Below are 57,671 nucleotides of genomic sequence, written 5' to 3' on the forward strand. Positions count from 1 at the left end.
CATTATTTATCGCTGAAAATGATTTATTTATAATAAAATTTGATAACTTGCTCATAAAATTTAACTCAAAATTTGCCTGGTAATTATCCGCTAATTGCTTGAAATATGGTCGCAGCTGCTTTTTTTTATTAACCACATAACGAATGATGTTATCGCCATAAAATATGGTTATCCCTGTCATTTTTTTTGACAAAAATCAGGGTTTATGCTGATTTATATACTTTAACTTATTGATATATAAAAATATTTAATTGATACAGTGATGTCCAAAAAAGTATTGAAAGTTAATTTGTGAGTGGTCGCACATATCCTGTTCATTTCATTTTGATACACTTCATGCCGTCAATGAGGTTATTAACGTAGGTAGTTATGAGCACTATTCTTCTTCCGAAAACGCAGCATCTGGTAGTCTTTCAGGAAGTCATTAGAAGTGGCTCTATCGGCTCGGCTGCAAAAGAATTAGGGTTAACTCAACCCGCCGTCAGTAAAATCATTAACGATATTGAAGACTATTTTGGCGTGGAATTAGTGGTGCGGAAAAATACCGGTGTAACATTAACACCTGCCGGTCAATTGTTACTCTCCCGTTCCGAATCCATTACCCGTGAAATGAAAAATATGGTTAATGAGATAAGCGGTATGTCTTCTGAGGCGGTGGTGGAAGTCTCATTTGGTTTTCCTTCATTGATTGGTTTTACTTTTATGTCCGGGATGATCAACAAGTTCAAAGAGGTGTTTCCGAAAGCGCAGGTTTCTATGTATGAAGCGCAACTGTCTTCGTTCCTACCGGCAATCCGCGACGGTCGCCTGGATTTTGCGATTGGTACGTTAAGCGCAGAAATGAAGCTTCAGGATTTACATGTTGAGCCGCTGTTCGAGTCCGAGTTTGTGCTGGTAGCCAGTAAGTCCCGAACATGCACCGGCACCACCACGCTGGAGTCGTTGAAGAACGAACAGTGGGTGTTGCCACAAACCAATATGGGGTACTACAGCGAGCTGCTCACCACGTTACAAAGAAATGGCATCAGTATTGAAAACATCGTTAAAACTGACTCAGTCGTGACAATTTATAATCTTGTCCTCAATGCTGATTTCTTAACTGTAATTCCTTGTGATATGACGTCACCTTTTGGTTCTAATCAATTTATTACTATCCCGGTTGAAGAAACATTACCTGTGGCACAATATGCCGCGGTATGGTCGAAAAATTATCGTATTAAAAAAGCAGCATCGGTTTTGGTGGAATTAGCCAAAGAGTATTCATCTTATAATGGGTGTAGACGAAGGCAATTAATAGAAGTTGGTTAGTTATTTGTTTTTATTTAAACATAAATAATCCACCTGTCTGTTTTGCAGGTGTCGGTTACGGTTACCTACATATTTAATTCAGGCTAAGAGGTTTTATAATGCATATTACATACGATCTCCCGGTTGCTATTGATGACATCATTGAAGCAAAACAACGACTGGCTGGGCGAATTTATAAAACAGGCATGCCTCGCTCCAACTATTTTAGTGAACGTTGCAAAGGTGAAATATTCCTCAAATTCGAAAACATGCAGCGTACCGGTTCATTTAAAATTCGTGGCGCATTTAATAAATTAAGTTCACTGACCGATGCGGAAAAACGTAAAGGTGTAGTGGCCTGCTCTGCGGGCAACCATGCGCAAGGGGTTTCGCTCTCCTGCGCGATGCTGGGTATCGACGGTAAAGTGGTGATGCCAAAAGGCGCGCCGAAATCCAAAGTAGCGGCAACGTGCGACTACTCCGCTGAAGTTGTTTTGCATGGTGATAACTTCAACGACACTATCGCTAAAGTGAGCGAAATTGTCGAAATGGAAGGCCGTATTTTTATCCCACCTTATGATGATCCGAAAGTGATTGCCGGTCAGGGAACGATTGGTCTGGAAATTATGGAAGATCTCTATGATGTCGATAATGTGATTGTGCCAATTGGCGGTGGCGGTTTAATTGCTGGTATTGCGGTAGCGATTAAATCAATTAACCCGACTATTCGTGTTATTGGCGTACAGTCAGAAAACGTTCACGGCATGGCGGCTTCTTTCCACTCCGGAGAAATAACCACGCACCGAACTACCGGCACCCTGGCGGATGGTTGTGATGTCGCCCGCCCGGGTAATTTAACTTACGAAATCGTTCGTGAATTAGTCGATGACATCGTGCTGGTCAGCGAAGACGAAATCAGAAACAGTATGATTGCCTTAATTCAGCGCAATAAAGTCGTCACCGAAGGCGCAGGCGCTCTGGCATGTGCTGCATTATTAAGCGGTAAATTAGACCAATATATTCAAAACAGAAAAACCGTCAGTATTATTTCCGGCGGCAATATCGATCTTTCTCGCGTCTCTCAAATCACCGGTTTCGTTGACGCTTAATTAATTCGTTGAGGATAGGATATGAGTACTTCAGATAGCATTGTATCCAGCCAGACAAAACAATCGTCCTGGCGTAAATCAGATACCACATGGACGTTAGGCTTGTTTGGTACGGCAATCGGCGCCGGGGTGCTGTTCTTCCCTATCCGCGCAGGTTTTGGCGGACTGATCCCGATTCTTCTGATGTTGGTATTGGCATACCCCATTGCATTTTATTGCCACCGGGCGCTGGCGCGTCTGTGTCTTTCTGGCTCTAACCCTTCCGGCAACATTACGGAAACGGTGGAAGAGCATTTTGGTAAAACTGGCGGCGTGGTTATCACGTTCCTGTACTTCTTCGCGATTTGCCCACTGCTGTGGATTTATGGCGTTACTATTACCAATACCTTTATGACGTTCTGGGAAAACCAGCTCGGCTTTGCACCGCTGAATCGCGGCTTTGTGGCGCTGTTCCTGTTGCTGCTGATGGCTTTCGTCATCTGGTTTGGTAAGGATCTGATGGTTAAAGTGATGAGCTACCTGGTATGGCCGTTTATCGCCAGCCTGGTGCTGATTTCTCTGTCGCTGATCCCTTACTGGAACTCTGCAGTTATCGACCAGGTTGACCTCGGTTCGCTGTCGTTAACCGGTCATGACGGTATCCTGATCACTGTCTGGCTGGGGATTTCCATCATGGTTTTCTCCTTTAACTTCTCGCCAATCGTCTCTTCCTTCGTGGTTTCTAAACGTGAAGAGTATGAGAAAGATTTTGGTCGCGATTTCACCGAGCGTAAATGTTCACAAATCATCTCTCGCGCCAGTATGCTGATGGTTGCAGTGGTGATGTTCTTTGCCTTTAGCTGCCTGTTTACGCTGTCTCCGGCGAATATGGCTGAAGCGAAAGCGCAGAATATTCCAGTGCTTTCTTATCTGGCTAACCACTTTGCGTCCATGACCGGTACCAAAACAACGTTTGCAATTACACTGGAATATGCAGCTTCCATCATCGCACTCGTGGCTATTTTCAAATCTTTCTTCGGTCACTATCTGGGGACGCTGGAAGGTCTGAATGGTTTGATTCTGAAGTTCGGTTATAAAGGTGACAAAACCAAAGTGTCGCTGGGTAAACTGAATACTCTCAGCATGATTTTCATCATGGGCTCCACCTGGGTTGTTGCCTACGCCAACCCGAACATCCTCGACCTGATTGAAGCCATGGGCGCGCCGATTATCGCATCCCTGCTGTGCCTGTTGCCGATGTATGCCATCCGTAAAGCGCCGTCTCTGGCGAAATACCGTGGTCGTCTGGATAACGTGTTTGTTACCGTGATTGGTCTGCTGACCATCCTGAACATCGTATACAAACTGTTTTAATCCGTAACTCAGGATGAGAAAAGAGATGAATGAATTTCCGGTTGTTTTGGTTATTAACTGTGGTTCGTCTTCGATTAAGTTTTCCGTGCTCGATGCCAGCGACTGTGAAGTATTAATGTCAGGTATTGCCGACGGTATTAACTCGGAAAATGCATTCTTATCCGTAAATGGGGGAGAGCCAGCACCGCTGGCTCACCACAGCTACGAAGGTGCATTGAAGGCAATTGCATTTGAACTGGAAAAACGGAATTTAAATGACAGCGTGGCCTTAATTGGCCACCGCATCGCTCACGGCGGCAGTATTTTTACCGAGTCCGCCATTATTACCGATGAAGTCATTGATAATATCCGTCGCGTTTCTCCACTGGCACCCCTGCATAATTACGCCAATTTAAGTGGTATTGAATCGGCGCAGCAATTATTCCCGGGCGTAACTCAGGTGGCGGTATTTGATACCAGTTTCCACCAGACGATGGCTCCGGAAGCTTATTTATACGGCCTGCCGTGGAAATATTATGAAGAGTTAGGTGTACGCCGTTATGGTTTCCACGGCACGTCGCACCGCTACGTTTCCCAGCGCGCGCATTCTTTGCTGAATCTGGTGGAAGATGACTCCGGCCTGGTCGTGGCGCATCTTGGCAATGGCGCGTCAATCTGCGCAGTTCGCAACGGTCAGAGTGTTGACACCTCAATGGGAATGACGCCGCTGGAAGGTTTGATGATGGGTACCCGCAGTGGCGATGTCGACTTCGGGGCGATGTCCTGGGTCGCCAGTCAAACCAACCAGAGCCTGAGTGACCTGGAACGCGTAGTGAATAAAGAGTCGGGATTATTAGGCATTTCCGGTCTTTCTTCGGATTTACGTGTTCTGGAAAAAGCATGGCATGAAGGACACGAACGCGCGCAACTGGCAATTAAAACCTTTGTTCATCGAATTGCCCGTCATATTGCCGGACACGCAGCTTCATTACGTCGCCTGGATGGAATTATATTCACCGGCGGAATAGGAGAGAACTCAAGTTTAATTCGTCGTTTGGTCATGGAGCATTTGGCTGTATTAGGCGTAGAGATTGATACAGAAATGAATAACCGCTCTAACTCCTTTGGTGAGCGAATTGTTTCCAGTGAAAATGCGCGTGTCATTTGCGCCGTTATTCCGACTAACGAAGAAAAAATGATTGCTTTGGATGCCATTCATTTAGGCAAAGTGAACGCGCCCGCAGAATTTGCATAATTTAGTTGAAGTATTGTAGAGAGATTATTTTTCATGAAGGTAGATATTGATACCAGCGATAAGCTGTACGCCGACGCATGGCTTGGCTTTAAAGGTACGGACTGGAAAAACGAAATTAATGTCCGCGATTTTATTCAACATAACTATACACCGTATGAAGGCGATGAATCTTTTCTCGCCGAAGCGACGCCAGCCACCACGGAATTGTGGGAAAAAGTAATGGAAGGCATCCGTATCGAAAACGCGACTCACGCGCCATTGGATTTCGATACTAATATTGCCACCACGATTACCGCTCATGATGCGGGATATATTGACCAGCCGCTGGAAAAAATTGTTGGCCTGCAAACGGATGCACCATTAAAGCGCGCGCTGCATCCGTTCGGCGGTATTAATATGATTAAAAGTTCATTCCACGCATATGGCCGTGAAATGGACAGCGAATTTGAGTACATCTTTACCGATCTGCGTAAAACCCATAATCAGGGCGTATTTGATGCGTACTCACCGGATATGCTGCGCTGCCGTAAATCGGGTGTACTGACTGGTTTGCCAGACGGTTATGGTCGTGGGCGTATTATCGGTGACTACCGCCGCGTAGCGCTTTACGGCATCAGTTATCTGGTACGTGAACGCGAACTGCAATTTGCCGATCTCCAGTCTCGTCTGGAAAAAGGCGAAGATCTCGAAGCCACTATCCGTCTGCGTGAGGAGCTGGCGGAACATCGTCGTGCGCTGTTGCAGATTCAGGAAATGGCGGCGAAATACGGTTTTGATATCTCCCGTCCGGCGCGGAATGCGCAGGAAGCGGTGCAGTGGCTCTACTTCGCTTACCTGGCGGCAGTGAAATCACAGAACGGCGGCGCAATGTCTCTTGGCCGTACGGCATCGTTCCTCGATATCTACATTGAGCGCGACTTTAAAGCTGGCGTGCTCAATGAGCAGCAGGCACAAGAACTGATCGACCACTTCATTATGAAGATCCGTATGGTGCGCTTCCTGCGTACGCCGGAATTTGATTCGCTGTTCTCTGGCGACCCGATCTGGGCGACGGAAGTGATCGGTGGGATGGGGCTGGACGGTCGTACGCTGGTGACCAAAAACTCTTTCCGTTATCTGCACACCCTGCACACTATGGGGCCAGCACCGGAACCAAACCTGACCATTCTGTGGTCGGAAGAATTACCGATCGCCTTCAAAAAATATGCCGCGCAGGTGTCTATCGTCACCTCTTCCTTGCAGTATGAAAACGACGATCTGATGCGTACTGACTTCAACAGCGACGATTACGCGATTGCCTGCTGCGTTAGCCCGATGGTGATTGGTAAGCAAATGCAGTTCTTTGGTGCACGCGCTAACCTGGCGAAAACGCTGCTCTACGCAATTAACGGCGGGGTGGACGAGAAGCTGAAGATTCAGGTCGGCCCAAAAACAGCACCGCTGATGGACGACGTGTTGGACTACGACAAAGTGATGGACAGCCTCGACCACTTTATGGACTGGCTGGCGGTGCAGTACATCAGCGCGCTGAACATCATCCACTACATGCACGACAAGTACAGCTACGAAGCCTCGCTGATGGCGCTGCACGATCGTGATGTCTATCGCACTATGGCGTGCGGCATCGCGGGCCTGTCAGTGGCGACGGACTCCCTGTCTGCCATCAAATATGCCCGCGTGAAACCAATCCGTGACGAAAACGGCCTGGCGGTGGACTTTGAAATCGATGGCGAATATCCGCAGTACGGCAACAATGATGAGCGTGTAGACAGTATTGCCTGCGACCTCGTTGAACGTTTTATGAAGAAAATTAAAGCGCTGCCGACCTATCGCAACGCCGTCCCTACCCAGTCGATTCTGACTATCACTTCTAACGTGGTGTACGGGCAGAAAACCGGTAACACGCCGGACGGTCGTCGCGCCGGAACACCGTTCGCACCGGGCGCTAACCCGATGCACGGTCGTGACCGTAAAGGTGCCGTGGCCTCGCTGACGTCGGTGGCGAAACTGCCGTTCACTTACGCCAAAGACGGTATCTCGTACACCTTCTCAATTGTCCCGGCGGCGTTGGGCAAAGAAGATCCAGTACGTAAAACCAACCTTGTCGGCCTGCTGGATGGGTATTTCCATCACGAAGCGGATGTCGAAGGCGGTCAACACCTCAACGTCAACGTAATGAATCGGGAAATGCTGCTGGATGCCATCGAGCACCCGGAAAAATATCCTAACCTGACAATCCGTGTCTCTGGCTACGCCGTGCGCTTCAACGCACTGACCCGTGAACAGCAACAGGATGTTATTTCACGTACTTTTACCCAGGCGCTCTGACGCCGGAGGATGTATGAAAAAGATTATCGAAACGCAACGTGCCCCAGGCGCAATCGGCCCTTATGTTCAGGGTGTTGATTTAGGCAGCATGGTCTTCACCTCCGGGCAAATTCCGGTTTGCCCGCAGACAGGTGAGATCCCGGCTGATGTGCAAGATCAGGCGCGTTTAAGCCTCGAAAACGTCAAAGCGATCGTGGTTGCTGCCGGGCTGAGCGTGGGCGATATCATCAAGATGACCGTGTTCATCACCGATCTGAATGATTTTGCCACCATCAATGAAGTCTATAAGCAGTTCTTCGATGAGCATCAGGCGACCTACCCGACCCGGAGCTGTGTGCAGGTCGCGCGTTTGCCGAAAGATGTGAAGCTGGAAATTGAAGCCATCGCAGTACGTAGTGCGTAAAGCCTCGTGAGCGGGACGGTCGCAAGGTCGTTCCGCTCCACTTCACTGAACGGCAATCCGAGGGTGTGGATATGATTAGTGCATTCGATATTTTCAAAATTGGGATTGGACCCTCCAGTTCGCATACCGTGGGGCCGATGAATGCCGGAAAAAGTTTTATTGATCGGCTGGAAAATAGCGGCTTATTAACCGCGACGAGCCATATTATGGTCGATCTGTACGGGTCGTTGTCACTGACGGGCAAAGGCCATGCCACGGATGTCGCCATCATCATGGGACTAGCAGGAAACAGTCCGCAGGATGTTGTTATTGATGAGATCCCTGCATTTATTGAGTTAGTGACGCGCAGCGGGCGGTTGCCGGTGGCTTCTGGGGCGCATGTTGTTGATTTTCCTGTAGCAAAGAACATTGTTTTCCATCCTGAAATGTTGCCTCGTCATGAGAACGGGATGCGGATTACTGCCTGGAATGGGCAGAAAGAGCTATTAAGCAAAACTTACTACTCAGTCGGTGGCGGATTTATCGTTGAAGAAGAACACTTCGGTCTGTCGCACGCTGTCGAAACCCTCGTACCTTACGATTTTCACTCAGCAGGTGAACTGCTGAAAATGTGTGATTACAACGGCCTGTCTATTTCTGGCCTAATGATGCACAACGAGCTGGCGCTGCGCAGCAAAGCGGAAATTGATGCCGGGTTTGCCCGTATCTGGCAAGTGATGCACGACGGCATTGAACGCGGGATGAATACCGAAGGCGTGCTGCCAGGACCGCTTAATGTGCCTCGTCGTGCCGTTGCGTTGCGTCGCCAGCTGGTTTCCAGCGATAACATCTCTAACGATCCGATGAACGTCATCGACTGGATCAACATGTACGCGCTGGCAGTGAGTGAAGAAAACGCAGCCGGTGGGCGCGTAGTAACAGCGCCGACCAATGGGGCGTGCGGCATTATTCCGGCTGTGCTGGCTTATTATGATAAGTTCCGTCGCCCAGTAAATGAGCGGTCGATTGCCCGCTATCTACTGGCAGCGGGGGCTATTGGCGCGCTGTATAAAATGAACGCTTCCATTTCTGGCGCGGAAGTCGGCTGTCAGGGGGAAATTGGCGTGGCCTGTTCAATGGCGGCGGCAGGGTTAACTGAACTACTGGGCGGCAGTCCGGCGCAGGTATGCAATGCGGCGGAAATTGCGATGGAGCATAACCTTGGTCTGACCTGCGATCCGGTTGCCGGACAGGTGCAAATCCCATGTATTGAACGTAATGCCATTAATGCCGTGAAAGCAGTAAACGCTGCGCGGATGGCGATGCGCCGCACCTCGGCACCGCGTGTTTCACTCGATAAAGTTATCGAGACGATGTATGAAACCGGCAAAGATATGAACGATAAATACCGCGAAACATCACGCGGAGGACTGGCCATTAAAGTGGTCTGCGGCTGACATTGCTGTCAGCTTTCATCCTTGGGTGCACAAATGTGCACCTTTTTTTTGTGATCTGCCGCAAATAGAGAATGAATATTCTCTTGCGGTTAATTTAGTAGAAAATTCTTATCCATCTCCATTATTTCAAAGTCTTGATTGTGAAGATTTTCTCTGACCTCGCGCGTATCATTTCCTTATTCTAATAACTCGCCTGCAAAAATGTAGACCGCATATCGCCTTGATGCGGCTAGGAAAAAAATAATAAGCCCTACAAAATATTGAGCGAGAAATTATGGAAATTGCATCGAATAAAGGCGTCATTGCAGACGCTTCGACCCCGGCAGGTCGTGCTGGAATGAGTGAGAGCGAGTGGCGAGAAGCGATCAAATTCGACAGTACTGACACCGGCTGGGTGATTATGAGTATCGGGATGGCGATTGGCGCAGGGATTGTTTTTCTCCCGGTGCAGGTCGGTTTGATGGGATTGTGGGTATTTTTGCTCTCATCGGTGATTGGTTACCCGGCAATGTATCTGTTTCAGCGGTTGTTTATTAATACGCTGGCAGAATCACCAGAGTGTAAAGATTACCCCAGCGTCATCAGCGGTTATTTAGGTAAAAACTGGGGCATCCTGTTAGGTGCGCTCTATTTCGTGATGCTGGTGATCTGGATGTTCGTCTATTCCACAGCCATCACCAACGATAGTGCTTCCTACCTGCATACCTTCGGTGTGACGGAAGGGTTGCTGTCAGACAGTCCCTTTTATGGTCTGGTACTGATTTGCATTCTGGTGGCGATCTCCTCACGCGGCGAGAAATTGTTATTCAAAATTTCGACGGGGATGGTGCTGACCAAGCTGCTGGTGGTCGCGGCGCTGGGCGTGTCGATGGTCGGAATGTGGCATCTGTATAACGTCGGTTCGCTACCGCCGCTGGGGCTACTGGTGAAAAACGCCATTATTACTCTGCCGTTTACCCTGACGTCGATTCTGTTTATCCAGACGTTAAGCCCGATGGTGATCTCTTATCGCTCGCGGGAAAAATCCATTGAAGTGGCGCGGCATAAAGCATTGCGGGCAATGAATATCGCGTTTGGCATTTTGTTTGTCACCGTCTTTTTCTACGCCGTGTCGTTCACGCTGGCGATGGGACATGACGAAGCGGTAAAAGCCTACGAGCAGAATATTTCCGCGCTGGCAATTGCGGCGCAGTTTATTAGCGGTGACGGCGCAGCGTGGGTGAAAGTGGTCAGCGTCATTCTCAATATCTTTGCAGTAATGACCGCGTTTTTTGGCGTCTATTTAGGCTTTCGCGAAGCAACGCAAGGGATCGTAATGAACATCCTGCGTCGTAAGATGCCTGCCGAGAAGATTAACGAAAATCTCGTTCAGCGCGGCATCATGATTTTCGCCATTTTACTGGCCTGGAGCGCCATCGTACTGAACGCACCGGTGTTGAGCTTCACCTCTATCTGTAGCCCGATTTTCGGCATGGTAGGGTGCCTGATCCCGGCGTGGCTGGTTTACAAAGTACCGGCATTGCACAAATACAAAGGGATGTCTCTGTACCTGATTATCGTCACTGGTTTATTGCTTTGTGTATCTCCGTTCCTGGCATTTTCTTGATTTACCTGAAATTTTAAGGTTTTTATTATGTTTAATTCGACTTTAAATCCGTTATGGCAGCGTTACATCCTCGCCGTTCAGGAGGAAGTAAAACCGGCGCTGGGATGTACTGAACCAATTTCACTGGCGCTGGCGGCGGCAGTTGCTGCAGCAGAACTGGAAGGTCCGGTTGAACGAGTAGAAGCCTGGGTTTCGCCAAATCTGATGAAGAACGGTCTGGGCGTCACCGTTCCTGGCACGGGGATGGTGGGGCTGCCGATTGCGGCGGCGCTGGGCGCGTTAGGTGGGAATGCCAATGCCGGGCTGGAGGTGCTGAAAGACGCAACGGCGCAGGCAATTGCCGATGCCAAAGCGTTGCTGGCAGCGGGGAAAGTCTCGGTTAAAATCCAGGAACCTTGCGATGAAATCCTCTTCTCACGCGCCAAAGTCTGGAGCGGTGAGAAGTGGGCGTGTGTCACCATCGTTGGCGGGCATACCAACATTGTGCATATTGAGACGCACAATGGCGTGGTGTTTACCCAGCAGGCCAGTGTGGCAGAGGGCGAGCAAGAGTCGCCACTGACGGTGCTCTCCAGAACGACGCTGGCTGAGATCCTGAAGTTCGTCAATGAAGTGCCGTTTGCGGCGATCCGCTTTATTCTCGATTCTGCGAAGTTAAATTGTGCGTTATCGCAGGAAGGCTTGAGCGGTAACTGGGGGCTGCATATTGGCGCGACGCTGGAGAAACAGTGTGCACGCGGTTTGCTGGCGAAAGATCTCTCTTCATCCATTGTGATTCGTACCAGCGCGGCATCCGATGCGCGTATGGGCGGCGCTACGCTTCCGGCAATGAGTAACTCCGGCTCGGGTAACCAGGGGATCACCGCAACAATGCCTGTGGTGGTGGTAGCAGAACACTTCGGGGCCGATGATGAACGGCTGGCGCGTGCGCTGATGCTTTCGCATTTGAGCGCGATTTACATCCATAACCAGTTACCGCGTTTGTCTGCGCTTTGTGCCGCAACGACCGCAGCAATGGGGGCCGCCGCCGGGATGGCATGGCTGGTGGATGGGCGTTATGAAACCATCTCGATGGCGATCAGCAGTATGATCGGCGATGTCAGCGGCATGATTTGCGATGGTGCGTCCAACAGCTGCGCGATGAAGGTTTCGACCAGTGCTTCGGCTGCGTGGAAAGCAGTGTTAATGGCGCTGGATGATACCGCTGTGACCGGTAATGAAGGTATTGTGGCGCATGATGTTGAGCAGTCGATTGCCAACCTGTGTGCGCTGGCAAGCCATTCGATGCAGCAAACGGATCGGCAGATTATCGAGATTATGGCGAGCAAGGCCAGATAAACACCTGGTTTTGGGTATCGTGTCGGATGCGATGCTGGTGCATCTTATTTGGCCTACGAGTTGTGCAATTTGTTGATGTTGCTGGTTTTGTAGGCCGGATAAGGCGTTTACGCCGCATCCGGCAACCTGTCTTTACGCGGTAGCTTCATCCTCGGCTAAACGCGTTTCAGCATCCGCGACAATGGCTTCCAGTTCGCTCAACATCTCTTCATAGCCAAAATTATTGGCGGTGCGAGCCGGTTCCTTCGCCACCACGGGCTTCACTGGCTGACGCTTTTTGGCCGATTTTTTACTCATCATCATCTCCCTGTAAAAACAACTAGACAGGCAAATCTATCAGCAAAGCGCGCAGTGGGGAATCGGCAACCAGCGTAATGTTAGCTTCGTCACGAATAAACGCCCCATCACCGCAGGTCAGCACCGCTTTCTCTTCATGATGCGTAAGCGCATGAAATTGCCCGTGAATCGATTGCAAATACGCGCGTGGCCCATGCAACTGGAAATTCGCACTTTCGCCTTTGTCTAGCACGATATGATGCAGCCATACTTGCTGGCGCAACTGCAGGCTTCCCATCGCCCCCTCTGGCGAGGCGATTAATTGCTGCTTGTCCATATTAAGCGCCAGCTTTTGAATCAGCGGATTCTCTCGCTGCGGGCAGGCATCCAGCCAAAGCTGCATTCGCGTTAACGGTTTGTCTTTGCTGAGATTGTGTTCGCTATAGCTGACACCCGGCTGGGTAGAGAGCAGCAACGCTTCACCTGCGTAGGCCTGAATATGATTGCCTTCGCTGTCGCGATACTCAGCTTCTCCATCCAGAATCACATTTAAAATATCGACTTTGGGATAGGTTCGTGGCTGAAAGGCGGCACCTGGGGCCAGAACTTCCTGGTTAAGCACACGCAGGGAGGCATAACCTAACAATTTCGGGTCGAAGTAGTGTCCAAAGGAAAAAGTATACCGGGCCTGCAACCATCCGTAGTCTGCTTGTCCACACTGCCTGGCAGTTCGGGTAGTAATCATAATTCTTGACCTCTCTTTACTTCCTTTTATGGTAAGGGGCTGGACGCTACATTGTTAGCCAGATATTCTGCCCGGTATGTTCAAATTTCCTGAATGAGAACGAAATGGCCAAAGAAAGGGCATTAACGCTGGAAGCACTACGGGTTATGGATGCGATCGATCGCCGGGGCAGTTTTGCGGCGGCGGCGGATGAGCTGGGACGCGTGCCTTCCGCACTTAGCTACACCATGCAAAAACTAGAAGAAGAGCTGGATGTGGTGTTGTTTGACCGCTCGGGCCATCGCACCAAATTCACCAATGTCGGGCGAATGTTGCTGGAGCGAGGGCGCGTTTTGCTGGAAGCCGCAGATAAACTGACTACCGATGCGGAAGCCCTAGCACGCGGTTGGGAAACGCATCTCACCATTGTGACCGAAGCGCTGGTACCGACACCTGCCTTTTTCCCGTTAATTGACAAACTGGCGGTAAAAGCCAATACCCAACTGGCAATCATCACTGAAGTGCTGGCAGGGGCGTGGGAACGGCTGGAGCAGGGGCGGGCGGATATTGTTATCGCGCCGGATATGCATTTTCGCTCCTCGTCGGAGATCAACTCGCGCAAACTCTATACCTTAATGAACGTCTATGTTGCCGCGCCTGATCACCCGATTCATCAGGAGCCGGAACCGTTATCTGAAGTGACGCGCGTGAAATATCGTGGAATTGCGGTGGCGGATACCGCTCGTGAGCGCCCGGTGTTGACCGTACAGCTGCTGGACAAACAGCCGCGCTTAACGGTGAGCACGATTGAAGATAAACGTCAGGCATTACTGGCGGGGCTTGGCGTGGCGACGATGCCGTATCCGATGGTCGAAAAAGATATTGCGGAAGGGCGGTTGCGTGTCGTCAGCCCGGAATCGACCAGCGAGATCGATATTATTATGGCCTGGCGTCGTGACAGTATGGGGGAAGCGAAATCCTGGTGTCTGCGGGAAATTCCCAAACTTTTTAGCGGAAAATAATATTTGTTATTTTTAATAAAAAGGGGCGAAATATCGCCCCAATTCTAAGATTAATTTGAACCAAACTTCGGATCGTTTCCGTAACGATTGCTGCCAGAATTGCCTTCTAAACAGGCAAATACAAACAGAACTAACCAGCCAATGACCGGTACCAGATAGAGAAGCGCCCACGCACCTGAACGGTCAGTATCGTGCAGACGACGAACGCACAGAGCAATGACCGGAATGATTGTTGCTGCCAGGTAAATGAGAGAAAGGAATGGAAACTCTAAACCTAAAATCAATTGAATGACATTGATAATAGTGCCGACGATGGCGTTAATCAGAGTAAACATCCAGTACTCTTTACGACGTGCACGACCAGAGAAACCAACATAATTTTTTAATACGGCTAAATACCACTGCATAAAAACATCCCTTTAATTAAAAGTTGCGAAAGTCTATTCCGGGGATGGAGTAAATGCTATTCGTATCTTTCTTTTTCGGATGTTATAAAGGTTTTGATATTTAAGATAAATACATGGCCGTTTTTTATATGTAATTTATATAACGACATTGAAATAATTTAAATAAACATTAGTAGATTATTTATTCATCAACATGATGATAAAAGCCGGATGAGTCAGACATCCGGCGAGGAGATTTGTTTTAAGGTTCCAGTTTCGGATCTGGTCCAAAGCGGTTTTCGCCTGGCGTACCTGCCTGGCAGTTAAAGACGATGATAATCAGCCAGCCGATAAACGGAATTAAGAACAGCAGTGCCCACCACGCCGAGCGGTCGGTGTCGTGCAGGCGGCGGAACTGAACTGCCCACCATGGTAAAAACACCAGAATACCGTAGATTGTCGTCAGGATGCCTTCGCCACCGGCGCGTTGCCAGCCTAACATTTTATCCAGCAGCCCCAGCACGAACGTAAAGATGATGTTGACCAGAATAAACATCCAGTACTCTTTGCGCCGCGCACGGCCCCGGAAACCGACATATTTTTTTAGTACTTTCAGATACCAGTCCATTTTTGCCTCAATTTTGCTCAATCACTTGTTTTTAAAGCAGCAAATTAAGAATAGACGTGAATGAAATGGCAGTAAATATTATCTCGATGAATTAATAAGGCGCTGTGAAGGATAAGGGCAAGCGCAAAATTGCCAGATGCGCTACGCTTATCTGGCCTGCGCGGTCATTGCAACATATTGAATATAAATGTTTTGTAGGTTTGATAAGGCGTTTACGCCACATCCGACATGAACAACACGCACTTAGCTAATTATCAGAGGCACCTCGTAAGGTGCCTTTTTTTAACCGAAGCGAACATCTCGTCCGTGCGGTTCATCGAGATCCTGCCACGGACCAATTGAAATAATCCCCGTAGGGTTGATGGTCTTATGGCTGCAGAAGTAGTGATTACGGATGTGAGCGAAATTGACTGTTTCGGCAATTCCCGGCATCTGGTAGATATCGCGCAGGAAGCCATACAGATTCAGGTAATCGCTGATGCGGTGCTTATCACACTTAAAGTGGGTCACATACACTGGATCAAAACGCACCAGTGTGGTCCACAGGCGAATATCGGCTTCGGTTAGCTGGTTGCCGGTCAGGTAACGATGCTGACCTAAAATCTGTTCCAGCCGCGCCAGCGATTCAAACACTTTCACCACTGCCTCGTCGTAGGCTTCCTGGCTGGTGGCAAAACCGGCTTTATACACGCCATTGTTAACGGTGTCGTAAATCCAGCCATTAAGTTCGTCAATTTTCGTTTGCAGGGCTGAAGGGTAGTAATCACCGGCTTTCGCGCCCAGCGCATCAAATGCAGTATTGAACATGCGGATGATTTCCGCTGATTCGTTGCTGACAATGGTGTGGTTCTTCTTGTCCCAGAGTACGGGAACAGTGACACGTCCGCTATAGTGTGGATCGGCGTGGAGATAAAGCTGATACAGAAACTCATGTTGATAGAGTGTATCGCCGGTTGCTCCCGGAAAACTGTCATCAAAGGTCCAGCCGTTTTCCAGCATTAACGGGTTCACTACGGAAACGGAAATAAACGGTTCCAGTCCTTTGAGTTTACGCATGATCAGCGTGCGGTGCGCCCACGGGCAGGCGAGTGAAACATAGAGATGATAACGATCTTTCTCTGCGGCAAAACCGCCTTTGCCAGTGGGGCCTGGCGCGCCATCGGCAGTGAGCCAGTTACGAAATGCGGAAGCTGAACGTTGAAATTTACCGCCGGTGGATTTGGTGTCGTACCAGGTGTCATGCCAGACGCCGTCAATCAGTTGACCCATTTTTCTCTCCTCCAATAGCAAAAACGAGGAGCGTTTCTCCTCGTTTGAGACTGATGGCAAACGCAAAACTGCCTGATGCGCTATGCTTATCAGGCCTACGAGGTTTCTGCAATGTATTGAATTTGCATGTTTTTGTAGGCCGGATAAGGCGTTCACGCCGCATCCGGCATGAACAACGCGCACTTTGTCAACAATCTGAAACGAGGAGTGTTCCCCCTCGTTTTTTATCGTTAAGTATAGCGCGTACTTACCACTTTTTATTCAACAGACGGTCGATGCTATACGCGCCCGGACCGGTAATCGCCAGCAGCAGGAATCCGCCAGAAATAGTCAGGTTTTTCATAAACATCAGTGAGTTCATGCCTTCTGCAAAATTGCTGTGAAATAAAAATGCCGTCAGCAGCGTAAAGCCCGCAGTAAACAGGGCAGTGGTACGTGTCAGGAAACCGAACAGGATTGCCAGACCACCACCAAACTCAAGCAGAATCACCAGTGGCAACATAAAGCCAGGGACACCCATCGCTTCCATATATTGTTGCGTACCCGCGTAGCCAGTAATTTTTCCCCAACCTGCCGTAATAAACAGAATCGGCATTAAAATGCGTGCGACCAGTACCCCAACATCTTCTAATTTTTTCATCTTACTCTCCACTGCGCCGCTCAGGCTGCTGATTGTTTTTTTGTGCAAGGGCGCGGTATTAGCGTCGTTGCTTTCGATGGAGAGAATCATAAACGTGGCGAAGCGTGATTGTTAGCAAGGAAAACTGTCAAATATTTTCAAAAAATTTGAGGAATAAGGCCGGAATGTCTCCGGCCAGAAAGGAAGTTAACCGCGAAGCTGTTGTTGCTTGAGGGTTGTTTTCACCAGACGCCAGGCGCTCCATACACCAAAACCGCGTCTGGCCCAGCGGACCAGCATATTGGGATGACGAATCGTCCAGATAGCCATCACACTACTGCCAACCAGCGCCCAGGAGCGCAGACTCAGCAGCATATTCCAGCGACGATCATAAGCGCCAGTCGCCTCCAGCCATTCACGACGACTGGCGGAAAGATCCAGCCGTTGTTGCTGGATCTGGCTAAGCAGTTGCGCCTTACGTCGTTCACGTTCGACTTTACTGCTCACGGGACTCCTCCTCGAGCAGTTGCCGATCGTTTGCCAGCTCATGGCGCGTATGGCGCAGTAAGGTAGATTTACGCGATTTACGTAACGTCCAGATACCGCCAATGAGTGCCAGTAGCAGCAACACCACGGTGGTGGCAATCATCGCATTCAGGCGATATTGCGGATCAACCGCCCAGATAATCAGCACCATCAGGCTCATAAGACCAAATGCAGCGAAAAGCATCGTCAGGCCCAGCATCAGTAAAAGCTGAAAGAGATTGGCTTTTTCCTCTTCCAGCTCCACCACCGCCAGCCGCAGACGTGTCTCCACCATTTCAACCATGATGGAAACAATTCGCTGCCCGATGCCCAGAACGCTTTTACCGGGCCCTTGCGCGTGATGAGTGTCCGCCATAATTAACGACGCGACAGCAGAACGCCGAGCACTACACCGATTGCAGCGCCAATGCCCACGCCCGTCCATGGATTTTCACGCACATACTCATCGGCACGCGCCGCCGCGACACGGGTTTGTTTGGCAATGGCATCACCGGTTTCACCCAGGCGATAACGGCTCTGTTTCAGTGCCTGCTCCGCTTTGCTACGAATCTTACTCAACTCTTCTTTCGACTTCTCGCCAGATGAGCTAAGCACCTCTTCCAGCGTATCGGAAAGGGATTTCAACTCAGCACGCAGATGTTCCGTAGTGTGTTCTTTCGACATAGTTTTCTCCAGGTGAGTAAGTAGTGACTATTGTGAGTTAGTAGTCGCGCGCTTCCAGCTTTTTCAGCTCTTCCTGCGCTTCTGCCAGTTTCCGTTCGCGTTTGGCAATCTTATCGGCATCGCCTTTTTGCTTCGCCTCGGCTAAATCTTGCTGGCGTTCCGCCACCTCATCTTTCTGCTTTGCGATTTTCTTCTGATGATCGGCACGCAGCTGGCTATCTGAACAGTTGGCCCGGACTTCACTCAGGGCTTTATTCAGACCGTCAATACGATTCTGGTTTTGGTGTTTTTCGGCATAGCTGATCTCCTTAAGGATATTTTGCTCCTTTTCCTGACACAGGGTAGTGGCATAACTACCGGTACTAAGAGCAAAAAGAGAAACAGCTAAAGCGATGCGGTATTTCATTCTTGAACCTTCCATTGTGATTCGGACCTATTACAAAGGAACGATTGTCCAGACAACGAAGCGGTAGTGTTGACCACCGCCTCATTAATCATAGACAGTTACGGTGAAATCACCAAAGTGAGTGATCTGTTTCGGATAACAGGAAGTTATCCGAAGCGATGAGAGTTATCCCGCAATCGGGTTAGCCACTGCATAGCCTGACTATTATTGTCCTGCTGCGCAATGATGTAGCCATGGGGCAATGTTCTGTCGAGAACCGCTTTTGCTGCGGCACTCTGGTCGCTGGAGTCAAACGTAATTAACAGAGTGTCGTTTTTAGGGGTGATGCTTTTGAAAGGAATGCCGTGAGCGTCAAGGTGATGCCAGATTGAAAAACCGTCTGGCATCGTTGTGCCTTGATGAACGGCACGAATCGCCAGCGTAGACTCTTGCTGGCGAACCGCGGACCAGGCCAGCAACAGCGTGCCGACCAGAAGTAAAACAGCGCCGGACCAGGTTAGCTGGCGAAGCGACATGCGAGGTATTTGCATCCCTTACCCCCGATTTCCATATTTCTTTTTCCATAACACGACCAGAGAACCTGCCAGGCCAAACACCAGCAGCACCACCGGGAGCAGCATCAGGCATGACATCAGCTGGTCCTCGTACTTTAAAAATACCGGCGTTTTGCCGAGCATGTAACCCAGAGTTGTCAGGATTAATACCCACAGCAGACCGCTCATCCAGTTGAAGAACTGAAAGCGCGCGTTATTCAGCCCTGATAACCCGGCAATCGTCGGCAGCAGTGTTCTGACAAACGCAATAAAGCGACCAATTAACAGCGCCGATAAACCGTGTTTATGAAAAAGATGGTGTGCGCGTTGATGATAATGCGCGGGTAAATGAGATAGCCAGTTTTGTACGGTGCGGGTATTGCCCAGCCATCGCCCCTGAATATAGCTGACCCAGCAGCCGAGGCTGGCGGCAACGGTCAGTAGCAGAATCGTTTGCGGATAGCCCATCGCGCCTTTCGCAATCAATACGCCGACCAACACCAGTAAACTGTCGCCTGGTAAAAAGGCCGCCGGAAGCAAGCCGTTTTCAAGGAACAAAATTACAAATAAAACAAAATAGAGCATGCCAATCATCGACGGATTGGCCAGGGTTTCAAAATCCTGCGCCCACAGGGCTTGCAGCAATTGGGTCAAAAGTTCCATTCATTATTCCTGGTGAATCGGTTAACGCCACGCTGGTTTTAAAAGATGCACTACCGCAATGTTATTGCTGTTTTGGTATGTTCTGCGGGTTTGATACATCAACACAGCCTGAACTATTCCCTGTTAAATCGTGAGATAAGAAAGCATTCAAAAGCATAAATTCAAATTGAATCTAATTGTAACAAAGGTCAACGTTGTTCGTTATCAAAATTACATGTCCGTGGTGTCTGATTTTGCTGAATGCAGGGGAGGGTGGCGAGAGGATTTACACAGGCTGACACTTTATACTTTTCGCTTACCGACGAGGCAAACAGGCGCGTCGTTGCGCCTGCCGAATGGGGATTTCATTTGCTGCCGCTGGTGGCCGTATCAAGATGCACAACGGGATTTTCGGCGAACAGATAGCGGTCGGCATTGAACTCGAAATCGTCGCTGGTTTCGTTAAATAACATGATCTTGGTGTTTTCCAGATGCTGCCACATTGCCAGCTTCGCGGCATGGGGATCTTTGCGAATTAACGCTTTGAGGATCTGATCGTGGTCATCGCACCAGTTATCGACAGTACGGGCATCAATATGCTCGTGCAGTTTTTTCCAGTATGGGTTATGGCTACGTTGGGTCCACATTTTTTCAACGATGGCTGCCAGGGCGGAGTTCTGCGTCGCCAGGGCAACCTGAATATGGAACTGCAAATCCCACTCGGAATCACGGAAGCATTGTTCGCCGCGCGCCTGCTCCTGGATGGCCATCAGTTTCATGATGTCCTGTTTGGTTACCTGGGTCGCTGCGAACTCGGCAATATTACTTTCGATGAGCTGACGTGCCTGAAGCAGCTCAAACGGACCGTAATTGGCGAATTCCATATTAGTGTCAGCCGACTGCTGATGGCGCGGCTGGTTGGAAACCACATGAATACCCGAGCCTTTACGCACCTCTACATAGCCTTCAACTTCAAGCATGATGATGGCTTCACGAACCACGGTGCGACTGACGTTTTTTTCATCGGCAATAAAGCGTTCAGCAGGCAGTTTATCACCCACCAGATAGACGCCCTGTTCGATGCGCTCTTTCAGATCAGCGGCAAGTTGTTGATACAAACGGCGTGGTTCAGTGATTTCCATATGCGTCTCCCGGAGTGGAATGCGGACAAAGTTATCATACCACTTTATTCAAGGGTATGCCATCGTTCATATATAATTATGGTGATTGAATTAATATAATAAATTAATATTGTGAATATTTATAAATTCCTAAAAATTAAGTGTTGCCATTGTGAAAATCACTATGTTTCAGTAACTTAATTCTTTACTTTTAAATTTAATCTTCACTAAAAATGCTTTTTTATATTGACTTACAATAGGTCTACATTTCTAATGCACTAACTTTTTGGAAACAATACTATAAGATCAAATTTATATGGTGGCGAAAATTAACTTCTTATCACGGCTTACGCCGCTTTTATTCGTGTTCGCTCCTTTTTTTGCACAGTCAAATATGACTGTTTATCCTATGGCTGTTTCCATTAATAGCCTGGGTGAAGGCAACGTTCGCGTTATATCTAAAAGTAATGAAGTTCAGTATATTAAGGCGACAGTATTCCGTATCGATAATCCATCGACGCCTCAGGAAAATGAAGTTGAGATTAAATCCGGTGATGCAAATCATCTGGTTGTGATGCCACCCAAATTCGCCTTACCAGCCGGTAGTAGCAAAACCGTGCGCTTTGTCGCGATGGAACCAGAGCAAAAAGAGAAAAACTATCGCGTTAAATTTGAAGCGGTTCCCAGTATTGATGACGTTGACACGGATAAAAAAGATCTCTCTATGCAGTTAACAGTTAATTTAATTTGGGGGATTGTTGTTAGTGTTCCACCTCAGCAACCTATTGCTAAGTTAGAAGTAAGCCCTGCCCAAAAATTATTAAATGCAGGGAATCAGCGCTTGAAAATTTTAACGATCGCTTATTGTAAAAATAATAGCAAAAATAATTGCAAGATACAGACCGTCAATAAAAACATTTTCCCTGGTCAGGAAAGAAGTTTAGAAGGCATATCTGGCTACGATAAAATCGTTGTCAAATATAATAACTGGATCACCAAGGATAATGGCGAGTTTGAACTGGCGGTTCATTAATTATCATTGTAATAAACAAAGGAATAGTAATGAAAAAGGTATTCGCAAAATCTCTTCTGGTAGCGGCAATGTTTTCCGTTGCAGGTTCTGCATTAGCAGTACAAAAAGATATCACTGTTACTGCTAACGTTGATGCTGCTCTGGATATGACTCAGACAGATAACAGCGCACTGCCGAAAGCAGTTGAAATGCAATATCTGCCGGGGCAGGGCCTGCAATCTTACCAGTTAATGACCAAAATCTGGTCAAATGACACGACCAAAGACGTGAAAATGCAGTTAGTTTCTCCTGCACAACTGGTTCAAAGCCTGGACGCTACTAAAGTTGTTCCGCTGACTGTAACCTGGGGCGGTGAAGAGATTAAAGCTGATGCGGCAACCACTTTTACTGCAACAAAAATCTTTGCTTCCGATGCGTTAACTAACGGTTCGCTGGCTAAACCACTGATGTTTGCTCAAGCCACCAAAGGTGTTCTGGAAACAGGTATTTACAGTGGCGTAGTCAGCATTTATCTGTCCCAGGATATCTAATCCTAATAACAGAATTAACATGTAATAAAGGGAGGAAATTCCTCCCTTCTTTTAACTATTTTAGTATTTATTATGGATTACAGGACTGCCATGGATAAAAAACTACTGGCTCTTTTGATCCTGGCGAGTATCAGCCCGGCAAAGGCAACATTAACAAAAATCCCCGCTGGTTTCGAGATTATTGCTCAAGGACAGCAGGAGTATATCGAGGTCTATTTTGCAGGGAAAAGTCTCGGTAAATACTATGCAATGGTTAATCTTGATACCATAACATTTCTGGACTCATCGAGTTTATACAGTAAACTGGAATTGAACACCGACGATCAAAAAATCGCACGTACAGTGAAAGAAAAACTATCGCAACCGTTAGCTCGCCATGGTGAACTGGCTTGTGGCTTTGTACGTACTGATTCAGGCTGTGGTTTTCTTAATACTGAGACGGTAGAAATAATCTTCAATGATGAGGAAAGTTCAGCAACGCTCTTTCTCAATCCGCAATGGAGTTCTGCGTTTGATACGAAATCATTGTATTTAAATCCTGACCAAAATACGGTTAACGCGTTTATACATCAGCAAGATATTAATGTGCTGGTACAGGACGATTACCAATCGTTGTCAATTCAAGGTAATGGTGCGCAGGGAATAACAGAAAATAGTTATATTGGCGCCCACTGGAATTTCAACGGTTATGATGGTGATGATATCAGTGACAGTAATGCTGATGTCAGCGATCTCTATTATCGCTACGATTTTTTACGTCGTTATTATGTGCAGGCGGGGCGGATGGACAACCGCACATTATTTAATGCACAAGGTGGTAACTTTACGTTTAACTTTCTGCCACTCGGTGCAATCGACGGAATGCGTATCGGGTCGACGCTCAGTTATTTAAACCAGACGCAAAGCCAGCAGGGAACCCCGGTAATGGTTTTGCTTTCGCGCAATTCACGTGTTGATGCTTATCGTAATGAACAACTTTTGGGGTCGTTTTACCTCAATAGCGGTTCGCAATTTATTGATACCAATTCCTTTCCGCCAGGCAGTTACAGCGTGGCGTTAAAAGTCTATGAAAATAACCAACTCACCCGCACTGAGCTCGTGCCATTTACCAAAACCGGCGGTCTGACAGACGGAAATGCCCAGTGGTTTTTACAGGCGGGGAAAACCACATCTCAAGCTTCTGATGATGAAAGTTCGGCTTATCAGCTGGGTGTGCGCCTGCCATTACATCCGCAATATGAGCTCTATGCAGGGCTGGCGAATGCAGATGATGTTAGTGCCTTCGAGTTAGGCAATAACTGGACAGCAGATTTAGGCGTGGCAGGGAATCTACTCATCAACGCCAGCGTGTTCCGTAACGATGATGGTGGCAAAGGTGATATGCAACAGGCTAACTGGAGTCAATCGGGATGGCCGACATTGGGCTTTTATCGTACCAACTCTGATGGTGATGTTTGTACAACCGACAACCGAGAAAGCTACAACGCCTTAAGCTGTTATGAAAGCATCTCCGCGACGATTTCACAGAATCTTGTAGGCTGGAACATGATGCTGGGTTATACCCGTACGCAAAATAACACGAATGACAATCTGCGTTGGGACAAACAGCAGAGCTTTGAAAATAACTATCTTCGCCAGACGACGGCGCAAAGTATTTCCGAAACTTTACAACTCAGTGCTTCCCGCGCTTTCGTGATGCGTGACTGGATTTTGAGTACTTCTGTTGGTGTTTTCCATCGTAATGACAATGGGGGTGATAACGACGATAACGGCTTGTACGTATCGTTTTCGTTATCTGATACGCCAACGATGGATAGCAATAACAACAGCTATTTAACCAATGTTTCTACTGACTATCGTTATAGCGATCAGGATGGCGATCAAACGTCATGGCAGTTATCTCATACCTTTTATAACGACTCATTCAGCCATAAAGAGCTTGGCGTGACCGTCGGCGGTCTGAACACCGATACCATAAACAGCGCGGTTAATGGGCGTTGGGATGGTCAATATGGAAATGTCTACGCTACTGTTTCGGACAGTTATGATCGCCAGAATCATGATCATATCTCAGCCTTTACCGGTACATATAGTTCCACACTAGCGGTGAGTCGCTATGGCATTAATGTGGGGGCCAGCGGCTCAGATGATCTGCTGGGGGCGGTGTTGGTGGATGTGAAAGGTTTCTCTGAGCAGGATGAACAGAGTCAGGAGCTGCAACTCGAAGCGCGGGTAGCAGGCAGCAGAACATTGCAACTTGGTCAAAGCGATAGTGTGTTGTTCCCTTATCCTGGATTCCAGTCGGGCTTTGTGGAAGTTAACGACAGCAGCCAGGGTAATCAGCAAGGAACAACCAACATTATTAACGGTGCGGGTAATCGTGAGTTAATGTTGTTACCAGGCAAATTACGCTACCGAGAAGTATCAGCCAGCTTTAGCTACAACTATATTGGCCGCTTGTTATTGCCTGCTTCGGTAGAGAAATTCCCGCTGGTTGGTCTGAACAGCGCCATGTTACTGGTCGCCGAAGATGGCGGATTTACACTTGAGATTAACGGTAGCGAAAAAGAGCTATATCTCCTGTCGGGGCAGCAATTCCTTAAGTGTCCGCTGAGTGTTGTGAAGAAACGCGCCAGCATTCGTTACAGCGGGGATGTGAATTGTAGTGTCGTGAGTTATTCGCAATTACCGGAGTCCATTCAGGTTCAGGCACAGTTAAAACAGCCTAAATTACGTGGAAACGTTCAGACGGCGCAAAGGGAGGTTGCACCATGAGAAAGCGATTGATTGCAGGTATTTGGGGGATATTTTTCTCCGCTCAGTATGCCCAGTCTGCGCCTGTTGTCACTGCAGAAGTGACATATGATTTAGCATCAGGAAGAGCAGATTATTACTTCTGGAATCGAGAAGAACCACCAGCAAAAAATAAGTATGCGTCTTATCTATGTGCATTCTCTAATTTGCAGCAAACCTGTACCAGCAGCTCTAACATGTCCACAGTTCAAATCTATATGACAGAACAGCGCAGTGGTATGCGTTGGCAGGTAAAACTTAAAGGATACATATCTGCACAAACATCAAGAGTCGGTTCAGATTGTGAAGGGTATACTAAACAACTCCCTCTTACTGATTATACCGGGTGGAATTGTAGAGATAACACGGGCACATATGGCGCGGACAGGAGACAACTCACACTTTACCTTGAACAGGCTGAAATGAAGAAGCTACCGATCGGTGGCGTCTGGAAAGGGTCAGTGAAATTACATTTGAATAGCCCTTCACAGGACTATTTTGCGGATATTACCCTGAATACCCTCGACCCCAATCATATAGACGTCTTCTTTCCTGAGTTTGCGCATGCCACGCCGCGTGTGCAGTTAGATTTACATCCTACGGGCAGCGTCAATGGCAGCAATTACGCACAAGACCTGACCATGCTGGATATGTGCCTGTATGACGGTTTTAACGGTAATGGCCTCAGCTATGAAATCTTGCTAAAAGATGAGGGGCGCGCGGCGGCGGGGCGCAACAATGGTGAATTCTCCATATATCGTCAGGGAGGCACGTCTACTGACGCAGCGGAACGTATCGACTATCGCGTCAAAATGTCTAACCCGGAGACTGGCGGGCAAATCGACGTGCGCAACAATGAAAGTATCGTCTGGAACAACATCAATCTTAAACGAGTACGTCCGGTAGTGTTGCCCGGCATTCGTTACGCAGTGATGTGTGTCCCCACACCACTGACGTTGGTGGTGGATAAATTTAATGTGACGGCAAAACAGGCTGGATATTACATGGGTAAATTGTCGGTAATATTTACCCCATCCTTGCCAACTATCAATTAATCCTGTAACCCGGATAAACGGTTTTTTCTCTACAAACAACGAAGCCGCCTGAACAGGCGGCTTCGTCATTACAACTTACGTTAAGCCTTAATGTTGCGGTGCGGGATCGTTATGTGATTCCTGCGCCACCTCAATCGCCGGTTTGTTCTGCAACACAGTCCAGATAACCAGCGCACCCAGCAGGTCGAATACTGCCAGAACTGCGAACAGCGGGCTGAAGCCGATGGTGTCAGCCAGTGCACCTACTACCAGTGCAAACAGCGTACTTGCCAGCCATGCGGACATCCCGGTTAAACCGTTCGCCGTCGCCACTTCGTTACGACCGAACACGTCAGAAGAGAGCGTAATCAGTGCGCCAGACAGGGCCTGGTGAGCAAAACCACCGATACACAGCAGCATAATCGCGACATACGGGTTAGTGAACAGACCGATCATACCTGGGCCAATCATCAGCACCGCACCCAGCGTTACTACCATCTTACGGGAAACGATCAGGTTCACGCCAAACCAACGCTGGAACAGCGGCGGCAGGTAACCACCGAGGATACAACCAAGGTCAGCAAACAGCATCGGCATCCAGGCGAACATCGCGATCTCTTTCAGGTTAAAGCCGTAAACTTTAAACATGAACAGCGGGATCCACGCGTTAAAAGTACCCCAGGCCGGTTCAGCCAGGAAACGCGGTAGCGCGATACCCCAGAACTGACGGTTACGCAGGATCTGACCAACGGACATTTTCTTCGCTGTGTCAACCTGGTGCTGGGCTTCCTGACCATTAATAATGTAGTCACGTTCTTCATCGGTCAGATGTTTCTGGTCGCGCGGATGCTTGTAGAAAATCAGCCATGCCATCGCCCAGATAAAGCTCAACGCACCGGAGATGATAAATGCCATCTGCCAGCTGTGCATCACGATTGCCCATACCACCAGCGGCGGCGCAATCATCGCACCAATCGAAGAACCTACGTTAAAGTAGCCGACCGCGATGGAACGCTCTTTTGCCGGGAACCATTCGGAACTGGCTTTCAGACCCGCCGGGATCATCGCCGCCTCTGCAGCACCTACCGCACCACGAGCAACCGCCAGGCCACCCCAGCTACCTGCCAGCGCGGTTGCGCCACAGAACACAGCCCACAGTACAGCAAACATTGCGTAACCGATTTTCGTACCCAGCACATCCAGTACATAACCTGCTACCGGTTGCATGACCGTATAAGCAGCAGAATAGGCTGCGATGATATAGGAATACTGTTGGGTGGAGATGTTTAACTCTTCCATCAGAGTTGGCGCAGCTGCCGCCACAGTGTTACGCGTCAGGTAACCAAGCACGGTGCCGAGCGTCACCAGTGCGATCATATACCAACGTAACCCTTTAATTTTACGCATGTAAAACCTCATCGTTTTGTTATATCCGCAGGAAGCGCGGCCATCATCCCGCCAGAGGCTGAAGATGTTAGTTACGACCGGGTAACCGAAAAAAAACCGGCACGCCCCGAACGTTGCCATGAAAGTTTCGTGCTAATTCGGCTTCCGTACCGGTTAACCCGATTCATCTAACAAATGAATGAATCGGCAATTTGCATTCCGTCGACTTATGATTTGCGACGGCAGAAAGATAACTTGTCATACAACTTTAAAAGGTGAGAGCCATCACAAATGTGGGAATATTTGTAGGGACATTACCTGATGACAGCGAGGCCAGTACTGGCGCGGCTTGCAGCGAGATTTACCACTTTGAGAGTAATTTTTTTAACTACGTTTATTGATCTATCTCACGAAAATATCTTCGGACTCTGGAAATTGGTGTGATAACTTTGTCAGCATCGCACCATAAGCAAGCTAGCTCACTCGTTGAGAGGAAGACGAAAATGACTCCGTTTATGACTGAAGATTTCCTGTTAGATACCGAATTTGCCCGCCGTCTGTATCACGACTACGCAAAAGACCAGCCGATTTTCGATTACCATTGCCATTTGCCGCCGCAGCAAATCGCAGAAGACTACCGCTTTAAAAATCTGTATGACATCTGGCTGAAAGGTGATCACTACAAATGGCGTGCTATGCGCACTAATGGCGTGGCTGAGCGTCTGTGTACTGGTGATGCATCTGACCGAGAAAAATTTGACGCCTGGGCGGCGACCGTTCCGCACACTATCGGCAACCCGTTATACCACTGGACGCACCTCGAACTGCGTCGTCCATTTGGTATTACCGGCAAATTGCTTTCCCCGTCTACCGCTGACGAAATCTGGAACGAATGTAACGAACTGCTGGCGCAGGATAATTTCTCTGCGCGCGGCATCATGCAGCAGATGAACGTGAAAATGGTCGGCACCACCGACGATCCGATCGATTCTCTGGAGCATCACGCAGAGATCGCCAAAGACGGCTCTTTCACCATTAAAGTGCTGCCGAGCTGGCGTCCTGATAAAGCCTTCAACATCGAACAGGCGACCTTTAACGACTACATGGCGAAGCTGGGTGAGGTCTCTGATACCGACATCCGTCGTTTTGCTGACCTGCAAACGGCCCTGACCAAGCGTCTGGATCACTTCGCTGCTCACGGCTGTAAAGTGTCTGATCACGCGCTGGACGTGGTGATGTTTGCTGAAGCGAACGAAGCGGAACTGGACAGCATTCTGGCGCGCCGTCTGGCAGGCGAAACCCTGAGCGAGCACGAAGTGGCACAGTTCAAAACTGCGGTGCTGGTGTTCCTTGGCGCTGAATATGCACGTCGCGGCTGGGTACAGCAGTACCACATTGGCGCACTGCGTAATAACAACTTGCGTCAGTTCAAACTGCTGGGGCCGGATGTAGGCTTTGACTCCATCAACGACCGTCCGATGGCGGAAGAACTGTCTAAGCTGCTGAGCAAGCAGAACGAAGAAAACCTGCTGCCGAAAACCATTCTCTACTGCCTGAACCCGCGCGATAACGAAGTGCTGGGCACCATGATCGGTAACTTCCAGGGCGAAGGTATGCCGGGCAAAATGCAGTTCGGTTCCGGCTGGTGGTTTAACGATCAGAAAGACGGTATGGAACGTCAGATGACCCAACTGGCGCAGCTCGGTCTGCTGAGCCGCTTTGTCGGTATGCTGACTGACAGCCGTAGCTTCCTGTCATACACCCGTCACGAATACTTCCGCCGCATTCTGTGCCAGATGATTGGCCGCTGGGTGGAAGCGGGCGAAGCACCGGCGGACATCAACCTGCTGGGCGAGATGGTGAAAAATATTTGCTTTAACAATGCGCGTGACTACTTCGCCATTGAACTGAACTAAGGTCTGGGGTTGATATGCAATACATCAAGATCCATGCGCTGGATAACGTCGCGGTTGCTTTAGCAGATTTGGCGGAAGGCACAGAAGTCAGTGTCGACAACCAAACTGTTACGCTGCGCCAGGATGTTGCTCGTGGACATAAATTTGCGTTAACGGATATCGCAAAAGGGGCCAACGTCATTAAATATGGCCTGCCGATTGGTTATGCATTGGCGGATATTGCGGCGGGGGAACACGTTCACGCCCACAATACGCGCACGAATCTGAGCGATCTGGATCAGTATCGCTATCAACCTGATTTTCAGGATCTGCCTGCGCAAGCGGCAGATCGTGAAGTGCAGATCTATCGTCGCGCTAACGGCGATGTCGGGGTGCGTAATGAGCTGTGGATCCTGCCAACCGTGGGCTGTGTCAACGGCATCGCGCGGCAGATCCAAAATCGTTTCCTGAAAGAGACCAACAACGCCGAAGGTACTGACGGCGTGTTCCTCTTCAGCCACACCTACGGCTGCTCACAGCTGGGCGACGATCACATCAATACCCGCACCATGCTGCAAAATATGGTGCGCCACCCGAACGCGGGCGCAGTGCTGGTGATTGGCCTGGGTTGTGAAAACAACCAGGTTGCCGCATTCCGTGAAACGTTGGGCGATATCGATCCTGAACGCGTTCATTTCATGATCTGCCAACAGCAGGATGATGAGATCGAAGCCGGGATCGAGCATTTGCATCAGCTGTATAACGTGATGCGCAACGACAAGCGTGAGCCAGGCAAACTCAGCGAACTGAAGTTTGGTCTGGAGTGCGGTGGTTCTGACGGTCTTTCTGGTATTACTGCTAACCCGATGTTGGGGCGTTTCTCTGACTACGTGATTGCTAACGGTGGTACTACCGTACTGACCGAAGTGCCGGAGATGTTCGGCGCAGAGCAGTTGCTGATGGACCATTGTCGTGACGAAGCAACGTTTGAAAAACTGGTCACCATGGTCAATGACTTCAAGCAGTACTTTATTGCCCATGACCAGCCGATCTACGAAAACCCATCGCCGGGGAACAAAGCGGGCGGTATCACCACGCTGGAAGACAAATCACTTGGCTGTACCCAAAAAGCGGGTTCCAGCGTCGTGGTTGACGTGCTGCGTTACGGCGAGCGTCTGAAAACGCCGGGGCTGAACTTGTTAAGTGCGCCGGGTAACGATGCCGTAGCGACCAGCGCCCTGGCGGGTGCGGGCTGCCATATGGTGTTGTTCAGTACGGGTCGTGGTACGCCGTATGGTGGATTTGTGCCGACGGTGAAAATCGCCACCAACAGTGAACTGGCGGCGAAGAAAAAACACTGGATCGACTTTGACGCGGGTCAGCTGATCCACGGTAAAGCGATGCCGCAGTTGCTGGAAGAATTTATCGACACCATCGTTGAGTTTGCCAACGGTAAGCAAACCTGCAACGAGCGTAACGACTTCCGCGAACTGGCGATCTTTAAAAGCGGCGTAACGCTATAAAGTCGAAATGAGTTGTTAATAAAAAACGGCGTTTCATAATGTGAAGCGCCGTTTGCTTTTCCATACCTGCTAAGGATTTATCATGACCGCGTATTGGCTGGCCCAGGGCGTGGGTGTCATCGCCTTTCTGATTGGTATCACAACATTTTTCAATCGTGACGAACGTCGCTTCAAAAAGCAGCTTTCGGTCTATAGCGCCGTTATTGGCGTACATTTTTTTCTTCTGGGCACCTATCCCGCTGGTGCCAGTGCCATCCTTAATGCCATTCGTACGCTGATTACCTTACGCACGCGCAGCTTATGGGTAATGGCGATTTTTATTGTGCTGACTGGCGGAATTGGCCTCGCGAAGTTCCATCATCCTGTCGAACTATTGCCGGTTATCGGCACGATTGTCAGTACCTGGGCGCTATTCCGCTGTAAAGGGCTGACCATGCGCTGCGTAATGTGGTTTTCAACGTGTTGCTGGGTGATTCACAACTTCTGGGCGGGGTCGATAGGCGGCACGATGATTGAGGGGAGTTTTCTGCTCATGAATGGCCTGAATATCATTCGTTTCTGGCGGATGCAGAAAAGGGGAATTGATCCGTTTAAAGTGGAGAAAACCCCTTCCGCCGTAGACGAAAGGGGCTAAGTATTAGTTACGCAGGGCGCTATTTGCCAGACGATCGTCTTCTGCCTGGCAAGCTGCCGCAGTGAACAGCACGTCAGTTGAAGAGTTCAGCGCGGTTTCGCAAGAGTCCTGCAATACGCCGATGATAAAGCCGACGGCAACCACCTGCATGGCGATATCGTTCGAAATACCGAACATATTACAGGCCAGTGGGATCAGCAGCAAAGACCCCCCCGCCACGCCGGATGCGCCACAGGCACACAGAGAAGCCACTACGCTCAACAGCAGCGCTGTGGGCAGATCGACCGGAATACCCAGCGTATTAACCGCAGCCAGCGTCAACACGGTAATGGTGATTGCTGCGCCCGCCATATTGATGGTGGCTCCCAGCGGAATAGAAACGGAATAGGTATCGCGATCCAGATTCAGCTTTTCACACAGCGCCATATTCACCGGAATGTTCGCTGCAGAGCTGCGGGTGAAGAAGGCATACACACCGCTTTCACGCAGGCACAGCAGCACCAGCGGGAACGGGTTACGACGAATTTTCCACCACACCAGCAATGGGTTAACCACCAGCGCCACCAGTAACATACAGCCAACCAGCACGACCAGCAGTTGCGCGTAGCCCCACAGTGTGGAGAAACCGGTGGTAGCCAGGGTAGAAGAAACCAACCCAAAAATACCGATCGGTGCGAAGCGAATGACCAGTTTCACCATAAAGGTGACGGCATTCGACATATCGTTGACCAGGTTTTTGGTGGTCTCGTTACCGTGACGCAGTGCGAAACCGAGGCCAATTGCCCACACCAGAATCCCGATGTAGTTACCTTTCAGCAGCGCGTCGATGGGGTTGGAAACCATGCTCATTACCAGCCCGCGCATCACTTCGACAATGCCTGACGGCGGCGAAATATCACCCGCGCTACTGGACAAGTGCAGGGTAGAAGGGAAGGCAAAGCTGAAGACTACCGCGGCCAGAGCAGCAGAGAAGGTGCCCAGCAGATAGAGGAACAGAATAGGGCGAATGTTGGTTTTCTGCCCGTGCTGGTGGTTAGCAATAGATGCCATTACCAGCATCAGCACCAGAATCGGCGCTACAGCTTTCAGGGCACCAACGAACAAAGTACCTAACAGACCGACAGCTTCAGCCGCCGGTTTTGAGATCCATGCCAGAAGAATCCCCAGAACAAGGCCGACCAGGATTTGTTTTACCAGGCTGCCATGAGCCAGACGCCGGAATAGCCCCGGTGAACGTTGCGTAGTCATTTTTCGATCCTTTCATTGTGTTGTCGCACATCCCTGGTGCGTTCTGTCGACGCATCTTTCAGGATGTAACAAAGTGTTTGCAAGGTCGAGTATAAGGAAAGTTACAGCTTCGGGAAGCGAAAAATGCTGGATTTTAAAGAGAGGTCATATTTTGCAACTTAATGGTTACATTTATTTGACATAAACAGACGGAAGGACTGGCTGCTGAGACTGATTAGATAACATATAGGCAAAACTATTTGGCATATGAGAACTGTTGCGCTCCTGTGATGTACGATGCCACATAAAGTCACTGGCGCAGGGAGCGGCCAATCGCCGCTGCCCCGGCCTGCAGGGAACGCTTCGGTGATTTTGACGCCACTAACACCCAAGCGATCTTTTTGTAAAGAGCTATAAGTCGGTTACATACTTAATCGCTCATCTTTGTCTGGAAGGAGTTATCACCCGTAGTGGCTTAATATACAGCGAATTATCCCACCCGCTGCTTATCATGCCGATAATTCACCCAGGCGTTGATAATAAACGTCATCACCAGAATACCAAACACCACGCCCAGCGAAACGGCGATCGGAATATGGTAGAAATCGACAATCAGCATCTTGATACCGATAAACACCAGAATTACCGCCAGACCATATTTGAGCATCGAGAAACGTTCTGCTACGCCCGCCAACAGGAAATACATCGCACGCAGGCCGAGGATCGCAAACAGGTTTGAGGTCAGCACAATAAACGGATCGGTGGTCACGGCGAAGATAGCCGGAATGCTATCCACGGCGAAAATCACGTCGCTCAACTCCACCAGAATCAGTACCAGCATCAGCGGCGTGGCATACAACAAACCATTCTTACGCACAAAGAAATGCTCGTTGTCGATGGTGTCGGTCATACGCAAATGACCGCGCAGCCAGCGCACCAGCGGCTTGTCACCAATACCTGATTCATCTTCATGAGCCAGCGCCATCTTCACGCCAGTAAACAGCAGGAAGGCACCGAAGATATACAGGATCCAGTCGAACTGCGAAATCAGCCAGCTGCCAGTGAAGATCATGATGGTACGCAGAACAATCGCCCCGAGTACGCCATACACGAGCACGCGGCGTTGTAATGCCGCCGGAACAGAGAAATAGCTGAACAACATCAGCCAGACGAAGACGTTATCGACCGCCAGTGATTTCTCAATCAGATAACCCGTGAGGAAGGCCAATGCCTGAGGGTCCGCGACTTCGCGCCCCTGTGTCTGCGCCAGATACCACCAGAAAGCGGCATTGAACAATAACGACAGTGTCACCCAGACCAGCGACCAGGCCGCAGCCTGTTTCATGGTCATGGCATGTGCCCCGCGACGCCCCTGCAACAACAGGTCGATAGCCAGCATAATGACGACAACAACAGCGAATCCGCCCCATAGCAACGGCGTGCCGACAGTATTCATAGAAGTTCCTTACACATAAAAAAACGGCCAACGTCGGAAGACGTCAGCCGCTGCTTTTTATGCATAGACCTCGCCTTCCGGCAAGGTCTCACTTACAACAAAAAAGGAATACGTCTGCGTATTCCTTTCAGGTTGCCCGGTGACCGGATGTGGTTTTTCACACATCGTAATGACGATCGACCGGCAATGAAGTTACTCCCCTTTGCAGGTAACAAAGTATGACAGACCATTCGGTCAGTCAATGGTCTGTTACATCCCTTTTACACTGTTTTACTTTGGCTATTATAGTTTTACGCTATCTGCCGGAAAAATCACCCCGGTCTGGCGGCGGATCTCGGTCAGCAGCCTGGCGGTGATACGACTGACTGCCAGCCCTGGATGATCTACCAGATGTTCATCCACCAGGGTAGCGAACAGCTCTGCTTCGTACAGCATGGTATTAATATGCTGCGGCTGAGTGAGATCCTGCATCTGGCTGCCGCGCGGCACATAGCAAACTTTCTGGCATTCAGACAGTTTTTCAATCACCAGCGATCCCGCTTCGCCCTGAATCTCACTTGCCAGCACAGAATCACTGACCTTTGAGTGCTGCAAGGTAACGCTGAAATCACCGTAATCCATCACCACCACGCCGTGGGCATCCACACCACTTGCCAGCAAACTGGCGGTTGCCTGCACGCTTTTCGGTTCACCAAATAACGCCACCGCCGACGCCAGACAGTAAAAGCCGATATCCATAATTGAACCGTTGGAGAATGCCGGATTGAAGGTGTTGGGATTCTCGCCGTCCAGATAACGTTGATATCGCGAGGAATATTGGCAATAGTTGAAAAAGACTTTACGCAATTTGCCAACTTTCGGCAGTACCTGGCGTAACAAATGGAAATTCGGTAGGCTGGCGGTTTTAAATGCCTCAAACAGCACCACCTGATTTTCCCGCGCACAGGCAATGGCGGCATCCACTTCCGCCAGATTCGACGCCAGCGGTTTCTCGCAAATCACATGAATTTTATGGCTAAGGAAAAGTCGTGTCTGGGGAAAATGCAGGGCATTCGGGCTGGCAATATACACCGCGTCAATAGCATCACTTTCTGCCATCGCTTCCAGCGATGTAAACAGATGCTCGACAGAAAAATCATTGGCGAAGTGCTGGGCCTGTTCAAGGCTGCGGGAATAGACAGCGGTTAACTTGTATTTACCGCTCTCATGGGCGGCCTCGACGAACTGGCGGGTGATCCAGTTCGTGCCAATCACAGCGAAACGTATCATAACGCGTGGATACTCCATAAAGGGATTCTGCCGTCAATGTAGCACGCCTTTTTCATCTTCGACGTGCGCAGATACGCATTATTCTTTCGCCGGACAGCCATGCTCGCTAAACGGCCCAATCATGACCGACGGCCCGAGATATTTCGGCTGTCGATGGAGGATTTTCGCGTCAATCACTGCGCTGACGCGAGCGAGTTTCTCCCGCAGCTGAGTATAAAAACCATGTTTCATATTCAGGTCTGGTGCGTTAAACCCGATGGCATCGATGCCGTACTGTTTTGCCAGCCAGATGGCACGTTGGTTATGAAATTCTTGCGAAATAATAGTGATATGGCTTTCACCAAACACCTTTTTGGCACGCACCACCGAATCAAGCGTTGAGAATCCGGCATAGTCGCAGAAGATGACTTTTGCGGGTACGCCTTTAGCGATCAAAGCCTGCTGCATGCCTGAGGCTTCATCGTAATTTTTACGTCCGTTATCGCCGCTCACTAGTAGCCATTTCACTTTTCCGGCGTGGTACAACTCTGCGGCGGTATCAATGCGTCGGGTAAAGTAGCGATTACCCGGCCTCGCCCCCAACAATAAACCCACGTTACGCGCCGGAACGGCGTTGACATCGCTCCAGGTCAGCTGCTTGCTGGCGTTGACCATAACGCGATCGGCAATAAAAATGGTCGCTCCTGCTATAAGCAACAATAAACAGCCAAGCTTTAGAGTCCGGCGAGAAAAACAAATACGGAGAAGAAGGCGGGCAAAGGCGCGCAGCATGGTCGTTATCCTTAACGAAAGGGGGGAGGTCGATTTTAGGCGCTAAAGGAAGAAAAGATAACGCCTGACATCATTTTCAGATTTTGTCCTGCCCAAGCGACAACTGCGTTAGCCACAGCCGGGTGTCGAACTCAAGCTGGTGGTACTGCGGTTCCATATGACAGCACAACTGGTAAAACGCTTTGTTGTGCTCTTTCTCCTTCAGGTGCGCTAACTCGTGCACCACGATCATGCGCAAAAACGGTTCCGGCGCGTTGCGAAACACGGTAGCGACGCGGATCTCTGCTTTTGCTTTCAGCTTGCCGCCCTGCACACGCGAAACAGCGGTATGTAACCCGAGCGCGTTTTTCAGCACATGGATCTTGTTGTCATACATCACTTTATTGATCGGCGGGGCATTGCGCAGAAACTGATTTTTCAGATCCTGAGTATATTGCCAAAGGGCTTTATCGGTGGCGTAGTCGTGTGTTCCCGGATAGCGTTTTGCCAGCACATCGCCCAGACGCTGTTCATTAATCAGCGTGCGCACCTGGGAAAGCAACTGTTCGGGATAACCCTGAAGATAAGTAAGATTGCTCATAACCGCCCACGAAAAAGAGAAAAAGGGTATACTCACGCACCCTTTTCAGGGGCAACGTCGAAATTTTATCATTCAGGAGGGCCGATGAGCCACTTAGACAACGGTTTCCGTTCACTGACACTACAACGTTTTCCGGCGACGGATGACGTTAACCCGCTACAGGCGTGGGAAGCGGCAGATGAATATTTGCTGCAACAGTTGGACGACACAGAAATCCGCGGCCCGGTGTTAATCCTGAATGATGCCTTTGGGGCGTTAAGTTGTGCGCTGGCGGAACATAAGCCGTACAGCATTGGCGACTCATACATCAGCGAACTGGCGACGCGCGAGAATTTACGCCTCAACGGGATTGATGAATCGAGCGTGAAGTTTCTCGACAGCACCGCTGACTACCCGCAACAGCCGGGCGTGGTACTGATCAAAGTGCCGAAAACACTGGCATTGCTGGAACAGCAACTGCGCGCATTGCGCAAAGTAGTCACGCCGGATACACGTATTATTGCCGGTGCTAAAGCCCGTGACATTCACACCTCCACGCTGGAACTGTTCGAAAAAGTGCTCGGCCCGACCACCACCACGCTGGCATGGAAGAAAGCGCGCCTGATTAACTGCACTTTCAACGAGCCGCCGCTGGTTGATGCACCGCAGACCGTTAGCTGGAAGCTGGAGGGTACTGACTGGACTATCCACAACCATGCGAATGTCTTCTCACGCACCGGGCTTGATATTGGCGCGCGCTTCTTTATGCAGCATCTGCCAGAGAATCTCGAGGGTGAGGTTGTCGATCTCGGTTGTGGTAACGGCGTTATTGGCCTGAAGCTGCTTGATAAAAACCCGCAGGCGAAAGTGGTGTTTGTCGATGAATCACCGATGGCGGTTGCTTCCAGCCGTTTGAATGTTGAAACCAACATGCCAGAGGCGTTGGATCGCTGCGAGTTTATGATCAACAACGCGCTCTCCGGCGTGGAGCCGTTCCGCTTTAATGCTGTGCTCTGCAACCCGCCGTTTCACCAGCAACATGCACTGACCGATAACGTTGCCTGGGAAATGTTCCACCACGCGCGCCGCTGCCTGAAAATCAACGGCGAGCTGTATATCGTTGCCAACCGTCACCTGGATTACTTCCATAAACTGAAGAAAATTTTTGGCAACTGCACCACCATTGCCACCAATAATAAATTTGTGGTGCTGAAAGCGGTGAAGCTGGGGCGTCGTCGGTAAGATTGACAGCTACCTGCCGGATGCGGCGTAAACGCCTTATCCGGCATACGTTCAGCACATTACCCCCAGGTCGGATAAGACGCGGCAAGCGTCGCATCCGGCAATGTCTGCCCAGTTCTGGAATCGCGCTTCCATAAAACAAAAAATCCCTGTCACCATCCTCTACATTCTCTTGTTTAGCGTTTTTCTACGTTTATTCTTCCGTCACACAGATAAATTCATCCGTTGCCAATCTGTCAACGGATGTTATCATGTTGCCAATTTGTCAACGGACGTGATGAAGAATGCACCTGATTACTCAAAAAGCATTGAAAGATGCTGCGGAAAAATACCCGCAACATAAAACGGAGTTGGTGGCTCTGGGGAACACGATTGCTAAGGGATATTTCAAAAAACCTGAGTCATTAAAAGCAGTATTCCCTTCTCTGGATAACTTCAAATATCTGGATAAGCATTATGTTTTCAATGTCGGGGCAATGAATTACGTGTTGTATCAATGGTCTTTTTTGAATCGCAAAAGTGCTACATACGTGAAGTTATGACGCATAAAGAATACGATTTCTTTACCGCCGTTCATCGTACTAAGGGGAAAAAATGATTGCGATTGCCGACATCTTACAAGCAGGAGAAAAGCTAACTGCTGTGGCACCTTTTCTGGCGGGTATTCAGAACGAGGAACAATACACCCAGGCGCTGGAACTGGTAGATCATCTGCTGCTCAACGATCCTGAAAACCCCTTGCTGGATCTGGTGTGTGCCAAAATAACCGCGTGGGAAGAATCAGCGCCCGAATTTGCTGAATTTAATGCCATGGCTCAAGCCATGCCTGGCGGTATAGCTGTGATTCGTACCCTTATGGATCAATATGGTTTAACCCTTTCCGATCTGCCGGAAATTGGCAGTAAATCGATGGTGTCACGCGTTTTGAGCGGGAAGAGGAAATTAACGCTGGAACACGCTAAAAAACTGGCAACGCGATTCGGCATTTCTCCCGCCTTGTTTATTGATTAACGCGACGTGCCGGATGCGGCGTGAACGCTTTATCCGGCCTACGATTAGCACGTTACCCGTAGGCCGGATAAGACGCAGCAAGCGTCACATCCAGCACTTCAAATAACGATTTAAATCTCCAGCGCCAACCGTGTTCCCTGGGCAATTGCCCGTCGAGCGTCCAGCTCCATAGCCACATCGCAGCCGCCAATTAAATGCACGGTTTTCCCGCTATCAATGAGCGGTTGTGCCAGCGTGCGGTTTGGCTCCTGCCCCGCGCAGATCACCACATGATCTACCGCCAAAATTTGCGGTTCGCCGTTGATCACCACATGCAGCCCGTCATCGTCGATCTTCTGGTAACTTACGCCTGGGATCATTTTCACGCCGCGCGCGAGCAGGGTGGTGCGATGGATCCAGCCCGTAGTTTTGCCCAACCCTTGCCCTGGTTTGCTGGCTTTGCGTTGAAGCATCACAATCTGTCGCGGGCTACGGGGGATCTGCATGCCTTGCGGGCTTAACCCACCACCCTGTTGCAGGCTACTGTCGATTCCCCACTCTTTACAAAACTCGGTGATATTCTGGCTGGTGGACTCCCCTGGCTGACTCAAATACATCGCTGTATCAAAGCCAATCCCACCACAACCAATGATGGCGACGTTGTTGCCCACCGGCGCTTTGTCGCGCAGTACGTCGAGATAACTCAACACCTTCGGATGATCGATCCCGTCGATGGGCGGAATGCGCGGTACGATCCCACTGGCGAGGATCGTTTCATCGAACGCCTTTAACTGATCTGCGGTCACGGTGTGATTAAGTTTCAGTGTCACGCCAGTCACTTCGATCATTCGGCGGTAGTAGCGCAATGTTTCGTAAAATTCCTCTTTGCCGGGGATCTGTTTGGCGATATTAAACTGCCCGCCGATCTCGCTATGTGCATCAAACAACGTTACCTGATGACCACGCGCCGCCGCATTGATGGCAAACGCCAGCCCCGCCGGACCTGCGCCGACCACCGCCAGATTTTTTTTCTGCACGGCGGGAAGGATCGGCATTTTGGTTTCGTGGCAGGCGCGAGGATTCACCAGACACGAGGTGACCTTGCCGACAAAGATCTGATCGAGACAGGCCTGATTGCAGCCAATGCAGGTGTTGATCTCATCGGCTCGCCCCGATTGCGCTTTTGACAGCAGCTCCGCATCAGCAAGAAACGGTCGCGCCATCGATACCATATCGGCATCACCGCGCGAGAGAATATCGTCGGCAACCTGCGGATCGTTAATCCGGTTGGTGGTCACCAGCGGCAATGAGACGTGACCTTTCAGTTTGCGTGTGACCCAGCTAAATGCGCCGCGCGGCACTGGCGTGGCGATGGTCGGAATCCGCGCTTCATGCCAGCCTATTCCAGTGTTGATAATGGTTGCGCCCGCCGCTTCAATGGCCTGCGCCAGTTCTACCGTTTCGGTAAAAGTCCCGCCGCCTTCTACCAGGTCGAGCATCGACAGCCGATAGATAATAATGAAGTCGTTGCCGACGCGCTCGCGCACCGCACGCACTACTTCGACGGCAAACCGCATCCGGTTGCGGTAATCGCCGCCCCACTGGTCGCTACGCTGGTTGGTGCGCAGAGTCAGAAATTCGTTGATCAAATACCCTTCAGAGCCCATCACTTCGACGCCATCGTATCCGGCCTCCCGCGCCAGTTGCGCGCAGCGGGCGAAATCGTCGATCAGTCGCGGGATCTCTTCATGGGTGAGTTCATGAGGAACGAAACGGTTGATGGGGGCCTGCAACGCGGAGGGCGCTACCAGATGCGGCTGGTAGCTGTAGCGTCCGGTATGCAAAATTTGCAGGGCGATTTTGCCGCCTTCCTGATGTACCGCTTCGGTAATGGTGCGATGGTGCGGGATCTGGCTGACGTCATTGAGCATTGCACCGCCTTCCATGCCAACGCCTGTTAAATCAGGTGCAATACCGCCGCTAACGATCAGCGCCACGCCGTGACGGGCGCGTTCAGCATAAAACGCCGCCAGCCGCTCGGCACCGTCCGGGTATTCCTCCAGCCCGGTGTGCATTGAACCCATCAACACGCGGTTTTTTAACGTGGTAAAACCTAAATCAAGCGGGGCAAACAGCGACGGGTAGCTCATAAATTATCCAGTATGTAAAATAATTGTTATGTGGTCGGATGAGTTCTAATTTAGCCGTCGCCGGGGAAAAGGGAAAAGGGGAATGCGGGGTTTGTGATGGGAATCAAAAAGAATAGGCTGGTGGTAATGCCGGATGCGACGCTTGCCGCGTCTTATCCGGCCAGGGGGAACGCACATGTAGGGCGGATAAGGTGTCCACGCCGCATCCGCCAGTGGCGCGGTACAGATGCCGGATGCGACGCTTGCCGCGTCTTATCCGGCCTACGGAACGCACATGTAGTGCGGATAAGGCGTCCACGCCGCATCCGCCAGCCGTTGCAAATTACTGTTTACGGAAAAAATCGTTATACAACATATACAAATGTGCGGCACTCCAGGAGAAATTGGGAGCCCCTTGCTGCGCGCCAGTCAGAGGGTTGTAATTCTCCTGAATCGGACCGTCGGCGGTTAATCCTTTGGCATGCTGGAAGAACGTATCCGCCAGTTTCAGGGCATCATCGCGATAACCGTAACGCTCCATTCCTTTCAGACCAAACCAGAACTGATCTACCCATACGCGCCCGCGCCAGTAGATATCCGCGCCAAAAGCCGGGTTGGTTAACGCCGCCGTTCCCAGCGGTACAAAGGTGTTGAACTCTTTGGTGTCCAGCATCACCTTCACCACCGCGTCGGCATTGGCCTGCGTTGCAGCACCGTTAAACAGCGGCGACCAGCCTTCAGGCCCTTTACCGCGCTCAACAATCGGTTTGCCCGCACAGCCGTTCGCCAGCGGTTTATCTTCAATGCGCACGTCATAGTAGAACTGCGTGGTCGGGTCGAACATACAGGTATTGATGTAGTCCGCGAGCTGCTGCGCCAACTGGCGATAGCGTTTGGCCTCTTCCGGCTTACCGAGGATAGTTGCCATCTCTGCCAAATAATGGTTATCGCTATACATATAGCTGGCCTGATCCACCGACTCCTGCAATAGCGAGTAGCCCAGCAACGTTCCGTCCTGGCTGCGGTTCTCGGCGAATTTCACCGTCCAGTCGCTACGTTTGCCGCCGTTAGCGACATATTTATCCAGCTGTTCCTTGTCGATAAACCCAAAGACGGCGGCGTCATCACGGCCCGATTCCCACGACGCAGCAACTTGTGCCGGAATTTCCAGACTGTCGTACTGGCCTTTCTCCACCACGCGGGCGTAGTTGTTCAGCCCAGACAGCGTCTCTTCTTTATCGCCTTTTTTCACCGTAAACATCATCTCGCCGCTCTTGGTGTTATGGGCTTTATCGCGGGTCGCGCCATATTCCGGCACGCCGTTGCCGTTATGATCGCGGTTACGTAACCACCAGTCGTGATAGGCCACCAGTTTCGGGTACATCTCTGCCAGCCAGGTTTTATCCTGGGTGACGTTGTACACTTCCATCACCGACCAGGCGGCAAGGCTGGGCTTGGTATTGCGTTCGTTCCAGTTGCCGCCATCGCCGCCACGCTCGGGGCTAAGGTTCCACGCAATCAGGTCGGGGACAAATCCCACATCCTGTGGACGCACGGTGTCGCCAGGTTGGATCTGCCAGGAGAAGACCGCGCGGATATTCTCTTTGGCGATCTCCGGATTGAAATGCGCCATCGCAAACGCCTGTTTCCAGGTATCCCACGGCCAGGTCTGATTGCCGGAGAACCAGCGCCCGGTCACCGACGGTGTGACGGTATTAAATTTCACCGCCCCGCCCGGTGAGCGCCAGTTACCGTTGAGTGTTTCGATGGCTTTCACCGCGACGCGCGTCTGTTCCGGCGTCGCATCCGGATTGGTTAACCCTTTCTTCAGGTACTCTTCCCAGCGTTGCTGCGAGGCGGTGAGATAAAACGCCGGACGCGCCAGAATATCGCGGATCTGCATTTGCTCTTTGCTAACTTCCTGAGCGGTCAGCAGGTGGGAGTAGGTGGTATAGAGCGTCGTCGACCCGTTGATATGCGCCTTACTGGTAAAGTGATTACCGTTGATTTCAGTCTGCACTGGCAGGGATTTATGCACCTGATATTCTGATTCGCCGGAGGTCAGCAGATCCCAGGTGGCGCGCACTTTGCCAAAGGTGACTTTCAGGCCATCACGGGTGGCGCTGATTTTGCGCTGATAATCAGGGTACTCGCCAGCAATGGTTTTATCGGAAATCGGTTTCCCTTCCTTCGCTTCCAGTTTTTCCAGCAGCTCGCCGTCCCACACCAGATCCAGCGGTTTATTGCTGGTGATTTTAGTTTCCAGTAATGAGGTACGCGGCGTGGCGAAGCGCAGAGTCATTTCGACCTGCACATCTTTTGCTGTCATTTTTTGTACCAGCGCGCCGGGAATACTGTATGCCTCCAGCGTGAAATTGACTTTCTTGCCGTCCTGCCAGACGGTCAGGCGGTCGAAATTGCTGGCCATAAAGTTGATGTATTCTTCTGTCAGCAGCGCAACGCCTGGAAAACCGCCCATGGTGTTCGGGCCGTCTGGCAACAGATGACCATGCCAGGATCCGAGATCGAAAAACGGATTAAAACGCTGGTGATCGTCGTAATCGTAATCCTTCATGTACTGCGGCGCGCCAGTACGGTTAATCACGTTTTTATAATTGTCGGCGTTAGCGGCATGGGCGGAAAAACTCATCAGCAGAGCGCAGGTTACTGGCGTTAAAATAGTTTTGATTTTCATGAAATTACAGTCCTTATTACCAGTAGAAATATTGCATCAGGAAGATTTGGTCGCTGGGATCGTGAGAGGCATTTTTCATGTAGAAGCGGCTATCAAAAGCCGTTGCGAAACGTCCGCCGCCGTATTCGTACCAGATACCAAACTGCATGAAAGAGGTGGTTTCATCGTCAGCGTGGTCAGGGCGATGTTTGGCGTAGGTGTAAGCGGTGGAGAGATAAATCCCCTTGAACGCTTCATACATGGCGCTCACCATCATCCCACTTTCACTTCCCGGTACGTCCAGCCCGTCGGCGCGTCCGGTATGGTGCCAGGCGCGAGCGGCAAAGTTAGGGGTAAGCAGGCCAGTGAGATAGAGTTGTCCGGTACCGTCGGTAATTTCCAGACCGTTCATCCAGGTGATGCCTTCGGCAAGGTCATACTGGATGTAACCGTTCATCATTGCCGGATAGGTGTATTTGTCGTCGTAGCGATCGTATTTGCCAAAATGTAGCCAGGCTTTGCTTTCGTCATGATGTCCGGCTGGTGTGGCGGTGACGCTATAACGAAAGTTGCCGGTTAAGTTCTGTACCTTCAGCGCGGTCATAATGTCGCGGGTATTGGGAATGACGTAGCCCAGATCGGGCGTGAAATCGCCCCACCATTGCAGGTCATCCAGCGAGGAATCCTGACGCAGACTGAGCATGATTTCGGTGCCATCATTGGTACGATAACCGCCATAGAAACGGTTAATCCCACCTTCGAAACCGCCCCAGCTATGGTCAGGCACCCAGGCATTACCGTCGTGGTCGGCCTGCACGGTCCAGCCTTCGCCGTAAATCAGGCCGAACCAGGAGCCGTACTTCATCTCCAGGCCACCTTCAATATAGGTGCCGTCGCTGTATTTATGTTTATTCTCACCCTCTAAATCCATATATCCACCAACCCCTAATTCGCCGTAAAAACGAAATGAAGGAGAAGATGTCGAGGTAATTGCGGGTGTTTTTGTGTCGTCATGTTCTGCCGGACGTGCTTCTTCAGCGGCCGCAGAAAAGGCGTAGCAAAACGGCAGAGCAAGTAATGCTCTGCATGGTGCAGTGATTAATTTCATTGTGTTAATCCATGAGCTAAAGAAAAAGTACAGCCTTTTATCGTTGTAATTATAAAAATATAAAGGCAGAAACTATTTTCCCTCTCCCCATCCAGGAAGAGGGAAAATGCCTGCTCATTTTTTATTATTCTGCTTAATCAACATTGCTGGCTGGCGTCGCTTCAATATGGCGCTCTTCAGCCGTTAATCCCTTTATATATTTACTGTATTTCCACCACGCAAAGCCGAGGAAGATAACAATACCGCCGACGTTATAAAAAATGATGGTCAGAATATTCGCGCCAGTCGGGAATGTCGAAGCGACAAACCCTACGGCAAATATCGCAATCAGCATTGAAACAACGATAATACCTGTGCGGCGGGAGCCCATACGGAAATCGCGTGGCAGGTGATCTAATTTGGCGCGTAAATTCAGGTAAGCCAACATGATGAATAACGGTGGAAGCATGGATGCTGCGGCGGTCATATTAATAATGGTATTCATCAGATCTTGCACGGTATTGGAACCGAGCATCGGGATAATCATCAGCGGGATGACAATCAGGAACTGGATCCATGCCGCGCGCGCCGGAACGCCGTTTTCGTTCAGTTCGACGGTTTTCTTACCAAAGATGCCTTCCGGGATTTCGGAGAAGAAAATTTTTACCGGCGTTGCGGTCCACATCAGCAAAGAGCCGAACATTGCGGTAAAGGACACCAGACCGACAAAGCGATTCATCAACGCTTCCGGCAGACCAAAATACGCCGCCATGCCATGGAATACCTGCACCGATCCGCCGGTAAACTTCAACTCTTTGCTGCTAACGAAGACGTTAATCAGCACCGAGGAGACGGAATACAGTACACCGATAAAAATCCCGGCGAGAATGATCACTTTAACAAACGATTTTGAACCGCCTTTGACGTCGTTAACGTACACCGCGACAGATTCCGCGCCACCTGCGGCCATAAAGATCCAGGTAGTAACGCCGAGGAACGCCCAGTTAAAGTTCGGGATCATCGCGTCAACGGTGATCGGATCGGCAGGCTGTACGCCGCCAACCAGCGCCGTGCCTGCCAGTAAAATGTAGGAGAGCGTTAACAGCAGCATCAGCGTTGAAGTGACGGAGGTGATTGGCCCCAGCATTTTCGCCCCGTTGGTGGAAACCCAGGTGGAGAAGGCGAACAGCACCATACTGATAATGGTGGTGGCAACCGGTGTCATAATATATTCGTAGCCGAGGAAAGCATACGAGGCGTAAGCAATAACGCGCGGCAATAATGAGGTGAAAAAGAACAGGTTTACGAACCAGTAGGTATAGGCAGTAATAAATGCCCAACGTCCGCCCAGCGAACTTTTTACCCACGCGTAGACACCGGCTTCCGAGTTTTTATTTAACGAAACAAATTCTGCGATGATCAGACAGAAGGGAATAAAATAAAAAATCGTCGCGAGGAAAAACATTGGTGCTGAGGCCAGTCCAAGCTCAATATTATTATTGATAACGTTGTTAAAGCTGTAAACGGCGGCAAAAGTCAGCGAGAGCAAGCCGAATTTGCCGATTGTATTACGTTTGGTATCAGACATAACACATCTCCGAAAATGAGTAGGGTAGCGGTGGCGGCAAACTCCTTATGCCGCCGTAATTGTTATTTGTTATGGAAATAACCATCTTCGATGGTGACTTTGAGAACGACTTTTTTGACCGCGTTATTACAGATAAATCGATACGCTTCATGGATATCACAAATAACGATTTGCCCTTCGTGGACCTCAACGGCTTCTCCGCAGCCTTTTAGATATTCACGGTCAGTTTCATCACGATAATATTCCACTACCTGTAATGTCTCTTTCGGCGCATATTCAATTTTTTGTTGTCCTTGCAGGTAGTAATGTACTTCAAAATAGCGTCGATGCCCGGTAAATAGCGCATCGGTCGCGGAGTCTGTCTCCACGCGGTAAGTCAATGAGTCACCGATGGAGTGGGCGACGCCAGGCTGAATGTTGTCGATATTTTCAATCGCTTCAACGCAGCGTTGCCACTTTTTGCCAGAGGCGTAAATCTGGCGGAACTGTTCTAAGTTATCGATGATCCTCATTGCTTATTCTCGCTGTGCAAATTCGTGGAAAAGAACCCTGCGCCGAACTCATACGATGCCAGGCTTTGCGCGGTAGCTTCCCCGCCAGAAACTGGCAGCAACGTAAAGCCGTAGCTGAAGTCACGGAACCTGACGCGCCAGGTGTCCAGCACTTCGCTGCCCCAGGAGTTAGAGCCGAGGCCAAGCAGTTGGTGGTCAAGATTCAGGGTGATGTCATCACTGCGCTGCAGTTCGTTACAGTGCTGGGCAGCGTGGATGTTTTCCTGGGTGTAGTGCCAGGCGCTGAAGTTAATGGGGCGCTGCGGAACAACCAGCAGACCATTGCCGTGGCGGTTAGTCAGTGCCGTCCAGCGGACATGCTGACGGTTACCGTTGTTCTGTGGGAAGGGATAGTTCTCGAACATGGCATCGACGGTACTGCGCCAGATATCAATGATGTTAGCTTGCTGGCTGTCGGCGTAGTTTTCGCCCGGTCCACGACCGTAATACGCCACCTGGTCGTATTCGCCGTTAATCCCCATGGTGAAACCGATACACGGAATGATGTGCGGATAGTCGCCGTAACGCTCGCCGGAAAGTGCCACGTTAACCTGGCCATCGGCAGCGATGCGCCAGATGTAGGTACAGCGCATCCCGAAGTCAAACACCGGCGGGGCAATAACCGTGCGGCTGATGATCAACACTTCATCATCACTTTGCTCAACGGCAAAGTCGCGCAGATGTTCCTGCATAATCTGCAAATGGTTCGGTTGCCACAGTCCTTCGTACTCCTGCTTGTGGTTGTCGATCATTGGCTTGAAGAAGTTGATCTTTGGCTCGCGGGTCAGCAGCGACTCGCCATTCACCTGCCAGGATGTCGGTTTGCCACTCATTTTTGAGAAGGTGATCGCGAAGTTGTAGCCGCGAATGGTGCAGCCCAAGCGATCGTCTTCCAGCGTCAGCGGACGCGCATTATTTGGCGCGAAAGATACAGGCTGCGCGGTATTTTCCTTCAGCGGGAACTGATAAGTGGCGATAGGGTGCCCGGCGTCGCTGTAGCGGGTGCGGGAATCCTTGGTCACTGTAATGTTGAGGAACGCTTCGCGGGCGTCCAGCTGTGGCAGCGTGATCTGCAAGGGGGCTTCGCTGTTCGGCGCAACGTCGTGCAGTTTAATCTGCTGCGTCGCGAGCGTTTCACCTTCGGCGCGCACCTCTGCGTGCAGGGTGTAGTCATCAAGCGTGGTAAACCACAGTTTATTTTCGACTTTCAGCTCGCCGCGAGTCAGATCCAGCGCGTGGATTTTTACCGGCGCGATAACCTGTTTGTACTCTTTCAGTCCCGGCCCCGGCGTCTGATCGGAATAGATCAAACCATCAAGACAGAAGTTATAGTTGTTGGGATAGTCGCCGTAGTCACCGCCGTATTTATACCAGACATTGCCGTTGTCATCCTGCGCCTGGATCCCGTGGTCGCACCATTCCCAAACATAATGTCCCTGAATGCAATCGTGCTTATAGAATACGTTTTGGTACTCCGTCAGCCCGCCCGGACCGTTCCCCATCGCATGGGCGTATTCACAGATGATGCGCGGCTTCGGATGCGGATATTCACCAAACTCATTCATCAGCGGCACGCGGGTGTACATGGTGGAAATAATATCGACCACTTCAGCATCGCGATCTTCTTCGTAGTGCACCAGTCGCGTGTTATCCAGCGCTTTCGCTGCGTGGTACATCGCGCGGATGTTACAGCCATAGCCGGATTCATTGCCCAGCGACCAGATGATGATCGACGGATGGTTTTTCTGCGCGTGGATATGGCGAACAATGCGCTCGACGTAGACTTTTTCCCACTGCGGATCGTCGGTAATACGGCTGATATCGCCGACGTTAGCAAAGCCGTGCGATTCGACGTCGGTTTCCGCCATCACAAACAGGCCGTAGATGTCACACAGTTCGTAAAAACGCGGATCGTTCGGGTAGTGAGCGGTACGCACGGAGTTGATGTTGTGCTGCTTCATCAACTGGAGATCTTTCTCGACGCGATCCATTCCAACGGCGCGGCCTTTGCGATGATCGTTGTCGTGACGGTTGACGCCGTGCAGCATCACATAACGGTTATTGATCCAGAACAGACCGTCGCGCACTTTGATATCACGGAAGCCAACGCGTTGTGGCACCACTTCCAGAACGTTGCCGTCGGCGTCTTTCAGCGTCATGACCAGATGGTAAAGATAAGGGGATTCTGCTGACCATTGCTGGGGCTGTTCGACAGTAAAAGCAAAGCTGGCGCTGGTCAGTTTTTCAATTGCCAAATGATCAATGGTGCTGCTGTGTACCACGCGTTCGCCATCAAACAGGGTATATTCCAGCGTCGTTACGACAGGGGAGGCGGCGAGATTTTCCAGCACCACTTCGCAGGAAAGCGTGGCATCGCAATAGGCTTCGTCAAAGTCGGTACGCACGGTGAAATCGTTAATATGCGTGAGTTGTTTACCGACCAGATAAACATCGCGGAAGATCCCCGCCGACCACCACATATCCTGGTCTTCCACGTAGGTAGAGTCCGCCCACTGCATCACGCGCACACACAACAGGTTGTCGCCGGTTTTAACCATCGCGCTGATGTCAAACTCTGCGGTCAGGCGACTGCCCTTGCTGAAACCCACATACTGACCGTTAACGTAGACTTCAAAATAGGTTTCGACGCCGTCAAATTTAATCAGCGTCTGTTTACTCTGCCAGCCGTCACTGAGGGTGAAAATACGTTGATAGGCACCGGTTGGGTTATCGCTGGGAACAAACGGCACATCGATAGGGAACGGAAAACCTTCGTCGGTATATTGCAGTTTGCCGTGGCCTTCCATTTGCCACATGGCGGGGACGGTGATATGTCCCCAGTCAGCCATTAACTCGGAAGTGAAGGCGTCAGGTACTTGCAGCGGATGGTCAAAAAAATGGAAATTCCACTGACCGCTTAAAGGCAGAAACAGGCTGCTGGTTTCGCGGGCAAAGGTACGCGCTTGCGCAACAGAATCATATGAAAAAAAGTACGCACGCGGCGCAAGTCGGTTTTCGTGGGTAAGCTGAATGTTTTCCCAGCGATTCATAGGGCCTCCCGGTAGAGAGAAATCGGAACCATTCATGGTGATGGTAGTTTGTGTAATTGCTGGGGAGTTTAGTAAAATTTTTACTAAAATATAGCGAGTAAATGCATTTACTTTAACTGGATCACGAAAATAAACGGCAGCACTGTCCGGCAAAAACGATTGCCGGACAGTGTGTAAGGGGATTTAACGGGTCGTGCCGCGCAGTTTTAATTTGCTGGGAACGAAGACTAGCAGCGGCAGCGCGCGACCATCGCGAGCTTTTTCATACACCAGATTAACGCCCTGGCTTCCCATCATCTCGGAGTGGATGCGTACGGTTGAGAGCGGCGGAAAGGTAAATCGCGCGGTGGGGATGTCGTTAACGCTGATAAGTGAAATATCCTGCGGGATGTTCAGACCACGTTCATGAATTGCCCGCAGTACGCCAATAGCAATAGAATCGGAAGCAACAAAAAGCGCCTTCGGGTAGTCTTCCCGAGCCAGCATCTGTTTCGCCAGTTCGTAGCCCGACGAACTGGAAAAACCGCCGCGCCAGATATCCTCTTCGCGTACCACTTGTTTCAGTCGGCCATATTCCGCAAAGGCGACCTCACGAATATCCGCCTTGCCAGGCTCATCTTCACCGCCAATAAAACCAATACGATTAACGCCCTGGTTGATATAGAAGTCGATGATTTCTTTACTGATACGTGCCAGATCGATATCCACCGCATCGTAACCGCTGCCGGGTTCGTGAAAGTCGATAAAACAGATATTGTCGGTCAACGCGCTGGCAGCGGCGCGCAGGGCGGGCGTGGGTTTGCCGACAATTAAAATACCGGTGACGTTTTTAATGTCTGGTAAGCCGCTGTGTTCATAACAGTTGGTGAGCTCGATGCCCAGCTTTTCGCACTGGGTTTCAATGCCGTGGCGGATCGCCAGATAGTAAGGATCGTTGATCTCCAGCTCCTGCTGGTAGCTGTAGATAGCCAGAATATGGTGTTGGTTGACTGCACCTGTCTGGAGTTTACGGGCACTACTGGTCTTGTACTCCAGCTTTTCGGCGATCTCGAGAATGCGATGTTTCGTCTCTTCTTTCACATTCAATGTCGGATCGTCATTTAAGACCCTGGATACTGTCGCCAGGGATACGCCAGCTTCGATTGCGATGTCTTTTAGTGTTGCCATGTTTACCTTTTTTACTTTCCCTGATGTGCGCCCCCATTGTAGAGGAAGTGCTTATCGGGTCACCTGTTTTCAGTAAATAAAGCGCGTTTCTTTGACGCTGTAACGGTAACACAGCGGCTCACGAATGTGATCACGCCTGCATTCTCCATTTTTAGCCTACAGGATTGAGAAAAACTTTTGCTATAGTTTAGTAAAATTTTACTCAAGGGGAGGAAACAATGGAAACCGTGGCTTACGCTGATTTTGCACGTCTGGAAATGCGCGTCGGAAAGATTGTGGAAGTGAAACGCCATGAAAACGCCGACAAGCTGTACATCGTACAGGTTGATGTGAGTGAAAAAACGCTGCAAACCGTGACCAGCCTGGTGCCGTACTACAGCGAAGAAGAGCTGATGGGAAAAACAGTGGTGGTCTTATGCAATCTGCAAAAAGCGAAAATGCGCGGTGAAACGTCGGAATGCATGTTGTTGTGTGCGGAAACCGATGATGGCAGCGAAAGCGTGCTGTTAACGCCGGAGCGGATGATGCCTACGGGCGTACGTATCGTATAAAACAATCGGATGGCGACGTCGTATCGCCATCCGATTTGATATTACGCTTCTTCGACACTTACTCGCATGGCCGCCAGCGCCTTACGCGCCGCTTTGATCACCAGTTCGCACTGTTCAATGGTCAGTGTCAGTGGCGGTTCAATGCGGATCGTTTTGGCGTTATTGAGCGTTCCGGCCACCAGTACGCGCTGGCGGAACATCTCGCTGGCAAAGTTGTAGCCGATTTCGTTATCGACAAATTCAATCGCCATCAACATCCCTTTGCCACGCGCTTCCTGTACCAGATCGGGATATTCCCGTGCCAGTTGACGGAAACCGTCCAGCAACATATCGCCTTTTTGCTCAGCCTGAGCCGGTAAGTTCTGCTCCAGCAACACATTGATGGTCGCCAGCGCCGCCGCACAGGCCAGCGGGTTGCCGCCAAAGGTGGTGGTATGCAGGAACGGGTTGTCGAACAGAACTGAGAACACCTCTTCAGTGGCGATGGTCGCGCCAATCGGCATCACGCCGCCGCCGAGGGCTTTTGCCAGACACAGAATGTCCGGCTGAACGTTCTCATGCTCGCAGGCGAACATCTTGCCCGTGCGCCCCATGCCCGTTTGTACTTCATCGAGGATCATCAGTGCGCCGAACTCATCGCACAGCTTACGCACGGCGGTGAGATAGCCCGGCGGCGGCAGAATTACGCCACCTTCGCCCTGAATCGGCTCAAGGATCACTGCGGCAACATCGTCACCGGTTTTTTTGCACTCGCTAAGGGTCGTGCGCATGGCTTCGATATTGCCAAACGGTACGTGACGGAACCCTGGCAGCAGTGGCATAAACGGTTTGCGGAAGGTCGATTTCGCCGTGGCCGACAGCGCGCCAAGCGATTTACCGTGGAACGCGCCGCTGGTGGCAATAAAAGTAAACTTGCCACGCGGTGACTGATAAGCCTTCGCCAGTTTCAGCGCCGCTTCAACGGACTCGGTGCCGCTATTACAGAAGAAGCTGTATTTCAGCTTACCGGGCGTTAGCGCAGCAAGGGTTTTCGCCAGCATTGCCCGTAATGGATCAAGCAGCTCCTGGCTGTGCAACGGTTGTTTCGCAAGTTGATTCTGTACGGCGGAAACCACAACTGGATTACGGTGCCCCACGTTGAAAATTCCAAAACCTCCCAGGCAGTCGATAAACTCCTGTCCCTGGGTGTCGACAAGCGTATTTAAACCTCCCGCTTGCCACTCTACGGCTCCGTAATCCCCGCCGGCGGTAACAGATTTGCGATACTCTAAAAACCCCGGATTGACATGCTCTTTGAAGTATTCAATGACCTCTCGGTTAAGTGCTTTCATCTCCTCATGATCCAGCGTTCGCTTCTCAATGAGATTCAGGGCGTGGGCGCTGCACGCTAAAGCCGATGCGCTCGAAGGTAACCTGTTCAAAATATGCTCCGGAGGCTCGCGTATCACATGATACCGATTTAAGTATTGCAGGGATTGCGCCACTCCGGCTGCAATCGCGAAAATCGGGATAAACACAAATGTGGTTATCATTTACGCAATATTTAATGCTATTTGTTAACATTTGCTGTTATTTTGCACGGTCTATATTGGGTATGAATGTGGTGATCGCTGCGCAAATGCACGCTTTTAGGGCAATAAATGCCTGATTTTTGGGCAAGATAATTAACGTTTTCGTATAGTAACAGAGTGAAAGTATTTTAAATCAAGGAATTAGATTTGTGCTTTAATCGCAAATTGCGATCTAAATCAAATTAATCGGTTAAAGATAACCGCAGCGGGGCCGACATAAACTCTGACAAGAAGTTAACAACCATATAACCTGCACAGGACGCGAACATGTCTTCTCATCCGTATGTCACCCAGCAAAATACCCCGCTGGCGGACGATACCACTCTGATGTCCACTACCGATCTGCAAAGCTATATCACTCATGCTAATGACACTTTTGTGCAGGTGAGCGGCTATACCTTGCAGGAGTTACAGGGGCAGCCGCACAATATGGTGCGTCATCCCGATATGCCAAAAGCGGCGTTTGCGGATATGTGGTTCACCCTGAAAAAAGGGGAGCCCTGGAGCGGCATCGTGAAAAATCGCCGCAAAAATGGCGACCATTATTGGGTGCGGGCCAATGCGGTACCGATGGTGCGCGAGGGAAAAATCAGTGGCTATATGTCGATTCGTACCCGGGCGACGGATGAAGAGATTGCGGCGGTGGAGCCACTGTACAAAGCGTTGAACGCCGGACGTACCAGTAAGCGTATTCATAAAGGCCTGGTGGTGCGTAAAGGCTGGCTGGGAAAACTGCCTTCATTGCCGCTTCGCTGGCGGGCGCGTGGAGTGATGACGCTGATGTTTATCTTGTTGGCGGCTATGCTTTGGTTTGTTGCTGCCCCGGTGGTGTCATATTTCCTCTGTGCGTTAGTGGTATTGTTAGTAATCGCCTGTTTTGAATGGCAGATTGTGCGCCCGATAGAAAATGTCGCCCGTCAGGCACTGAAGGTGGCGACCGGAGAACGTAATAGTGTTGAGCATCTGAATCGCAGCGATGAGCTGGGGCTGACATTACGCGCGGTAGGGCAGCTTGGCCTGATGTGCCGTTGGCTAATTAACGATGTCTCGAGCCAGGTGTCCAGTGTCAGAAACGGCAGCGAGACGCTGGCGAAAGGCACTGATGAACTGAACGAACATACCCAACAGACGGTTGATAATGTTCAGCAAACGGTGGCGACCATGAACCAGATGGCGGCGTCGGTGAAACAGAACTCTGCCACGGCGTCGGCTGCCGATAAACTTTCGATCACCGCCAGTAATGCGGCCGTGCAGGGCGGGGAGGCGATGTCCACGGTGATCAAAACGATGGACGATATTGCTGACAGTACCCAGCGCATTGGCACCATTACTTCGCTGATTAACGATATTGCGTTTCAGACCAATATTCTCGCCCTGAATGCGGCGGTGGAAGCGGCGCGTGCCGGAGAACAAGGCAAAGGTTTTGCAGTGGTGGCAGGGGAAGTGCGTCATTTAGCCAGCCGCAGTGCTAATGCCGCCAACGATATTCGCAAGCTGATTGATGCCAGTGCTGATAAGGTGCAATCCGGTTCGCAGCAGGTACACGCCGCCGGACGGACGATGGAAGATATTGTGGCGCAGGTAAAAAACGTCACCCAGTTGATAGCTCAGATTAGCCATTCAACGCTGGAACAGGCCGATGGGCTTTCCAGCCTGACCCGTGCAGTGGATGAGCTTAACCTGATCACCCAGAAAAACGCCGAGCTGGTGGAAGAGAGTGCGCAGGTGTCGGCGATGGTGAAACACCGCGCCAGCCGACTGGAAGACGCGGTGACGGTGCTGCATTAATCGGTATGCCGGATATAGCCGTTTGTACACAATGCCTGATGCGATGCTGGCGCATCTTATCAGGCCTACGGGGTGTGTAGGGTACGCCGCATCCGGCAATCGGTGATTAATCCAGTTGGGTAATATCAAAAGCGGCGCGGTCGATCACCGCAATGATCTTTTTTATTTGTGCATCAGTGATATCGCTCTGGTTGACGCGTAAATCCAGCACCGCTTTAAAATTATCCAGCGCCCGCTTCATTTGCGGGTTCTGGCGCAGCGCAGCGCCAACGCAACGCGCTTTGATGCGCTCTTCAATCATCTCCACTTGTTCGCGGTTTTCTTCCAGCCACTGCGCGCCTTGTTCGGTCAGCGCAATCTGCTTCTTACCACCTTCCTCTTCGCGGATGGTAATCAGCGACTGCTCCTGCAGAAAATCCAGCGTCGGGTAGATGACGCCCGGGCTTGGGGTGTAATTTCCCTGGGTCAGATTTTCAATCGCTTTAATCAATTCGTAACCGTGGCTGTCATCGCGCGAGAGAATATCCAGAATCACCAGACGTAATTCACCGTGACCAAAGAAACGTTGCCGACGACCGCCGCCGCGACCGTGGCGACCACCGCAGCATTGACCGTGTTCATGCTGGTGACCGTGTCCACAGTGTTCGTGTTCTGATTTCTCACCTTTGCAGCAGCCTTCATGACGTGGCTGGCCTTCATGTTTACAACACCCTTCGTGATGATGGCTCATATCAGCCTCCTTTTGCTTAATTAGATATATCTAATTTATATCTGATATGAGCGATCTTGCAAGTGTAAAAATGATTTTTAAACGTGGACTCATCTCACACGTAGGCCGGATAAGGCGTTCACGCCGCATCCGGCGTTGAGTAATGATGCCTGAGAAGAGGCGGTTCGTCTTATCAGACTATAGACATATCAGTTCTACAAATCGCTTGCATTTATCATGATTAACAATCATTATCATTTACGAAAATTATTTAGATATATCTGATTATCATCACGAAGGCGATAACAATGAATAACTCCCCCCGCTACCCACAGCGCGTTCGCAATGATCTGCGCTTCCGTGAACTGACTGTGTTACGCGTTGAGCGTATCAGTGCCGGTTTTCAGCGCATTGTCCTCGGCGGCGAGGCGCTGGACGGTTTTACATCGCGCGGCTTTGACGATCACAGCAAACTCTTCTTTCCTCAATCTGACGTTCACTTTGTGCCGCCAACGGTAACGGAAGAGGGGATCGTCTGGCCGGAAGGACCACGCCCACCGTCGCGTGACTATACGCCACTGTATGACGAACAACGTCATGAACTGGCGATCGATTTCTTTATTCACGACGGCGGAGTCGCCAGCAGCTGGGCGATGCAGGCGCAACCGGGCGATAAACTCACGGTGGCAGGGCCGCGCGGTTCGCTGGTGGTGCCGGAAGATTACGCGTATCAGGTGTATGTTTGCGATGAGTCCGGAATGCCGGCACTGCGCCGCCGCCTGGAAACGTTGAGTAAACTTGCCGTTAAACCGCAAGTTACCGCGCTGGTCAGCGTACAGGATAACGCCTGTCAGGATTATCTCGCGCACCTTGATGGTTTTAATATCGAATGGTTGGCGCATGATGAGCAGGCGGTAGACGCACGCCTGGCGCAGCTGCAAATCCCTGCCGATGATTACTTCATCTGGATAACCGGCGAAGGCAAAGTAGTTAAGAATTTAAGCAGCCGCTTTGAAGCGGAACAGTATGACCCACAGCGGGTACGCGCAGCGGCTTACTGGCACGAAAAGTAATTGATATATAAAAAGAAAAAGGCTGACGATTTCTCGTCAGCCTTTGCTATGTCTGGTGGCCCCTGCTGGACTTGAACCAGCGACCAAGCGATTATGAGTCGCCTGCTCTAACCACTGAGCTAAGGGGCCATGGTAGCGGATTATAAAGTAACTCCGTGTCGCAATCCAGCCATTACCGCTCGCCTGCTGTTTTTATAAACAATGTATTTTCAATCCGTTATACTTTTCCTGGTGATGTTAGAAAGGAGTAAATATGGTTGAGGATATTTTGGCTCCAGGGTTACGGGTTGTGTTTTGCGGTATCAATCCTGGTCTTTCATCCGCCGGAACTGGTTTTCCCTTTGCTCATCCGGCAAATCGCTTCTGGAAGGTGATATATCAGGCTGGGTTTACCGACCGTCAGTTGAAGCCGCAGGAGGCACAGCATCTGCTGGATTATCGTTGTGGTGTCACCAAACTTGT

Annotated in this window: 52 protein-coding genes, 1 tRNA gene and 1 pseudogene (1 of these 54 running past the window's edge); 24 read left to right on the forward strand and 30 right to left on the reverse strand. The window is 50.4% G+C overall.

Annotated features, from left to right (window positions below):
- Positions 1–369: 369 nt before the first annotated feature.
- The 9 genes from tdcA to cyuA all read left to right on the forward strand — a co-directional run bounded on the left by tdcA (position 370) and on the right by cyuA (position 12,094).
- Positions 370–1,308 (forward strand): transcriptional regulator TdcA, encoded by a 939-nt coding sequence (gene tdcA / locus BEB54_RS13105; protein WP_000104211.1) that lies wholly within the window; start codon positions 370–372, stop codon positions 1,306–1,308.
- A gap of 98 nt (positions 1,309–1,406) precedes the next feature.
- Positions 1,407–2,396: a bifunctional threonine ammonia-lyase/L-serine ammonia-lyase TdcB gene (gene tdcB / locus BEB54_RS13115; RefSeq protein WP_000548345.1), complete on the forward strand. Its 990-nt coding sequence runs from the start codon at positions 1,407–1,409 to the stop codon at positions 2,394–2,396.
- 21 nt (positions 2,397–2,417) lie between these two features.
- A complete protein-coding gene (tdcC, locus tag BEB54_RS13120; RefSeq protein ID WP_000107721.1) occupies positions 2,418–3,749 on the forward strand; it encodes a threonine/serine transporter TdcC in 1,332 nt (443 codons plus the stop codon).
- 25 nt (positions 3,750–3,774) lie between these two features.
- Positions 3,775–4,983 carry a propionate kinase gene (tdcD, locus tag BEB54_RS13125; protein ID WP_105276788.1) on the forward strand — a complete coding sequence of 403 codons (1,209 nt, stop codon included), beginning with the start codon at positions 3,775–3,777 and terminating at the stop codon, positions 4,981–4,983.
- 33 nt (positions 4,984–5,016) lie between these two features.
- Positions 5,017–7,311 carry a 2-ketobutyrate formate-lyase/pyruvate formate-lyase gene (tdcE, locus tag BEB54_RS13130; RefSeq protein ID WP_105276787.1) on the forward strand — a complete coding sequence of 765 codons (2,295 nt, stop codon included), beginning with the start codon at positions 5,017–5,019 and terminating at the stop codon, positions 7,309–7,311.
- A gap of 13 nt (positions 7,312–7,324) precedes the next feature.
- The gene (locus tag BEB54_RS13135) at positions 7,325–7,714 is read left to right on the forward strand and encodes an enamine/imine deaminase (RefSeq protein ID WP_000719990.1); all 390 of its coding nucleotides are present in this window, start codon (positions 7,325–7,327) and stop codon (positions 7,712–7,714) included.
- Positions 7,715–7,785: 71 nt separating this feature from the next.
- Positions 7,786–9,150, forward strand: coding sequence for an L-serine ammonia-lyase (gene tdcG, locus BEB54_RS13140; RefSeq protein WP_000622094.1), 1,365 nt, complete (start codon positions 7,786–7,788; stop codon positions 9,148–9,150).
- Between the two features lie 274 nt (positions 9,151–9,424).
- A complete protein-coding gene (locus BEB54_RS13145) occupies positions 9,425–10,756 on the forward strand; it encodes an amino acid permease (RefSeq protein WP_000401598.1) in 1,332 nt (443 codons plus the stop codon).
- 27 nt (positions 10,757–10,783) lie between these two features.
- Positions 10,784–12,094, forward strand: coding sequence for a cysteine desulfidase (gene cyuA, locus BEB54_RS13150; RefSeq protein ID WP_105276786.1), 1,311 nt, complete (start codon positions 10,784–10,786; stop codon positions 12,092–12,094).
- Positions 12,095–12,226: 132 nt separating this feature from the next.
- Here cyuA and yhaL read toward each other — a convergent pair whose 3' ends face one another.
- Positions 12,227–12,391 (reverse strand): protein YhaL, encoded by a 165-nt coding sequence (yhaL, locus tag BEB54_RS13155; protein WP_001306007.1) that lies wholly within the window; start codon positions 12,389–12,391, stop codon positions 12,227–12,229.
- A gap of 22 nt (positions 12,392–12,413) precedes the next feature.
- The gene (locus BEB54_RS13160; RefSeq protein ID WP_105276785.1) at positions 12,414–13,115 is read right to left on the reverse strand and encodes a pirin family protein; all 702 of its coding nucleotides are present in this window, start codon (positions 13,113–13,115) and stop codon (positions 12,414–12,416) included.
- A gap of 104 nt (positions 13,116–13,219) precedes the next feature.
- Here BEB54_RS13160 and yhaJ point away from each other — a divergent pair, with 104 nt between their 5' ends.
- Positions 13,220–14,116: a DNA-binding transcriptional regulator YhaJ gene (yhaJ, locus tag BEB54_RS13165; protein ID WP_001603817.1), complete on the forward strand. Its 897-nt coding sequence runs from the start codon at positions 13,220–13,222 to the stop codon at positions 14,114–14,116.
- Between the two features lie 50 nt (positions 14,117–14,166).
- Here yhaJ and BEB54_RS13175 read toward each other — a convergent pair whose 3' ends face one another.
- The 12 genes from BEB54_RS13175 to exuR form a co-directional block, all read right to left on the reverse strand.
- A complete protein-coding gene (locus BEB54_RS13175) occupies positions 14,167–14,523 on the reverse strand; it encodes a DUF805 domain-containing protein (protein WP_001198788.1) in 357 nt (118 codons plus the stop codon).
- Positions 14,524–14,764: 241 nt separating this feature from the next.
- On the reverse strand, positions 14,765–15,130 hold the full coding sequence (locus BEB54_RS13180) for a DUF805 domain-containing protein (RefSeq protein WP_001352918.1): 366 nt from the start codon (positions 15,128–15,130) through the stop codon (positions 14,765–14,767).
- A gap of 282 nt (positions 15,131–15,412) precedes the next feature.
- Positions 15,413–16,399 carry a glutathionyl-hydroquinone reductase YqjG gene (gene yqjG, locus BEB54_RS13185; protein WP_000531184.1) on the reverse strand — a complete coding sequence of 329 codons (987 nt, stop codon included), beginning with the start codon at positions 16,397–16,399 and terminating at the stop codon, positions 15,413–15,415.
- 247 nt (positions 16,400–16,646) lie between these two features.
- Positions 16,647–17,039 (reverse strand): DoxX family protein, encoded by a 393-nt coding sequence (locus tag BEB54_RS13190; protein ID WP_000732238.1) that lies wholly within the window; start codon positions 17,037–17,039, stop codon positions 16,647–16,649.
- 186 nt (positions 17,040–17,225) lie between these two features.
- Positions 17,226–17,525 carry a YqjK-like family protein gene (locus tag BEB54_RS13195; RefSeq protein WP_000096086.1) on the reverse strand — a complete coding sequence of 100 codons (300 nt, stop codon included), beginning with the start codon at positions 17,523–17,525 and terminating at the stop codon, positions 17,226–17,228.
- Complete coding sequence (locus BEB54_RS13200) at positions 17,515–17,919, reverse strand: phage holin family protein (RefSeq protein ID WP_000785722.1); 405 nt, start codon at positions 17,917–17,919, stop codon at positions 17,515–17,517. Before BEB54_RS13200 ends, BEB54_RS13195 begins: the two co-directional genes overlap by 11 nt.
- A gap of 2 nt (positions 17,920–17,921) precedes the next feature.
- Positions 17,922–18,227 carry a DUF883 family protein gene (locus tag BEB54_RS13205; protein WP_000031415.1) on the reverse strand — a complete coding sequence of 102 codons (306 nt, stop codon included), beginning with the start codon at positions 18,225–18,227 and terminating at the stop codon, positions 17,922–17,924.
- Between the two features lie 37 nt (positions 18,228–18,264).
- Positions 18,265–18,633 carry a DUF1090 family protein YqjC gene (gene yqjC, locus BEB54_RS13210; RefSeq protein WP_001352920.1) on the reverse strand — a complete coding sequence of 123 codons (369 nt, stop codon included), beginning with the start codon at positions 18,631–18,633 and terminating at the stop codon, positions 18,265–18,267.
- Between the two features lie 146 nt (positions 18,634–18,779).
- The gene (gene mzrA / locus BEB54_RS13215) at positions 18,780–19,163 is read right to left on the reverse strand and encodes an EnvZ/OmpR regulon moderator MzrA (RefSeq protein ID WP_001166773.1); all 384 of its coding nucleotides are present in this window, start codon (positions 19,161–19,163) and stop codon (positions 18,780–18,782) included.
- Positions 19,164–19,166: 3 nt separating this feature from the next.
- The gene (gene yqjA, locus BEB54_RS13220; protein ID WP_000422149.1) at positions 19,167–19,829 is read right to left on the reverse strand and encodes a DedA family general envelope maintenance protein YqjA; all 663 of its coding nucleotides are present in this window, start codon (positions 19,827–19,829) and stop codon (positions 19,167–19,169) included.
- A 21-nt stretch (positions 19,830–19,850) separates the two neighbouring features.
- Positions 19,851–19,934: a protein YqiM gene (yqiM, locus tag BEB54_RS29325; RefSeq protein WP_211180508.1), complete on the reverse strand. Its 84-nt coding sequence runs from the start codon at positions 19,932–19,934 to the stop codon at positions 19,851–19,853.
- A 239-nt stretch (positions 19,935–20,173) separates the two neighbouring features.
- Positions 20,174–20,950 (reverse strand): transcriptional regulator ExuR, encoded by a 777-nt coding sequence (gene exuR / locus BEB54_RS13225; protein WP_000406496.1) that lies wholly within the window; start codon positions 20,948–20,950, stop codon positions 20,174–20,176.
- Positions 20,951–21,245: 295 nt separating this feature from the next.
- On the opposite strand from exuR, the gene BEB54_RS13230 reads away from it, so the two are divergent.
- The 4 genes from BEB54_RS13230 (at position 21,246) to BEB54_RS13245 (ending at position 26,340) form a co-directional block, all read left to right on the forward strand.
- Positions 21,246–21,962 (forward strand): fimbria/pilus periplasmic chaperone, encoded by a 717-nt coding sequence (locus tag BEB54_RS13230; protein ID WP_157943789.1) that lies wholly within the window; start codon positions 21,246–21,248, stop codon positions 21,960–21,962.
- A 29-nt stretch (positions 21,963–21,991) separates the two neighbouring features.
- Complete coding sequence (locus tag BEB54_RS13235; RefSeq protein ID WP_032185169.1) at positions 21,992–22,492, forward strand: CS1 type fimbrial major subunit; 501 nt, start codon at positions 21,992–21,994, stop codon at positions 22,490–22,492.
- A 90-nt stretch (positions 22,493–22,582) separates the two neighbouring features.
- Positions 22,583–25,267 (forward strand): TcfC E-set like domain-containing protein, encoded by a 2,685-nt coding sequence (locus BEB54_RS13240; protein ID WP_105282211.1) that lies wholly within the window; start codon positions 22,583–22,585, stop codon positions 25,265–25,267.
- On the forward strand, positions 25,264–26,340 hold the full coding sequence (locus BEB54_RS13245; protein WP_105271285.1) for a CfaE/CblD family pilus tip adhesin: 1,077 nt from the start codon (positions 25,264–25,266) through the stop codon (positions 26,338–26,340). Before BEB54_RS13240 ends, BEB54_RS13245 begins: the two co-directional genes overlap by 4 nt.
- A gap of 87 nt (positions 26,341–26,427) precedes the next feature.
- On the opposite strand, the gene exuT is transcribed toward BEB54_RS13245, so the two are convergent.
- Entirely contained in the window at positions 26,428–27,726 is a 1,299-nt protein-coding gene (gene exuT / locus BEB54_RS13250) for a hexuronate transporter ExuT (protein ID WP_001298326.1), read from the reverse strand.
- A 482-nt stretch (positions 27,727–28,208) separates the two neighbouring features.
- On the opposite strand from exuT, the gene uxaC reads away from it, so the two are divergent.
- From uxaC to BEB54_RS13265, 3 genes are all read left to right on the forward strand, one after another.
- Complete coding sequence (gene uxaC, locus BEB54_RS13255; protein WP_000187442.1) at positions 28,209–29,621, forward strand: glucuronate isomerase; 1,413 nt, start codon at positions 28,209–28,211, stop codon at positions 29,619–29,621.
- 14 nt (positions 29,622–29,635) lie between these two features.
- Positions 29,636–31,123 carry an altronate dehydratase gene (gene uxaA / locus BEB54_RS13260; RefSeq protein ID WP_001199376.1) on the forward strand — a complete coding sequence of 496 codons (1,488 nt, stop codon included), beginning with the start codon at positions 29,636–29,638 and terminating at the stop codon, positions 31,121–31,123.
- Between the two features lie 82 nt (positions 31,124–31,205).
- Complete coding sequence (locus BEB54_RS13265; RefSeq protein WP_000128138.1) at positions 31,206–31,757, forward strand: YgjV family protein; 552 nt, start codon at positions 31,206–31,208, stop codon at positions 31,755–31,757.
- Positions 31,758–31,760: 3 nt separating this feature from the next.
- On the opposite strand, the gene sstT is transcribed toward BEB54_RS13265, so the two are convergent.
- The 5 genes from sstT to BEB54_RS13290 form a co-directional block, all read right to left on the reverse strand.
- The gene (gene sstT / locus BEB54_RS13270; RefSeq protein ID WP_000211655.1) at positions 31,761–33,005 is read right to left on the reverse strand and encodes a serine/threonine transporter SstT; all 1,245 of its coding nucleotides are present in this window, start codon (positions 33,003–33,005) and stop codon (positions 31,761–31,763) included.
- 469 nt (positions 33,006–33,474) lie between these two features.
- Positions 33,475–34,440, reverse strand: a complete 966-nt coding sequence (gene alx, locus BEB54_RS13275; protein ID WP_001098830.1) for a TerC family membrane protein Alx — start codon at positions 34,438–34,440, stop codon at positions 33,475–33,477.
- Positions 34,441–34,722: 282 nt separating this feature from the next.
- Positions 34,723–35,709 (reverse strand): Gfo/Idh/MocA family protein, encoded by a 987-nt coding sequence (locus BEB54_RS13280; RefSeq protein WP_105276825.1) that lies wholly within the window; start codon positions 35,707–35,709, stop codon positions 34,723–34,725.
- Between the two features lie 78 nt (positions 35,710–35,787).
- On the reverse strand, positions 35,788–36,480 hold the full coding sequence (locus tag BEB54_RS13285; RefSeq protein ID WP_000942563.1) for a SanA/YdcF family protein: 693 nt from the start codon (positions 36,478–36,480) through the stop codon (positions 35,788–35,790).
- Positions 36,481–36,556: 76 nt separating this feature from the next.
- Complete coding sequence (locus BEB54_RS13290) at positions 36,557–37,060, reverse strand: M48 metallopeptidase family protein (protein ID WP_001295542.1); 504 nt, start codon at positions 37,058–37,060, stop codon at positions 36,557–36,559.
- An 84-nt stretch (positions 37,061–37,144) separates the two neighbouring features.
- On the opposite strand from BEB54_RS13290, the gene rlmG reads away from it, so the two are divergent.
- The 3 genes and pseudogenes from rlmG to higA all read left to right on the forward strand — a co-directional run bounded on the left by rlmG (position 37,145) and on the right by higA (position 39,292).
- The gene (gene rlmG, locus BEB54_RS13295) at positions 37,145–38,281 is read left to right on the forward strand and encodes a 23S rRNA (guanine(1835)-N(2))-methyltransferase RlmG (RefSeq protein WP_032185165.1); all 1,137 of its coding nucleotides are present in this window, start codon (positions 37,145–37,147) and stop codon (positions 38,279–38,281) included.
- A gap of 284 nt (positions 38,282–38,565) precedes the next feature.
- Positions 38,566–38,879 (forward strand): annotated as a pseudogene (higB, locus tag BEB54_RS13305) (type II toxin-antitoxin system toxin HigB).
- A complete protein-coding gene (higA, locus tag BEB54_RS13310) occupies positions 38,876–39,292 on the forward strand; it encodes a type II toxin-antitoxin system antitoxin HigA (RefSeq protein WP_000560266.1) in 417 nt (138 codons plus the stop codon). The pseudogene higB and the gene higA overlap by 4 nt, the downstream one beginning before the upstream one ends.
- A 110-nt stretch (positions 39,293–39,402) precedes the next feature.
- On the opposite strand, the gene fadH is transcribed toward higA, so the two are convergent.
- The 7 genes from fadH to ebgR all read right to left on the reverse strand — a co-directional run bounded on the left by fadH (position 39,403) and on the right by ebgR (position 51,517).
- Positions 39,403–41,421 (reverse strand): NADPH-dependent 2,4-dienoyl-CoA reductase, encoded by a 2,019-nt coding sequence (fadH, locus tag BEB54_RS13315; protein WP_105276781.1) that lies wholly within the window; start codon positions 41,419–41,421, stop codon positions 39,403–39,405.
- A 322-nt stretch (positions 41,422–41,743) separates the two neighbouring features.
- On the reverse strand, positions 41,744–44,095 hold the full coding sequence (gene ygjK / locus BEB54_RS13320) for an alpha-glucosidase (protein ID WP_105276780.1): 2,352 nt from the start codon (positions 44,093–44,095) through the stop codon (positions 41,744–41,746).
- 16 nt (positions 44,096–44,111) lie between these two features.
- Complete coding sequence (gene ygjJ, locus BEB54_RS13325; RefSeq protein WP_105276779.1) at positions 44,112–45,182, reverse strand: protein YgjJ; 1,071 nt, start codon at positions 45,180–45,182, stop codon at positions 44,112–44,114.
- 133 nt (positions 45,183–45,315) lie between these two features.
- On the reverse strand, positions 45,316–46,749 hold the full coding sequence (locus BEB54_RS13330; RefSeq protein WP_001285446.1) for an amino acid permease: 1,434 nt from the start codon (positions 46,747–46,749) through the stop codon (positions 45,316–45,318).
- Positions 46,750–46,811: 62 nt separating this feature from the next.
- Complete coding sequence (locus tag BEB54_RS13335) at positions 46,812–47,261, reverse strand: beta-galactosidase subunit beta (RefSeq protein ID WP_001219950.1); 450 nt, start codon at positions 47,259–47,261, stop codon at positions 46,812–46,814.
- The gene (ebgA, locus tag BEB54_RS13340; RefSeq protein WP_105276778.1) at positions 47,258–50,350 is read right to left on the reverse strand and encodes a beta-galactosidase subunit alpha; all 3,093 of its coding nucleotides are present in this window, start codon (positions 50,348–50,350) and stop codon (positions 47,258–47,260) included. Before ebgA ends, BEB54_RS13335 begins: the two co-directional genes overlap by 4 nt.
- Before the next feature lie 183 nt (positions 50,351–50,533).
- Entirely contained in the window at positions 50,534–51,517 is a 984-nt protein-coding gene (gene ebgR, locus BEB54_RS13345) for a transcriptional regulator EbgR (RefSeq protein ID WP_000212475.1), read from the reverse strand.
- A 218-nt stretch (positions 51,518–51,735) separates the two neighbouring features.
- Here ebgR and BEB54_RS13355 point away from each other — a divergent pair, with 218 nt between their 5' ends.
- The gene (locus BEB54_RS13355) at positions 51,736–52,068 is read left to right on the forward strand and encodes a tRNA-binding protein (RefSeq protein WP_105276777.1); all 333 of its coding nucleotides are present in this window, start codon (positions 51,736–51,738) and stop codon (positions 52,066–52,068) included.
- Positions 52,069–52,109: 41 nt separating this feature from the next.
- Here BEB54_RS13355 and ygjG read toward each other — a convergent pair whose 3' ends face one another.
- Entirely contained in the window at positions 52,110–53,489 is a 1,380-nt protein-coding gene (ygjG, locus tag BEB54_RS13360; RefSeq protein WP_105276776.1) for a putrescine aminotransferase, read from the reverse strand.
- 417 nt (positions 53,490–53,906) lie between these two features.
- Between ygjG and aer the strand changes: the two genes are divergently transcribed.
- Positions 53,907–55,427, forward strand: a complete 1,521-nt coding sequence (gene aer / locus BEB54_RS13370) for an aerotaxis sensor receptor Aer (RefSeq protein WP_105276775.1) — start codon at positions 53,907–53,909, stop codon at positions 55,425–55,427.
- 106 nt (positions 55,428–55,533) lie between these two features.
- Here aer and nfeR read toward each other — a convergent pair whose 3' ends face one another.
- Positions 55,534–56,157, reverse strand: coding sequence for a DNA-binding transcriptional regulator NfeR (gene nfeR / locus BEB54_RS13375; protein WP_000018005.1), 624 nt, complete (start codon positions 56,155–56,157; stop codon positions 55,534–55,536).
- Between the two features lie 287 nt (positions 56,158–56,444).
- Here nfeR and nfeF point away from each other — a divergent pair, with 287 nt between their 5' ends.
- Positions 56,445–57,209 carry an NADPH-dependent ferric chelate reductase NfeF gene (gene nfeF, locus BEB54_RS13380; RefSeq protein WP_032185155.1) on the forward strand — a complete coding sequence of 255 codons (765 nt, stop codon included), beginning with the start codon at positions 56,445–56,447 and terminating at the stop codon, positions 57,207–57,209.
- Positions 57,210–57,262: 53 nt separating this feature from the next.
- On the opposite strand, the gene BEB54_RS13385 is transcribed toward nfeF, so the two are convergent.
- Positions 57,263–57,338: transfer RNA gene (locus BEB54_RS13385), tRNA-Ile, on the reverse strand.
- A 124-nt stretch (positions 57,339–57,462) separates the two neighbouring features.
- Here BEB54_RS13385 and mug point away from each other — a divergent pair.
- A protein-coding gene (gene mug, locus BEB54_RS13390; protein WP_000228932.1) for a G/U mismatch-specific DNA glycosylase crosses the window boundary here: on the forward strand, positions 57,463–57,671 show its beginning. Its footprint extends 298 nt past the window's final position; the window shows 209 of its 507 coding nt (coding positions 1–209); the start codon lies at positions 57,463–57,465; its stop codon lies off the right edge, out of view.

The organism is Escherichia sp. MOD1-EC6021 (assembly GCF_002965245.1).
GTDB lineage: Bacteria > Pseudomonadota > Gammaproteobacteria > Enterobacterales > Enterobacteriaceae > Escherichia > Escherichia coli_F.

What these genes read in the sequence shown, in the direction of transcription:
- tdcA (WP_000104211.1), top strand. Translation starts at nt 370, where the DNA reads ATGAGCACTATTCTTCTTCCGAAAACGCAGCATCTGGTAGTCTTTCAG.
- tdcB (WP_000548345.1), top strand. Translation starts at nt 1,407, where the DNA reads ATGCATATTACATACGATCTCCCGGTTGCTATTGATGACATCATTGAA.
- tdcC (WP_000107721.1), top strand. Translation starts at nt 2,418, where the DNA reads ATGAGTACTTCAGATAGCATTGTATCCAGCCAGACAAAACAATCGTCC.
- tdcD (WP_105276788.1), top strand. Translation starts at nt 3,775, where the DNA reads ATGAATGAATTTCCGGTTGTTTTGGTTATTAACTGTGGTTCGTCTTCG.
- tdcE (WP_105276787.1), top strand. Translation starts at nt 5,017, where the DNA reads ATGAAGGTAGATATTGATACCAGCGATAAGCTGTACGCCGACGCATGG.
- BEB54_RS13135 (WP_000719990.1), top strand. Translation starts at nt 7,325, where the DNA reads ATGAAAAAGATTATCGAAACGCAACGTGCCCCAGGCGCAATCGGCCCT.
- tdcG (WP_000622094.1), top strand. Translation starts at nt 7,786, where the DNA reads ATGATTAGTGCATTCGATATTTTCAAAATTGGGATTGGACCCTCCAGT.
- BEB54_RS13145 (WP_000401598.1), top strand. Translation starts at nt 9,425, where the DNA reads ATGGAAATTGCATCGAATAAAGGCGTCATTGCAGACGCTTCGACCCCG.
- cyuA (WP_105276786.1), top strand. Translation starts at nt 10,784, where the DNA reads ATGTTTAATTCGACTTTAAATCCGTTATGGCAGCGTTACATCCTCGCC.
- yhaL (WP_001306007.1), bottom strand. Translation starts at nt 12,391, where the DNA reads ATGAGTAAAAAATCGGCCAAAAAGCGTCAGCCAGTGAAGCCCGTGGTG.
- BEB54_RS13160 (WP_105276785.1), bottom strand. Translation starts at nt 13,115, where the DNA reads ATGATTACTACCCGAACTGCCAGGCAGTGTGGACAAGCAGACTACGGA.
- yhaJ (WP_001603817.1), top strand. Translation starts at nt 13,220, where the DNA reads ATGGCCAAAGAAAGGGCATTAACGCTGGAAGCACTACGGGTTATGGAT.
- BEB54_RS13175 (WP_001198788.1), bottom strand. Translation starts at nt 14,523, where the DNA reads ATGCAGTGGTATTTAGCCGTATTAAAAAATTATGTTGGTTTCTCTGGT.
- BEB54_RS13180 (WP_001352918.1), bottom strand. Translation starts at nt 15,130, where the DNA reads ATGGACTGGTATCTGAAAGTACTAAAAAAATATGTCGGTTTCCGGGGC.
- yqjG (WP_000531184.1), bottom strand. Translation starts at nt 16,399, where the DNA reads ATGGGTCAACTGATTGACGGCGTCTGGCATGACACCTGGTACGACACC.
- BEB54_RS13190 (WP_000732238.1), bottom strand. Translation starts at nt 17,039, where the DNA reads ATGAAAAAATTAGAAGATGTTGGGGTACTGGTCGCACGCATTTTAATG.
- BEB54_RS13200 (WP_000785722.1), bottom strand. Translation starts at nt 17,919, where the DNA reads ATGGCGGACACTCATCACGCGCAAGGGCCCGGTAAAAGCGTTCTGGGC.
- BEB54_RS13205 (WP_000031415.1), bottom strand. Translation starts at nt 18,227, where the DNA reads ATGTCGAAAGAACACACTACGGAACATCTGCGTGCTGAGTTGAAATCC.
- yqjC (WP_001352920.1), bottom strand. Translation starts at nt 18,633, where the DNA reads ATGAAATACCGCATCGCTTTAGCTGTTTCTCTTTTTGCTCTTAGTACC.
- mzrA (WP_001166773.1), bottom strand. Translation starts at nt 19,163, where the DNA reads ATGCAAATACCTCGCATGTCGCTTCGCCAGCTAACCTGGTCCGGCGCT.
- yqjA (WP_000422149.1), bottom strand. Translation starts at nt 19,829, where the DNA reads ATGGAACTTTTGACCCAATTGCTGCAAGCCCTGTGGGCGCAGGATTTT.
- exuR (WP_000406496.1), bottom strand. Translation starts at nt 20,950, where the DNA reads ATGGAAATCACTGAACCACGCCGTTTGTATCAACAACTTGCCGCTGAT.
- BEB54_RS13230 (WP_157943789.1), top strand. Translation starts at nt 21,246, where the DNA reads ATGGTGGCGAAAATTAACTTCTTATCACGGCTTACGCCGCTTTTATTC.
- BEB54_RS13235 (WP_032185169.1), top strand. Translation starts at nt 21,992, where the DNA reads ATGAAAAAGGTATTCGCAAAATCTCTTCTGGTAGCGGCAATGTTTTCC.
- BEB54_RS13240 (WP_105282211.1), top strand. Translation starts at nt 22,583, where the DNA reads ATGGATAAAAAACTACTGGCTCTTTTGATCCTGGCGAGTATCAGCCCG.
- BEB54_RS13245 (WP_105271285.1), top strand. Translation starts at nt 25,264, where the DNA reads ATGAGAAAGCGATTGATTGCAGGTATTTGGGGGATATTTTTCTCCGCT.
- exuT (WP_001298326.1), bottom strand. Translation starts at nt 27,726, where the DNA reads ATGCGTAAAATTAAAGGGTTACGTTGGTATATGATCGCACTGGTGACG.
- uxaC (WP_000187442.1), top strand. Translation starts at nt 28,209, where the DNA reads ATGACTCCGTTTATGACTGAAGATTTCCTGTTAGATACCGAATTTGCC.
- uxaA (WP_001199376.1), top strand. Translation starts at nt 29,636, where the DNA reads ATGCAATACATCAAGATCCATGCGCTGGATAACGTCGCGGTTGCTTTA.
- BEB54_RS13265 (WP_000128138.1), top strand. Translation starts at nt 31,206, where the DNA reads ATGACCGCGTATTGGCTGGCCCAGGGCGTGGGTGTCATCGCCTTTCTG.
- sstT (WP_000211655.1), bottom strand. Translation starts at nt 33,005, where the DNA reads ATGACTACGCAACGTTCACCGGGGCTATTCCGGCGTCTGGCTCATGGC.
- alx (WP_001098830.1), bottom strand. Translation starts at nt 34,440, where the DNA reads ATGAATACTGTCGGCACGCCGTTGCTATGGGGCGGATTCGCTGTTGTT.
- BEB54_RS13280 (WP_105276825.1), bottom strand. Translation starts at nt 35,709, where the DNA reads ATGATACGTTTCGCTGTGATTGGCACGAACTGGATCACCCGCCAGTTC.
- BEB54_RS13285 (WP_000942563.1), bottom strand. Translation starts at nt 36,480, where the DNA reads ATGCTGCGCGCCTTTGCCCGCCTTCTTCTCCGTATTTGTTTTTCTCGC.
- BEB54_RS13290 (WP_001295542.1), bottom strand. Translation starts at nt 37,060, where the DNA reads ATGAGCAATCTTACTTATCTTCAGGGTTATCCCGAACAGTTGCTTTCC.
- rlmG (WP_032185165.1), top strand. Translation starts at nt 37,145, where the DNA reads ATGAGCCACTTAGACAACGGTTTCCGTTCACTGACACTACAACGTTTT.
- higA (WP_000560266.1), top strand. Translation starts at nt 38,876, where the DNA reads ATGATTGCGATTGCCGACATCTTACAAGCAGGAGAAAAGCTAACTGCT.
- fadH (WP_105276781.1), bottom strand. Translation starts at nt 41,421, where the DNA reads ATGAGCTACCCGTCGCTGTTTGCCCCGCTTGATTTAGGTTTTACCACG.
- ygjK (WP_105276780.1), bottom strand. Translation starts at nt 44,095, where the DNA reads ATGAAAATCAAAACTATTTTAACGCCAGTAACCTGCGCTCTGCTGATG.
- ygjJ (WP_105276779.1), bottom strand. Translation starts at nt 45,182, where the DNA reads ATGAAATTAATCACTGCACCATGCAGAGCATTACTTGCTCTGCCGTTT.
- BEB54_RS13330 (WP_001285446.1), bottom strand. Translation starts at nt 46,749, where the DNA reads ATGTCTGATACCAAACGTAATACAATCGGCAAATTCGGCTTGCTCTCG.
- BEB54_RS13335 (WP_001219950.1), bottom strand. Translation starts at nt 47,261, where the DNA reads ATGAGGATCATCGATAACTTAGAACAGTTCCGCCAGATTTACGCCTCT.
- ebgA (WP_105276778.1), bottom strand. Translation starts at nt 50,350, where the DNA reads ATGAATCGCTGGGAAAACATTCAGCTTACCCACGAAAACCGACTTGCG.
- ebgR (WP_000212475.1), bottom strand. Translation starts at nt 51,517, where the DNA reads ATGGCAACACTAAAAGACATCGCAATCGAAGCTGGCGTATCCCTGGCG.
- BEB54_RS13355 (WP_105276777.1), top strand. Translation starts at nt 51,736, where the DNA reads ATGGAAACCGTGGCTTACGCTGATTTTGCACGTCTGGAAATGCGCGTC.
- aer (WP_105276775.1), top strand. Translation starts at nt 53,907, where the DNA reads ATGTCTTCTCATCCGTATGTCACCCAGCAAAATACCCCGCTGGCGGAC.
- nfeR (WP_000018005.1), bottom strand. Translation starts at nt 56,157, where the DNA reads ATGAGCCATCATCACGAAGGGTGTTGTAAACATGAAGGCCAGCCACGT.
- nfeF (WP_032185155.1), top strand. Translation starts at nt 56,445, where the DNA reads ATGAATAACTCCCCCCGCTACCCACAGCGCGTTCGCAATGATCTGCGC.